Raw genomic sequence first — 57328 nt, 5'->3', positions numbered from 1 at the left:
GCGGCGGATTCGATCAGCCTGGCCATGTCGGCCATGTCGCCGGACGGGGCAAAATTGTGCTCGAAATCCGCTCCCACCTGTTCGGCCGCGTCTCGCCCGCCCATTTCAACGATAGGCCAGAACGGGTCAGTGCCCATGGTGTGGGTTATCATGACATAGCGCTCCGCAGAGGCCGCGCACGCCATCGACATCAAAGCCGCCGAGGCTAACAGTAGTTGCTTCATTTCAGTTCTTCTCCCTGGGTTTGTTGCCCCGATCGGGGCCGGTGATCCCGGGGCCTATTCGGGATAGGCTCCCGGGATATTCTGATCGTAGTCGATGAGCGCGCCGGTCATGACGCCCGATTGTTCGCTGAGCAGATAGCTCGCCAGCTCCGCAAGCTGGGACGGCTTGGCCAGTTGCCCCATGGGTTGGCCCGCCTCCGCGCGTTCAAGCCAGCCGTCTGTGGCGCCATGATATTTTCGCTGCGTGCCGTCCTCGCCGGGCGTATCCATCCAGCCCGGCAGGATCGCGTTGCAGTGGATCCTGTCGAAGCGGTGGGCATTGGCCACATTCTTGGTCAGCGTCGCCAGCGCCCCCTTCGAGGAAGAATAGGGCGCGAGATAGGACTGCCCGCAATGGGCGCAGTTTGACAGGATATTGACGATATGGCCGCGTCCGCCTTGGTCGAGACGATGCCGGACGAACCCTTGGATGAGGAAAAAGGGGCCGCGCACATTGGTCGTGAACATCTCGTCGAACAGTTCGGGCGTGGTACTGGTGATCGAACCGCGCGCGCCGAGCGCCGCGGCATTGACCAAAGCGTTCACATCGCCAAAATCCGCCACGGTCCGCTCCACCAGGGCCAGGCATCCGGCCGGATTCTGAAGATCGAGAGACACGAATTTCGCGTCCACGCCGCGGCTGGCGAAATCGTCGACGGCCCTTGCGCCCTTTGCTTCGTTGCGGCCGGTGAGCATCAACCGGGTGCAGCCCTCGTCCGCCAGCCGGCTGGCGATGGCGTGGCCGACGCCCTGAGCGCCGCCTGTGATGATCGCGATCGTATCGGTATGGGGTTGGTTCATGCCTAAAACTCCTGATCGAGGTCGGTCAGATGGATGGTCTTGCCCTGTTTGAGCGAGGCGGTGGCCGCTTCCGCCAGACAGGCGGCCATATGTCCGTCCAGCGCATTCACCGGCATATCGCGCCCTTCCTTCGCACAATCTAGGAACAGCTTGATTTCGGCCGTATAGGACGGACCGTAACGCTCCATAAAGAATTCAAGAATGGGCGCGTCGGCGCCCGGCGCTTCTTTCGTAAAGCTGCGGAATCCCGACTGGCGCGGATTGTCTGACACCACCATGCCGAGGGCGCCGAAGGCTTCGATGCGCTGGTCGAACCCGAAGGCACAGCGGCGCGAATTGAGGATCGTGATGATCGTTCCGTCCTCCGCCAGCATGGTCACGGATGCGGTGTCCACATCACCCAGCCTGCCGATTTCCGGATCGACCACCGAAGTCCCGTGCGCGGTGACCGAAACGATCGGCGCGCCAACTATCGACCGCGCCATATCGAAATCATGGATCATCATGTCCCGAAACAGCCCGCCCGAGCGCGGGATATAGTCCAGATGCGGCGGGAAGGGATCGCGGCTGGTGATGGTCAGTTGCTCAAGCCGCCCGATCCGCCCGGCCTTGACCGCTTCACGCACTGCGGCATGGCCGCGATCGAAGCGCCGGTTAAACCCGAGAAATACCTTGCGCGCCATGTCTTCACCGGCGGTTTCGACAAAGGCTCTGGACTCATCATAGCTGGCCGCCAGCGGCTTTTCGCACAGCACCGGCTTGCCGGTTTTGCCAGCCTCGATCAGCAATTCCACGTGGGTATCCGAAGAGGTGGCGATCATGATGGCATCAACCGCGCCGTCGCCCATGGCTTCGGCGGGAGAGGAGGCAACGCGCGCGCCGGTATCGGCTGCCAGCGCCTCCGCCGCCGCAATCACGGGGTCGTAGATCATCGCCACATGCGCTCCCGCCGCGATGATCGAGGCTGCATGTACACGGGCCATCCGCCCTGCGCCCATGATTGCAATTCCGGTCATCTCACTCTCCTAGGGTAACGCGGCTGCGCTGCGCCACGGATTGCTCCATGGCGGCGATGATGCGCTGGTTCTCATAGCCGAAGGCGAAATCGGGGAAGCAGCGCTCCTGCCCGGCGATCCCGTGAATCAGGTCATGGACTTCAATCACCTTCACGTCGAAATAGCCAAGCCCGCCGCCGGCGAAATCGAAGCCGAAAAAGCCGTTGAACTGCTCGACCTGACTGCCGGCCAGCAGGGTCTTGAAGCCGCGGTCGTGCTTGGGTTCGCTGTAGCGGGCGATCTTCAGCTCGTTGAAGCGTTCGCCATCCATGACGATCGTGCCCTCCGTTCCCGATATCTCCCAGTATATGCCGAAGACCTTGCCTGCGGCGATCCGCGAGCTTTCGATGATGCCTCCAGCGCCATTCGTGAAGCTCACGAGCGCCTGGAACTGATCTTCATTCTCGACTTTCAGCCGCGCGCCCGATGCGTCCGCCGCCGCGCCGTAGCCGGAGCCGCGGCCCTGCGCGGGACGTGCTTCAAAGAATGTCTGCTCCTGACCGACCACGCTTTCAACGCCGCCCATCAGATATTGCGCGACCGATACGACGTGACTGCCCAGATCGCCCAGCGAACCGGATCCCGCCTGCTCACGCGAGCACCGCCAGGACCAGGGCATTTCGGGATCGTTGAAAAAACCCTGATCGAACCAGCCGCGAAACCGTGTCAGCCGACCGATATCGCCGCGATCGATGAGTTTTTTCGCCAGCAGCGCGGCAGGCGTCTTGATATTGTTGAAGGCGACCATCGTCTTGACGCCTCTGGCGCTGGCGGCATCCCTGAGCCTGCGGGCGTCTTCCAGCGTCACCGTCAGCGGTTTTTCGCAGTAGACGTGCTTGCCCGCCTCGATGGCTTCCAGCGCCATGTCGAAATGCATGGCATTCGGCGTGGTGATGTCGATCACGTCAATTTCCGGGTCGGCCAGCATCGTCCGCCAGTTGCCGGTGGAATGGGCAAAGCCGAAACGGGCCGCGGCCGACGCGGCGAGTTCCGCAGTGGCGTCCGCCAGCGTGTGGAGCACCGGCTGCAACGGCAGATCGCGATAGAGCAGCCCTGCCCTGTGAAAGGCATCGGCATGGGCCTGGCCCATGAAGCCGGAGCCGATCAGCCCGATATTCAAAGTCTTCCTAGTCATTCTAAACTCCGAAAGAACGGTTTCACACCGTTTCGCGGTTGAGGATTGTATCGCTGACGAAGCGGAAGGCGCGGCTCGCCGTTTCAGCCGGCGGCGCCTTGGCCGGATCCTGCTCGGCCTCGACAACCAGCCAGCCGTCGTAAACGCCGCTGGCAAGAAAGCGGGCGAGTGGATCGAAATCGACGGCGCCGTCACCGGGAATGGAGAACATTCCCATCCGCACGCCATCATTGAAGCTGATGCCTTCAGCGCGGACCTGCTGCATGACATCCGCCCGCACGTCCTTGAGATGAATGTGCCGGATCCGCTGCGCATATTTATCAAGCAAAAGCGCATAATCGAAGCCGCCTGCGTAAGCGTGTCCGGTATCCAGCAAGAGGGAAACGGCTGGGCCGGTATTGTCCATCACGGCGCAGACTTCATTCAGCGATTCGGCGACCATCATGAGGTGGTGGTGATAGACCAGGACCAGGCCCCATTCATCGCGCAGCTTTTCGGCAAATTCGGTCAGGCGGGCGCCATAGGCCGCCATGTCCTCCGCCGTCAGCGTCAGCCGGGCGGACAGCGGCACGTCGAGCGCTTCGTCGGCCATATGGCCGCATTCGCCGTAAACCATCACCGCAGCGCCCAGCGCCTTCAGCCTGTCCGCGTGCTCGCGCACCGCCTCCAGTTCCTCGGTCACGCTCCGCTCCGCCAGGAAACCGCTGTACCAGCCGGAAACAAATTCAAGGCCGCGCGCTGAAAGCAGAGCCGCAAGATCATCCGCATCCTCGGGAAAGGCGCGGCTCATCTCCACGCCGGAAAAACCCGCCGCCCGCGCCTCGGCCAAGATCGCATCGGCGGAGACATCGCGGCCAAGATCTTCCAGAACCTCATTGACCCACGACAGCGGGCTTACTCCAAGACGGATGCTGCGGAGGGCAGTCCGCGCGGCGGCATTATTCGACATCAATTCCTCCCGTAGCCGGCAATGTCTCTTCAGACCTGCGGCAGGTTGTTTATACATGCAGGATTTCCATCTTTGAACTTGCAAAAATGATGGCTTTCCATCATTTTTGAACAATGAGCAGAAAAACCACCCTGGAAGAGATCGCGAAGGCGGCCGGCCTGAGCATTGCAACGGTCGATCGCGTCGTGAACCGGAGAGGCGGGGTCTCGCCTAAATCCGAAGCGAAGGTTCTCGATTGGGCCCGACGCCTTGATCTCGACCGTAAAATCTTCAGAGCCCATGCCGCGACGCTGCGCATCGCGGTCCTTCTTCCATCGCCGGACAACCCCTTCTTCGCGGCAATGAGGGATGCGTTTTCCGCGCTGGAAGGGCACGGCGACGGTTTCAGAATCCGCTGTTTCATCCATGATATCGACCCGATCGATTCCGCAAGGATCGTGAAGCGCATCCATGACCTGTCCGAACAATATGACGGCATCGTCATCTGCTGCCCGGATCATCCGGATGTATCGTGCTGTCTTGCGGCTGTGAGCAAGCGCATACCGATCGTGACCCTCGTCAGCGATCTGCCCGCCTCGGGCAGGCTGGCCTATGTCGGCCCGGACAACAGACGCATAGGCCGGGCCGCCGGCGAACTGATGGGCCGTTTCATCGGGCGCGACGGAGGCAAGGTTCTCGTATTGCTGGGCTATCACCGGATTATCGGCCATCAGGAACGCGAGATGGGTTTCCGCGCCGTCCTGCGCGAACGCTTTCCCGGCCTGAGCCTTCTGGATATCGCCGAGAGCGAAGAAAACAGCGCGCGGGCGGCATCGCTCGTCAGACGTGCGCTTGAAACAAGTGAAGACGTGCGCGGCATTTACAACGTGTCAGCCGGGAACTATCGAATCGCGAAGACCCTCGAGGAACTCGGAAAAACCGGCGATGTAGTGTTCATCACCCACGAACTCACGCCGCTTCGCTGCGAACTGCTGCGAAAGGGCATTCTCGATGCTGTGATCGACCAGAATCCGCGCCTTGAAGCCAGCAAATCGCTGGAGATTCTTGCGGCCCACTTCAAGCGCGCGGAACAGCCGAACGTCCCCGAAGCCTTCACCGCATTCGAGATTTTCCTGCGCGAAAATTGCCCGAATCTCTAAGTGTCTGTCCAAGAATGGGCTATCGGTGAGTGTCGCTGCTGCAGGTAGAGCGTCTATATCTCGATTTCCAGTGTCATTCGGAGTGGCACCGGGCCCCACATGCTTCAAATATTCCAAAGACTTATCGTGAAAATAGGTCGAGAAAAACGCTCATGCATACCCCCAAATGCGGGTTTGTGGTTATGTTGCGCTGATCCTTGCTAAATTTTTTTGACAATCTTTGTCATTTTTGATATTCTCTTAGGTAAGGAGATCGAACAATGGCAACCATGAATGTTTCGCTGCCTGACCCGATGAAGGCTTGGGTTGAAGCCCAAACAAGCGACGGCCGTTATAGCAATGCGAGCGATTACGTCCGCGACCTGATCCGCAAAGACCAGGAGCGACACACGGCCGTCAAAACACTGCAGGCTGCAATCACCGAAGGCATCGAAAGCGGCGAGCCGCAGGCTTTTGACCATACGGCCTTTAAGTTGCGAATGCGCGAGCGTCATGCCATCAAGTAAGCTGCAATATCGGCTTACACCAAAAGCCTTTGAGGATTTAGACGAAGTTTGGAGATACACGGCCGAAAACTGGTCACTCGATCAAGCGGATCATTATATTGACGGTCTGGCTCAAGCGTTTGACATGATCGCGTCCATGCCATTACTTGCGCGGGAGCGCATAGAGTTTGATCCGCCCATCCGTGTCCACCATCACCAAAGCCATTTGGTGATCTACACCATCAACAAAAACCAAATAGATATCATCCGTATCCTTGGCGGGCGGCAAGACTGGCAAGTGATCTTACGCGCCACCGAATAATAAAACACAAATTTTGGCGTGTGGTTATGGTTTGTCATATGTGGAACGACCCGCCTGACAAGGGCTTTTTTTCAGACGTTGGATCACGCTGGAACGGTGCGGTCGATCCATTTATTCAGTTTGGCATACCGACGTTTAAGGCTTCCGAGCAATATGGGCGAGGATGCCCAAAACAACCGAGCCGAGCACCAGATAAATTCCCCTTGTCACCATTTCTGCGGTCGTGCCCCCATAGCGCCGCTCAAAAAAGGCTTGGGCTTGAGCCAAAGCCTCGGGGTCATCAATGGGCAACATAGAGCCAAGTACGAACCCCATTCCAAGGGAGATCACTCCGAATGTTAGCCCCAGCCACGCTAGGAATGATCCGATGCGGACAAAGAACATGGTTTTCTCGATTTCTGCTGCGACGCAAAGCCTGATCCAGTCTATCAAATATCAACCAGAGGAAACAAATACTACTGCTGTCGGTATCCACGCGGAACTGAGCCGGTTAGGCGCATAAGGTCACGCTGGATCAGTTCTCAGTGGCAATCAACATCATGTCTAAGGCCTCCTGTGCGATGCGGTAATTTAATACCGCCAACCTCGCTAAGCGAAAACCCGGCTTTCGGACCACTCAATGACCGATAATCAGGGCACAGGAAAAACGACGTATTAATATTCCTGAGCGTTTCCTATTTTGCCAAGCGTTGTAATAAGAGGGGAGACGCACATAACCCTACTTACGATGCGTTGGCAGGGACAAAGATGACATGGAGGCACACATGAGAGAAGTTCCAGATTTCAACAAAGACCGGTGGCGGGAATTCATTTCTTCGCAGGAGGCCCTGTTCAGATCATCGGTTTTTGACCATCTGGCGAACTATTTCGAAGACAACCTCTACAGGGCCGACAGAGCGGGTGACGTAATGCCCGTCATCTCTCCGAATGACTTCAACTGCCCCGGTCTTGAGATTATCCAGGGTTTGCCGGCCGGTTATGACATGCCGTGCTTGATTACTGACGGAAAGCCGGAAAAGGGTTATCTGTTTTTCTGCGCACAGGACCCTTTGCGGAATTGGCAAAAGCACGCTGCCCTGACGGTCAGTACACCTTTCGGCATCGATAATGCCAAGTTCCGCAACAGCTACAAAAACTATGGTGCTTTCTGGGAGCTCATACTGCGGTTTGTGAAAGCCGGCTACGGGGTTTGGGTCACTGACGCACGAAAAGTATGGACACCTGATTATGGGCGCGCTGATGCTCTCGCGCCGGTTTTTGCGGAAGTTCTGGAACGAGAGATAGAACTTGTCGCACCGGCAAAAATCTTTGCTTTCGGCGGCCAAGCCTATCGGTCCTTTGTCAAAACCTCCGCTTTCGAGCGCGTTATCGGCGTTCAGCACCCCTCTTACAGGGCAAAAGCAAGCTGGAAATACGAAGGCGCTACCAGAGAATATCCAGACAGCCCACAAGGCCGACTCGAGGCAACCGTCGACCGATATATCAGAGCCATGGAAACCTGACAGCGATAAAGACTGATGGTGCGGCAAGCCGACATTGCGGAGCTGATCAGCATCTTGCTACGCCGAGGATTGATGCCAAGTTGGCGACCCCATTACCTGTCGGCAGGATAAAAGACCGAAACCTAACTTGCACGTATCGAGGAGCGCCCCCTTGCACATCCTGATGACGGTGAACGCCGCATGGAATATCTGGAATTTTCGGCGCCCTCTCGTCGAGGCGCTCCAGGCTGACGGGCATCGCATCACAGTCCTGGCGCCGCCCGATGGATCGGTGGACGACCTTAAGCGGATCGGCTGTCGGTTTCTCCCGCTCAAGATGAGCGTCAAGGGCCTCAATCCAGTCCGCGACCTGGAACTGCAATACAGGCTGAAGCGGATATTTCAGGAAGAGCGCCCCGACGCCATCCTCAGCTTCACGATCAAGAACAATATTTTCGGGGCCCGAGCGGCGCGCGCCGCCGGCGTGCCCTTTATTCCGAATGTCACAGGGCTTGGAACAGCCTTTCTCTCAGGCGGACTGCTGCAGACCATAGCCGAGCAGCTCTATCGAGGGGCGTTTGCCAACCTGCCGATCGTCTTTTTCCAGAATGAGGACGACCGAATCCTGTTTCTCGAGCGGAGGCTGGTGCGGGCTGACCAGACACGGTTGTTGCCCGGCTCCGGCATTGATCTGGTACGCTTTGCTCAAACCGAGATGCCCGCAGCGGATGCACCGCCTGCGTTTTTGATGATTGCCCGGCTTCTGCGCGACAAGGGCGTGATTGAATTCGTTGAGGCCGCTCGGCAGATCAAGATGCGTCACCCGGAGGCAACCTTCCAGCTGCTGGGCGCGGCAGGCTCGGAAAACCGCACCGCGATCGACGCTGCGACTGTTGACGCCTGGGTGGCCGAGGGCGTTGTGGAGTATCTCGGGACCACCAGCGATGTGCGCCCGGCGATAGCTGCTACCTCCTGTGTGGTGCTGCCCTCTTATCGCGAGGGTGCGCCGCGAACATTGATCGAGGCAGCCGCGATGGGACGGCCGCTCATCGGAACCGACGTGCCTGGTTGTCGTGCCGTGATCGACGACAATGCTTCAGGTTTTCTTTGTGAGGCTCGCAATGCAGACAGCCTGGCCACGGCAATGGAACGGTTTCTCGCGCTGTCGCCGGAAGCCCGCGCCGAGATGGGGCAAGCCGGGCGCGCGAAGATGGAACGCGAGTTCGATCAGGCATTGGTCGTCGAAGCCTATCGCAATGCCCTGACGACCGTTATCGGCAACCGGCAAAGTTAGCCCCAATGGATACCGTCTTCTTCATAGCATCAAAGCTGGTGGGCGCGCTCCTGCGGCCCGACACCTGGATCATCATTGCCTTGGCGTGCATCGTGCTTGCCTTGCTGCTGCGGCGCAGACGTATCGCTTTATGGATCAGCGGCGTCAGTCTGGGACTGCTCGTCGCGCTCAGTATTCTACCCCTTGGCGACCTTCTCCTGCAGCCCATCGAACGACGCTACCCGGCTGACCCCAGCCTGGCGAATGTCGACGGCATCATCGTGCTCGGCGGCGGCGAAGACGCACGGGCCAGCGCTTTTTGGGGCCAGCCGCAACTCAACGAAGGCGCGGAGCGCTACACGGCCGCGCTCGCGCTCGCGCGGCGGTTTCCCGACGCCAAAATTCTCTTTACGGGTGGCAGCGGCGCGCTCCGCGACGCCGCCGGCGCCACGACCTCGGAGGCCGAGATTGCCGAGCAGTTCTTTCTCGCACAGGGTTTGGCGCGCGAGCGTCTCTTACTGGAAGACCAATCACGCAATACAGCCGAGAACGCCCGTCTCAGCCTGGCGCTTGCCAACCCCAAGCGCGGAGAAAACTGGGTTCTGATCACCAGCGCCTTCCACCTGCCGCGCGCCATGCGCAGTTTCGAAACCGCCGGCTGGGAAAACCTGGTGGCCTTCCCCGTCGATTATCGCACGTCGGCCTTTGGCGACGGCATTGGCTGGAATCTGACACGGAACCTGGCCGTGCTGAACACCGCGATCCGCGAAAATGTGGGACAGCTGGCCTATTGGCTGAGCGGGCGTTGACCCCGTGTTTCGCTACACCGCCCGAAGTTGGTCGGGCTGCACGGCAACCCGGGTCTGCCCGCCCATAATGTCTATAAGCACCCAGACGCGGCGGTCCGGCGTCACGGATTCGATTGTGGCAATCAGATCCGCGAACGGCCCCTTGGCCATCTTGACCCGATCACCCTTTTTCAAGAGCTTCGACGGCAGCACCACACCCTGCTCATTGCAACGCATCATCAACTGGTCAACGAGACCGGCCGGGACTGGCGTCGGCTCTTTTCCAAGGCTGACAAGCCTCGTGATGCCATAGGTTGAGTTGACCGCGCGCCACCGACCCTGCAGCGTATCAAGGGCCACAAAAAGATAGCCTGGAAACAGCGGCCGCGTTTGGACGGTGAACCTGCTCCCGTTGCGCTTGGCCTCTTCATGCAACGGCAAAAAGGTCTGGAAGCCCTGCCGGGCCAGATTACGCTCGGCAATCTTGTAGCTGTTGGGCTTGAGCTGCGCCAGAAACCAGACCCTGTCGTGATCGCTCATCCATGCCCCCCGTTCAATTTGCGCGAACCATGCCCCCAAAACAGTCCACGTTCAACCAGGAACTTTCCAGAGACCCGACGCCGATGTATGAGGCACGCGATCCGAAACAAAATGGACCGGCGTCTAGCTCGGCTGTGTGCGACACCGCGACGATCAGTTAACGTTGCGCAGGCTTATTGTCACAAAACTCGGCTATCATTTTTGCAGTTCGGGCTTTTCTAAAATAGCGGGCCATGATACCGTTCAAACTTGAACGACCATGTTTGGATCAAGTCAACACATTCATAGCAATGACCCCCCGGGAAGAGCCAAGGGCGCTTCTCGTGCGGTAGCCTGCAAAGAGAACGCAATCTGATGGCCGGTCAGCGCAGCAAAACGCAAGAGGATGTGCGTTTCCGCGTCCTGCGCCTCCTTCAGGAAAATCCCGAAATGTCCCAGCGCGACATCGCAGATGCCGTCGGCATCAGTGTCGGCGGGGTGCACTACTGCCTGAATGCGCTGATTGAAAAGGGAATAGTGAAACTGGGGAACTTCTCCGCCGCGCAAGACAAGCGCCGCTATGCCTATATCCTGACGCCAAAGGGCCTCTCGGAAAAAGCGGCCCTCACATCCCGGTTTCTCAAGCGCAAGATGGAAGAATACGAGGCGCTCAAGGAAGAGATTGATGCGCTTCAAAGCGAGATCGAACTGGGGGCCGGCAAGGCCCCTCCCCCACGCAAGTAACCGCAGACACGGAAAGAGCATTCATTGAAACGCGTTCTCATCACCGGCACGGCTGGCTTTATCGGCTTCCACCTTGCGAAGCTGCTGCTTACCGAAGGCTTCACCATCCACGGCTTCGACGGGATGACCGACTACTATGATGTGGCGCTGAAGCAGCGGCGTCACCAGATGCTTCTGCAAAACCCTAATTTTGCGGCGAGCGAGGGCATGCTTGAGGATCAGGCCTTGTTCGACCGCGTCGCGGATGAGTTCGCGCCCGATGTGATCGTTCACCTCGCCGCCCAGGCCGGCGTGCGCTACAGCCTTGAAAACCCGCGTGCCTACCTCGACAGCAATGTCATCGGCACGTTCAACGTCATGGAAGCCGCACGCCGCCTCGAGGTGCAGCACCTGCTGATGGCCTCGACCTCTTCGGTCTACGGCGCCAATACCGAGATGCCTTTTATCGAAACCGAAAAGGCCGACACCCAGCTGACGATCTATGCGGCGACGAAGAAGGCCAATGAGAGCATGGCGCATGCCTATGCGCATATTCATAACCTGCCGACCACGATGTTCCGCTTCTTCACCGTTTATGGACCGTGGGGCCGGCCGGATCTTGCGCTTTACAAATTCGTGGACGCGATCCTCGATGGACGCCCGATCGATATCTACAATCACGGCGACATGTATCGCGACTTCACCTATGTCGATGATCTGGTCCGCGCCATCAGTCTGCTGATCGACGCCGCGCCGGTGCGCCCCGAAGACGGCATTGTGCCGGAAGGCGACAGCCTTTCGCCCGTGGCCCCTTACCGCGTGGTGAATATCGGCAACTCCGACAAGGTGCGCCTTCTGGATTTCGTCGATGCAATCGAGGACTGCCTCGGGAAAAAGGCCGAGCGGAATTACATGGGCATGCAGACCGGCGATGTGCCGGCAACCTGGGCAAACGCTGAACTCTTGAAGACGCTGACAGGCTACCGGCCACAGACGGACTTCAGGGATGGCATCGCGCGGTTTGTCGAATGGTACAGGGATTATTCGGGAAAATGACATCAGAGCTCAAAACGATCGCCATTATCGGCCTCGGCTATGTCGGCCTGCCGCTTGCTGTCGAGTTTGGCAAGCGCCGCCCGGTGATTGGCTTCGACATCAATCAGGGTCGCATCGATGCGTTGCGCGCGGGCCGCGACAGCACGCTGGAAGTATCGGAAGACGAACTTGGCGAGGCCTCGCACCTGTCGTTCACGGCCGACCCCGCCGATCTCGCCGCGGCAAGCGTCTATATCGTCACCGTGCCGACCCCGATTGACGCGCACAAGCGCCCGGACCTGACCCCGCTGATCAAGGCCTCCGAGACCCTCGGCAGGGTTCTCAAACGCGGCGATATCGTGATCTACGAATCCACCGTGTATCCCGGCGCCACGGAAGAAGACTGCGTGCCGGTGCTGGAACGCATTTCCGGCCTGACCTTCAACAAGGACTTCTTTGCCGGATATTCTCCGGAGCGGATCAATCCCGGCGACAAGACCCACCGCCTGCCCGATATTCGCAAGGTGACATCCGGCTCGACGCCGGAGATCGCCGAAGAGGTCGATCAGCTCTACGCCAGCATCATCACGGCGGGCACTTACAAGGCGGAGAGCATTCGCGTCGCCGAAGCCGCCAAGGTGATCGAGAACACGCAGCGCGACCTGAACATCGCGCTGATCAACGAGTTGGCCATCATCTTCAACAAGATGGGCATCGACACCGAAGCCGTACTGAAGGCGGCCGGCACCAAATGGAACTTCCTGCCCTTCCGGCCGGGCCTGGTCGGCGGCCACTGCATCGGCGTCGATCCGTATTACCTGACCCACAAGGCCGAAGAGATCGGTTACCACCCACAGGTGATCCTCGCCGGTCGGCGCATCAATGACGGCATGGGCGCTTATGTCGCCGGGCAACTGGTCAAGGCCATGCTGAAGCGCCGCATTCAGGTGGATGGCGCGCGGGTGCTGGTCCTGGGCCTGACATTCAAGGAAAACTGCCCGGACCTCAGGAATACCCGCGTGGTCGATGTCGTGCGCGAATTGCAGGATTACGGCATCGAGGTCGACGTACATGACCCTTGGGTCGACCCGACAGAAGTACAACATGAATACGGACTCGAATTGGTTAAAACACCAGAGCTTGAGGCCTATGATGGAGTAATCTTGGCCGTTGCACATCACAACTATCGCGAAACAGGTGCCAAGTCGCTGCGCCGCTACGGACGACTCGACAGCGTGTTTTGCGATCTGAAAAGCGTTTTCACGCGCGGCGAAAGCGATCTGAGACTGTGATCGATTTCACCTCTTGGAAAAAGTGTTGGGCGTTGCTGGACTCGCACGAGCAGCGGAGCGCGTTGATCACACTTGCGGCTGTAAACATCGCAGCCCTATCATCGGCACTGATGGTGGGATCGGTTTTGCCATTCCTATCGGTTCTGTCGAATCCCAACCAGATCGAGCGAATTCCCATACTGGCCTGGGTATATAATGCATTTGGGTTCGAAAATGATTATGCCTTTTTAGTAACACTCGGCTTTGCATCTTTCGCCGTGATATTGGGCACCAGCCTGATTCAGATCGCGAAGACGTACGTCGTCTCGCGATTTGCCATGATGCGGATGCATTCTATCAGCCATCGCCTACTAGTCGCCTATCTACGCCAACCCCACGCCTTCTTCCTCAATCGTCACACGGGCGAGATGGGAACGCGGGTCTTAGCGGAGTCGCAACAGTTGGTGTTGCAGTTTCTGCTTCCGGCGACGGAACTTGTCGCCGCGACGTGTACGGTAGTCGCAATCATCAGCGTGCTTTTGTGGGTCGACCCGATGATAGCGGGAATCTCATTTGGGGTTCTGGGTGGCATCTATGGCGCGACATATGCATTCAGTCGTCGCTTCCTTAAACGATACGGATATGAGCGAGCAGCCGCCAACAGCGAAAGGTTCAGAGTCTCCAATGAGGCCCTCGCCGGGATCAAGGACCGCGGTTCTGGCGAACCCGTGCGACACTTGACTCCTTTTCCCACGTTTCCACAAACGCGTTCGGCAGCCACGTGGCCTACGCCCTAGCGTCAGACTGCACGGCCTCTGTATTTAGTCCAGTGGTCGTGAATGATCCTCGACCGCGCGCAAGCTACCTTGGACTTGACGAGGGATATGTGATCAAAAAGCAGATGGTTCAGTCTGACGCTTGGCTGCGGCAGAACTTCAGCCAGCTGATGGTCTCATGCCCCCAAAACGGGCTACGAGACTCTGCACTGGGACGAGAGTATGTTGGTGCGCCCTATATTTTGAAGCCTGATCGTATACGTGGAGCCGTTGGTTGGGACATTAGGTCCAGCCTAGTTGGCTCATTGCGCCGGATACGACACGCAGTGCCGCGTCTATTACGGCATGGAAAGGATAGACCATTCTAATTTCCATCATCTTACCGGATCTGAGAGGTGGTGGGGCGGAGCGGGTCCATATTGATCTTGCCCACGAATTCTCCAGTGCTGGGCACGACGTGGAGTTCGTCTTGATGAAAGCGCGGGGCGCATTTCTGGATGAGGTACGAAAGAGCTTTTCCGTGGTCGATCTCGACATCCACCGCTTCCGTGCGCTACCTTTTGCTCTCGTCCGCTACCTGCGGCGCCGACGCCCCGCCGCCTTGCTGGCCGCGATGTGGCCACTGACTGCGATCACCCCGTTCGCCGCCCGCATGTCCGGACATCGCTGCAAGGTGCTAGTGTCGGAGCATGGAATGTCGGCAGAATACCGCGATTGGGGTTTGAGGCATCGCGCTTTGCTAAGAATTTCTAGCGGGATAGGCTATCGTCTCGCGCATATCCGGGTCGGTGTCTCTGCCGGACTTATTCAGGATATGGCCAATCTTTCATGGATGAGGCCCGACCGATTTCACGTAATCCATAATCCTGTACCTCTGCGACCTGAGCCATCCGCTTGCGCGATACGCGAAGCAGAGGCACTCTGGTCCGCTCCCACGGGAGCGCGCATTATTACTGTGGGCAGGATTAAGGCAGTCAAAAACCACCCGCTACTTCTGCGTGCTTTCGCGCAGCTTGAGAGGCCAGAAGCTCGTTTGATGTTCGTTGGAGAAGGAGCGGGGCGCGACGCGCTATTGAAGCTTGCAAAAGAGCTGGGCATCGCTGACCGAGTGATCTTCGCGGGTTTTCAATCCGACCCAACACCGTTCTATAAAACGGCAGATTTGTTTGTGCTGACGTCCAACTATGAAGGGTTCGGCAATGTCATTGTCGAGGCTCTAGCTTGCGGCACCCCAGTGGTATCCACTGATTGCCCCTCTGGCCCCGCTGAAATCCTCGATTTCGGCCGATTTGGCCGACTGGTTCCGGTTGGTGATGCTATTTCGTTGACTAGGGCAATTACCGCATCTCTTGACACCCAAGTGGGACGCGACGTTCTTAAGGAACGCGCTGCAGATTTCGCTCCGAGTAAAGCATCAGAAAGATACCTGAGGCTCTTTGAAAGAGGGACGTAGAAATGCTCACAATTCGTGATAAAATAAGATTGCGCGCAAAAGATACTGAATTTAACTCCCCAGATAAATTGATCAGATTTGCTATTTCATCAAAAATATTAAAGAACCCGTTTACTGATTGCGATAGGGAGAATAAATGTATCTTTATCCACATACCGAAATCTGCAGGGAAAAGTGTGCGCAGAGCTCTTTTTGCAACTGAATCTTACCATATCCCAGCTGTCCGATATCAAGCAGCAGATCCTGTTTGCTTTGAGGCGTACTTCAAGTTTTCCTTCGTTCGCAACCCTTGGCATAGATGTCTTAGTGCGTATGAATACCTCAAGAAGCGTTGCAGTTCTGATATGTCCTTCCCTGATCATAGATGGGCGGCAAGCAATTTAACTAACGTGAATAGCTTTAGTGACTTCTTAGTTTCCCTTGAAAATCCAAATATAAGAAAATCAATTAAGAGATACATTCATTTTCGGGATCAAATCGACTGGATTTCCTCACCAGGTAAAAAAAGAAAAATTCTCGTTGATTTTGTTGGACGCTATGAAGAAATATCAAAAGATTATACCGAAATATGCAGAACTCTAGGATTAACTGTTCATCCGCCCCTACCGCCCGGAAACAGTAAAAGCCATGACCAAGATTACCGACGAATTTACACGAGCCAAATGGTTGATTTGGTTCAGGATATATACAGGACAGATATAGAGACGTTTGGATACGAGTTTGAGTAAAATCCTCTACCTAACCCGCAATGGCCTATTGGAGCCGCTCGGGCAGAGTCAGGTCTTTGCCTATCTGCGCGGACTCTCTCAGGAACATGCAATCACTTTAATAACCTATGAAAAGCTTGAGGATTGGGCGAACCAAGCCAAAATGAATAAGGCACATGAGGCATGCGCGCGATATGGAATTCGTTGGCTACCACAGAGATTCCGCTCTCACCCGAGTATCATCGCCCCCGCACTCAGCATGATGCGGATGATATGGCTGGTCTGGCGAGAGGTACGTCGTGATGGGATCCAATTGATTCACGCAAGATCTTATATCCCAGCAGCAGTCGCATTGACCGTCAGCCGTTTGACTGGGGTGCCATTCCTGTTCGACATGCGTGCGCTTTGGCCGGAAGAGCTGATTACCGCAGGCCGATTGCGTCGCGGGTCAATGATACACCGCGCCATTGCGGCGTCAGAGCGGGCCTGTCTTGCCAAGGCGGCCGGGGTGGTATCGCTGACACACGCGGCGGTTAAACAACTGAAATCAGCGTATCCTAAAGAGCTGAAAAACCAGCGTCTTGTCGTAATACCTACCTGTGCGGACCTTGAACGTTTCACGCCCGTGGCAGACAAGCGGCATGGGCCCACAGTACACGGCTGCATTGGCACCATCCTATCGGGATGGTTTCGGACAGATTGGCTGGCGAGCTGGATACGCGTCGCGGCCACGCGTGATCCTGACGCCCGGTTTGAGATCGTGACACGTGATGATGGTGTACGTGTGCGCGCGATCCTTGACCCAGAGAACGAACTGACCGAACGGCTTAGCATCGGTCCGCGCCCTTCCGAACAAATGCCGGACGCTGTGCGCGCTCATAACCTCTCAGTGATGTTCTATGCGGGCGGAGAGATATCTGAGCTCGGTCGTTCCCCCACCCGAATGGCAGAAGTGCTGGGTTGCGGACTACCGGTTGTGGCCAATGAAGGAGTGGGGGATGTGGCCGACATTATCCGTAAGAATAATGTCGGCGTTATTGTAGAGGGGACAAGCGTCGTGCAGATGGAAAGAGCGCTCGAGGCACTCCGGATCCTAATGCAAGATCACGATCTGCCCGGACGATGCCGCGCTACGGCCGAAGCCGTCTTTTCTCTCGAGGCAGGCACTGAGGCGTACCGCGAAGTCTATGCGTTGATCCTAAACATGAAAGACACCCGATGTGTGGCCTAACAGGACTTCTTCGCTCCGCACCCAGGGGCGACATCATTTCGCAAGTGGCCAGGATGACCGCCCGCCTTCGGCATCGAGGCCCCGATGATGAAGGGGTCTGGGCCGAGGGCGGCATCGGCCTTGGCCACAAGCGGCTAGCAATCCTCGATTTGAGCCCGACAGGCGCGCAGCCAATGCACTCGGACAGCGAGCGATATGTGCTGGCTTACAACGGGGAGATCTACAATCATCTCGATTTGCGTCATGCGCTTGAGATAGAAGGTGCGGCTCCGTCATGGCGAGGACAGTCTGACACTGAAACGCTTCTGGCTGCAATTGCGCATTGGGGATTGGACGTCACGTTGTGTCGTGCACACGGCATGTTCGCACTGGCACTCTGGGACAGGGCAGAGAAGCGCCTCAGCCTCGCGCGTGATCGAATGGGAGAAAAGCCACTTTACTGGGGTTGGGCGGGAGAGGATCTGGTATTCGGGTCAGAACTCAAGGCTCTGCGCGCCCATCCCGACTGCCCACGAGAGGTTTGCCGCGAAGCATTGGTTCAATACCTGCAGTTTATGTATGTGCCCGCCCCGCGCAGTATTCATCCAGGCCTTTACAAGTTGGAACCAGGCACGATCCTAACGGTCGATGGTGCACCGCCCGCTACAAAACCCAAGGAACCGATCCGACCAGGTGCGCAGCATAGTAGTCTTAGCATCCGCCGCTATTGGAACCTGAATACAGAGGTTGAGGCAGGCGCAGACAACCAAATTCAGGACGAATGTGAGGCTGTTTCAACGCTTGGCCATGTTCTTGGCAAGGCGGTGCAGCGACAGATGTTGTCGGATGTGCCTCTTGGCGCATTCTTGTCCGGTGGCGTGGACAGTTCTGCTATCGTAGCACTAATGCAGGCTAAAAGTGAAAGACCAGTGAAGACCTTTACCATTGGCTTAGACGAGGCTGCTTTTGACGAGTCTCCTCATGCCGCCGCCGTAGCGCGGCATCTGGGCACTGATCATACAAAGCTGCACGTGACCGATGCCGACGCGCGCGCGGTGATCCCAGATCTCCCGCAGCTATATGACGAACCGTTCGCGGATTCCTCGCAAATTCCGACTCATCTGGTCTGCCGTGCTGCGCGCCAACATGTGACTGTGGCGCTTTCAGGTGATGGCGGCGACGAATTGTTTGGAGGCTATAACAGGTACTTCTGGGGGCCGCGCATATGGGACCGCTTCGCGTACATGCCTCATACCCTGCGCCGTGGCCTTGGATTGGCCATTTGTGCTGTTCCACAGTCGGCGTGGAATGCAGCAGGTCCCCTGTATTCGCAAGAGCGAAGGGATAGCTCAGTGCTTGGCGACAAGGCGCATCGGCTCGGATATCGTCTCCAGACTGTCAAAACGAGCGATGATTTGTATCGATCGCTTGTAACCGAATGGCCTCTCCATTCGAGAATTCTCAAAGAGATTTCAAAACAACCTTCATCCCAACTCGATGACCCTCTGCCCAAGTTTGGCGCTGACGATCCGGCGATGCTGATGATGGTCCAAGACATGCGTAGTTACCTTCCTGACGACATTCTTTGCAAGGTTGATCGCGCCGCCATGGGGATCAGCTTGGAAACGCGTACACCGTTCCTTGATCCGGATGTGATAAGGCTAGCAACGCGCCTGCCGATGGACATGAAGATACGGGATGGAAAAGGCAAATGGGCCTTGCGGCAGATGCTTTATCAGCATGTGCCAAATGAGATTATTGACCGCCCCAAGGCAGGCTTTGCAATACCGATTGGTATATGGCTTCGCGGCCCGCTACGTGATTGGGCCGAAGACCTTCTTTCGCCTGAGCGCTTAGCGGAAGATGGACTGTTCAATCCGGACATAATTTACCGGACATGGTCAGAACATCTTTCGGGACGCCGAGACTGGACGACGCGGCTTTGGGCGATCCTGATGTTTCAGGCGTGGTATGCGGCGCAGGCAAACGCATGAACATTCTGCTGTTGTCGCGCTATTCGCGCTTGGGGGCGTCCAGCCGGCTGCGTACAATGCAGTATTTGCCAGTTCTGCTACGCGAAGGTTTTAATGTTGAGGTCGCTCCATTTTTCGACGACGCCTATTTGGACGTACTTTATTCGGGCCAGGGAACGCGCAGCTCAACCATGGATTATATGTTGCAGCGCTTTAGGAAAATGCGTGATCGCCCTAAGCCTGATATAATCTGGCTCGAAAAAGAAGCTTTGCCTTGGGTTCCGTGGCTTATCGAAAGCGTAATTCTGCCACCTAGGGTTCCTATAATCGTTGATTACGACGATGCAATTTTTCACCGCTATGACAAACACCGAAGCGTATTGGTTCGAACACTACTTGGCCGCAAGATTGGGAAAGTGATGGCAGCCTCGTCTCTCGTGGTTGCCGGAAATTCCTATCTCGGAGATTATGCGCGACGCTCCGGCGCGGCGCTGGTAAAGACAGTGCCGACAGTTGTCGACCCTGATGCTTATCAGGTGCGTCTGGGTTCAGCGGACGAAAGTTGCCTACGCGTTGGCTGGATCGGCACTCCACAAACATGGAAGGCACTCGCCAATCCTGTCCATAAGGTAATAGCCCCGTTGCTCAGAGAACAAGGTGCTTTGTTTCGTGCTGTTGGAGCGGGCATGATTGGGGGCACCAACGGAACGCTCGAAATCCTCCCTTGGAGCGAAGACATTGAGGTGAGACTGATCAATAGCATGAATATTGGTGTCATGCCTCTGCCAGACACACCTTGGACGCGGGGAAAATGCGGCTACAAGTTAATCCAGTACATGGCATGCGGTCTGCCAGTGGTCGCTTCGCCGGTAGGGGTGAACAAAGATATAGTGGAACATGGTGTGAACGGTTTTTTGGCAGAAACTGACGAAGAGTGGCGCTCGGCCATAGAGACGCTTCTGTTGGATGCCGACCTGCGCCGCCGCATGGGAACCGCAGGTCGTTCGAAGGTAGAAAAGCACTACTCTTTACAGGTGTGGGGGCCGCGCCTGGTACAAATGTTTCGCAGTGTCGCAGATCAGGGGCGGCGCACGTAATGCTCTATGTCGGATTGACCAATTTACTGTTCCTCTTGCGCTTGGCGCTTGCGCGGAATGGCGCATTGCGCAAGAGGATTTATTTCTTAGTTCTGGCGGCCCTCTTTGTGTTCTCAGCCTTCCGTTATCAGGTTGGTTGCGACTGGAAGGGGTATTTTTACCAATATTTAGGTGCTGCAAATTTTGATTGGTCATCTATTACAGAAATCCGAGATCCAATTTGGTGGGCATTCCTTGGGTGGATTCAAGCCATGGGTTTACCTTACCCGGTTGCCAATATTGCTTCTAGCGCGATTTTCTTTCTCGGCGTTCATGTTCTGGCCCGACGGCAGCCTGATTCACTCGGTTTTCTGGTTCTTCTCTTTCCGATTCTGATCATCAACATGCCAATGTCCGGAATCCGCCAAGGCGCGGCGATTGGTTTGTTGTGTATCGCCTTCGTGGCCTTCATCGATCGCCGTCCGATAAGGTTCGCTTTCTGGGTTGTGGTGGCCGCTGGATTCCATTCGAGCGCGCTGATATTCATTTTGCTCTTCCCCGTTGCATCAGGACGCTACACGCGAAACCGATTGATGCTTGCCGGGATCCTTGCCATCCCTGGCGCATTTTTTCTTGCGTCGGGCGACGCCGCTGAAGTTGCGACCAGTCGATATCTCGGGACAGGGGTTGATGCAGCAGGCGCTGCATTTCGCGTCGGCATACTTGGGCTTTCCGCGCTTTATTTTTTTCTCTTCGTACGCAGAAAATGGCAACGGACGTGGCCTAAGGATTATAGCCTTGCCAGCATCGGGGCGATCGGAATGGCACTAGCGTTTCTTCTAGTACCGGTCTCCTCTGTAATGGGCGACAGGTTCGGCTATTATCTAATCCCGATCCAAGCAATGATCTTCGCGCGGATTCCCTTTTTGCCATTTCGCGCCAATGCGGCGCTGCATGCGGCTCTGCCATATCTGGGTCTGTTGCTGGTTTTCACAGTTTGGTCGCAACTGTCTTGGCATTTCAAACAGTGCTACATCCCATATCAAACTTGGTTATTTGGCTTCCCTTCGGATGACCCATTTGGTTTCTAGAACGCGTCCATTGACGCGGAATCGTATTTAGGGATTCTGATCGTATCCCTGCAGATTGTGTAGCTGGATTGACCTGCCACTGAATTTTCATCCGGCTGCGATTAGAGACTGGGCGGTTTTTGATACGCCAAATGGCGCGGTGTAAGCAACCGGTGGAAACGCGAAGCTTTCCTTTTGCGTAGCGTTGGAGCCGGTTGCGGTGATGGTTTCGGCATAGCCTGCCGGGGTCTGGTATCCGAGCGATGAGTGCGGTCGGAAATGGTTGAAATCAACTGGACGCCTCGAATTACCTACCGATTTCCGCCGTTTCGTGATTCACTTCGTGCACGGTGAATTTTCGGAGAATGGTGATGCAAGTACAGCTCAGTTTCTTTGATGTTTGAAGTGGCTCGGGAAAACTGAACAGGCGGTATAAGTGGTTTTCGGCTCTTCGATCCGGCATCATGCCGTCAACAGGAGCCCGTATGACAAGAAGACCCCGCCGTAATCATAGCCCCGCTTTCAAAGCGAAAGTCGCCCTGGCAGCGATCGAGGGCGAGAAGACCATGGCCGAGCTTTCGCAGCAGTTCGACGTCCACGCAAACCAGATCAAGCAATGGAAAGATCAATTACTCGAGGGCGCGATGAACGTCTTCGATGACGGACGCAAGGAAGATGCGGCGCCTGCCGTCGAAGTTAAAAACCTTCATGCGAAGATCGGCGAACTGACACTGGAGAACGATTTTTTAGCCGGCGCGCTCGACAAGGCCGGATTGTTGGGCGGAAAGCGATGATCGACCGGAACCATACCCTTTCCATTTCCCGTCAGGCTCGGGCTCTCGGCATCAGCCGTGGCAGTGTCTATTATCTGCCTCGGGCGACATCGGCGGCGGATCTGGCGCTGATGCGCCGGATTGACGAGCTGCATCTGGACTACCCCTTCGCCGGGAACCGGATGTTACAGGGGCCTTTGATAGCAGAAGGCTATCATGTCGGGCGTCTGCATGTCAGAACGCTGATGAAGAAGATGGGGATCGAGGCGATCTACCGGCGCCCGAATACCTCGAAACCGGCGCCGGGACACACGATTTGTCCCTATCTTTTGAAGAACGTTGCGGTCACCCGTCCCAATCAAGCCTGGGCAATCGACATAACGTATATCACGATGGCGCGGGGCTTCGTTTATCTCTGCGCCGTCGTCGACTGGTTCTCTCGGCGGGTGTTGTCGTGGAAACTTTCGATCACGCTGGAAACCGCGTTCTGCATTGAGGCCGTCGAGGAAGCGCTCGGTCGATATGACAAGCCAGAGATATTCAACAGCGATCAGGGGTCGCAGTTCACATCCATTGATTTTACCGGCGTGTTGAAAGAGGCCGAAATCAAGATCTCGATGGACGGCAAGGGTGCTTGGCGCGACAATGTCTTCGTGGAGCGGCTTTGGCGGTCGATCAAGTATGAAGAGGTCTATCTTCACGCCTACAAGTCTGTCGCGGAAGCCCGGGCGGGTATCGGACGATATCTGACCTTTTACAACAGCCGCCGCCCGCATTCATCGCTTGACCGGAAGACACCCGATCAGGCTTACTTCAACGCGCTGCTCGCGATATCTGAGGCAGCATAAACAAGGCCGGAAACCACTTAAGAACGACCAGCAGCCTGTTCAAACAAACCGAGCCACTTCACCGCACCGCCGCCGCGGAGGTCGGGGAGAAAGATGGTGATTAGTGAGCTATTCTCTGTAGCTCGCAATTAATCTTTGGGCGCGATTTATGGCTCCACATAGATAGCCATGCATTTGTCCGTAGACCGTCCAGCCGACCGCTTCTATAATTCTATTTCTATTCAACATGTTACTATGCCCAATCTCCGATCGCCCAAGCGCGATATCGAATCTGCCATCTCGAGGGTGATCTAAGAAGAAGCGATCGAATCTGGAACGAAGATAATTTTCTGAGTGCACTTCCATCAACCGCTCCACTCTAGACAACGAATGATTGTTTGGATTTCCATTTCCAAGAAATACCTCCTCGTTGTAGCTGTATAATGGGCCTGAAAAAGAAAAACGACATCCCGCGTAAAGAGCATAAACAAAGTGACTACCCATAGTATTAGAAGTTACAAATTTAAATGCATCCAGCAATGAGCGGGTCCTACTAAGACTGTTTGCGTCATCAGGACGGGCGCCCAATACAACGTTAAGGCCTCGCTTTTCCGCAGATTTATGCAATGCACCACCCCAATCTAAGTGGAATATACTAACATATACTCCATCAAAATCAGACTTTATTGCCTCCAGGTAATCAAAATATTCAATTTGGGAGTCATTTAATCGCTCTGACTCAGCTGAATGTGGTGGGATAGCGAGGAGCGCATGATCATTTCGTACTAGGTGTTGATTTCCTAAATAGCAAAATGGCAAACCTCCAATGAACACCTTCTTGAATCCTGCAGCCTTCAATGCTTCATATTCGAGGTTGTTTCGAACAACTACTGGTACTGATCGATGTAAGTTGCCAACAGCAAGCGTTTCCTCCGTTGGCTGATCGTCCCAAGCCCATCCATGTAGCCATTCTGAAAATGTACGCCTTGGTTTTTTCAGTCCGCAAATATCGGCCAGTAAATACGTAAATCCATATCTATCGATACTTCCTTTTGCACACACAGGACGAACGGGAGGAATTAGCTTTTTGAGATCTTCAGGGCGTTGCCACTCAGATAAGGCCGGGTGCATTTTTTTTCCAGCAAGAAAGCGCTAATAATCGGCGATCAGGTTAAGATTTACTGGCGTATTTTTTTTCCTATCATGCAGCACCTTCTTTCCAAGAATCAATTCTAAAAACTTCGGCGCTAACCCGTATCCTGGCCGCACGCTTCGCACACAATCTTCAGTCACGAGATCACCTGCCTTCATATCTTTCACGAAATACAGTGAGCGCCGGAACTTTACATTTCCCTGCTCACTCGACTTGCGCCCGTAGTCGACGCTACCGACAGCTTCCCAGGCAGTGCGCGCGCCCTCGCACAGGGTCATGAACTCAGCAGGTTCCAGTGAAAAGCTATCGTCAGGTCCGCCACCCGTGCGGTCCAGTGTCATGTGTTTCTCGATAATGCATGCTCCTAGAGCGATACTTGCAATAGCTGTGGTGTTGTCGAGTGTATGGTCTGATAGTCCCACAGGCACGCCGAAGCGAGCCGCCATGTCGGCGATGGTCGCAAGGTTGTAATCCGCCGCAGGCGCCGGATAGCCAGACACGCAATGCAGCAACGCCAGCTGCTGGCAGCCGCCCTCGCGGGCAGCTTCGACCGCTTCGGTGATCTCTTCCAGATCGGCCATCCCGGTGGATATGATCATCGGCTTGCCCTGAGCGGCGACATAGCGGATCAGCGGCAGGTCCACCGCTTCGAAGCTAGCGATCTTGTAGGCCGCGGTGCCAAGACCCTGCAACAGGTCCACTGCTGTCGGGTCGAAGGGCGAGGAAAACAGCGTGATCTCGCGCCTAGCGGCATGGGCGAACAATTCTTCGTGCCACTCCCACGGGGTATGAGCCCATTCATACAGGTCATACAGCGTGCGCCCTGCCCAGAGCCCTTCGGTAATCTGGAAATCCGGCGCGTCGGATTTCAGCGTGATTGTATCGGGCCGGTATGTCTGGATTTTGACAGCATCCGCCCCTGCCTCAACCGCAGCGTCAATGATCTGCAGCGCCTGCGCCAGATCACCGTTATGGTTGGCCGAGAGTTCGGCAATCACATAAGGCGGGTGACCGGGTCCGATAGGCCGACCGTCGATTATTATGCTAGTCATCTCTTTGGACCTTTTTCAGAATGACAGAAAACACAGCACCATGCATTTCGAAGAAGGCAGGAAATCTGTTCGGATCACTGACCCTAATTTTATCAAATTGTTCGGCAATGGACAGGCTTGGATCGAGTTCACTGTCTCTTGGCGTCCTGCGCGGATAGTAGGTTGCCTCGTCATCGGGCTGAGGATGAGGTGCATCGCCATTCTCGACCATCCTGATAACCTGATCCAGAAGTGCGATTTCGGTCTCAAAAAGACATGTGTTGATCTCATCATATAGCGCATGGGGGATAACATCGAAGGTTTTCTGAGCCCAAATATCGCCGCTGTCGACAGGATCCTCAGCACTAATGGCAGATACCGTTATGGTCTTTGCCCCCTCCAGAATAGCCCACACATGCGGGCTCCAGCCGCGTCCTTTTGGCAAAGCGCTTGCGTGGAGGACCACACAACGCCCATAAAGCGCGCGTAGTTCGGCTGAGATCATCTCTGTACAGGATATCAGGAAAAGTATGTCGCCAGATTTCAGTTGATTCTTGCGGCGCAGAATCCTTATCTCGTGTTGCTGCGCACGCTCCTCTCCCCATGTTACCAGCCATGGGTTGACTGGATGGTCTTGGCTCGAACACAACAGATCAATTTTCATGCAAATGTCTCCATGTGAAGTGCCGCAACCACCCGTGCCGCCCCGTTACCATCACAAATATCGGCGGCCCGATCTGACATTTTGCCCAACTGCGACGGCGCCGCTGCCAGCGCGGCTTGAAGGTTCTGCGCAAACTCCGGAACATTCAATGGGCCGGGGTACAGCGCGGCGCCTGCGTCACTCAGCGCCCGTGCGATTCCGGCCTGGTTGTCCGCAATCTCCACGATGATCGTGGGTAGACCTAGGGCGCAGCGCTCCCATGTGGTCGAGCCAGCGGCCCCGATGGCCAAATCGGCAGATGCCATGCGCGCGGCCATATCGGTCACGTCGGCGGCTATCTCTGTCGGGCGCGGCATGTCACGGGCTAATGCGCGGACATGATCCAGTGCCGGGGCTCGCGCCCCCATCACCACCGTGATACGCAAATCCTCGGGAAGATCAGCCCCCTTCACGGCGCGCAGTACCTGAGATGTGGCATCCAGCAGATCGACGCCGCCCATGTTGATCAGCAGATGGCGCAACCCGCGCCTCACCCGCTCTGCCAATGCGCTTGCGCGCGTTTGTGCAAACTCGGGGCGCAACAGCGCATGGCGCGGGCCTGTCAGACAGATGCAATGTTCCGGCACAAGCCCGTCGTAGTCGTGCGCGTCATGGCCCAGGTTCTGGTCCAGCAGCATATCGCAGTCATGCGGGCGGTCGGCCAAATCGTCGATCACCATCAGCTTGGAGCCCTCGGGCCGTACCGCGCGCTGCCAGCGCGCATCGAAGGCGTAATGGTCCATCACCAGCCAATCCGGTCTGTCATCCAGTGCGGCGCGGGTTTCCGCGGCATCCGTGGCCCAATCCACACAGGCCCAAGCCGCATGCGCGGGAGGCGCTTCGGGTGCCGGGCCGGTCCCTGCGGGCAGAAGCGCAAGGCCAAACCCGGCCGCCTCAATCTGTGCGGCTAGGTGCCCCGGCAGTGCCCGCGTGACAAAGCGACACGTCGCCCCTCGCGCCCGCAAGTCACGCGCCAGCGTCAGGCAACGCATGACGTGGCCCGTGCCGATACTCAGCGACGCGTCGGCGCGGAAGGCGATGGTCATGGATGTATGCAATTTAGTTATGCCAAACGAGTTCACTACACCGAAACTTCGTTTTTCTTTTCAAGTAGAAACCAAGTGATATCATCTTGCGGAAAATGGGGGTCATGGCGATAGACAAAACCATAATCGATAAGTGTCATCTCGGGGTGTGCATCCATAATTTCTCCTGCAAAGTCTCTCTTATAAAGTCGATTTTCGTGACCACGATAATTTATCGCCACCGGTGCAGGATTGTAGTATTCAGCAACAAGAAGGTAACGACGCGTGGCTGCGGTAATTTTTCTGTACACTAAGGGCAGCGATTCAGGATCTATATGAATAAGAACACCTTTGATTAGCGCCAGGTCACATTCTGGTGGAGAAACCTCAAGGATGGAGCCCTTGATAACGTTTTCCTCGCCAATGCTTTTCGCCAATCGGGTTGCCGCATCCAAATTGATCTCGATACCCTGAATATGCATTGATGGATAGAGCAGCTTTAAGGCTTTGAGGTTCATGCCTATATTTGCGCCAAATTCCACGCATGTTTTTACACTTCGCGCTGATCCCAAGGCTTTTGAAAAAAACGCTAAGTTTGAAGCGAGTAGGTCATCTCCAATGTTTCGGTTGATATAATCTGTCCCGAAGTCCCCTGCCCAAAACGCTTCCTGTTCTGTTCTGAAAGAATGTTTCTTACTCATCCTTCTTAGCCCTTTTAATCCCTGATATCTGCATCATTTGTTCCGCACGCACCCAATCCTCTTCGGTATCAATGTCCTGCACGCGATGGCGCGGTAGGATCAGGCTCTGTGCACCCGGACCGAAAATCCTTTGGTTACTGGCCCAAGTCTCTGCCCGGCCCCAGTAGAACTGCCCGGCGTCGTGCCAAGCCTCTTCCAGATCCTGCGAGCGGGTCTGCATTTGGTCGGGATCGAACATCTCGACTTCGCCAGCACTGTTCCGCCGCAAGGCGCGTTGAATAGGGAAAGCGTAGGTTGTCACGCTCAGAACGAACGGTGCGCCCGTCTCTTCCAAGAGTATCAATCCAGCCCGCAGGTCGTCTAGCGTAACAAATGGCGCTGTTGCATATAGGCAGCAGACAGGTGTTTTGGCGGCTACGTTCAGTCGCTCAATGGCGTCGGCGATGACGGGCACAGTTGGTGTGTGATCATCTGCTAATACCTTGCTGCGGCGAAAAGGGGCTTCGGCCCCGTAATGTTCAGCCGTTTCAGCAATCTCATCATCATCTGTCGAAACAACGATCTGCTCAAAGCATCCGCTTTCTTTAGCCGCCTGGATGGACCAAGCGATCATCGGCCGACCGCAGAAGTCGCGGATATTCTTGCGCGGGATGCGTTTGGACCCACCCCGTGCCGGAATGATGCAGATGCTCATGTGGTGAGCGCGTCTGATAGTGCTGCAACAACCCGCGCCTGCTCGTCATCCGTCAATCCAGCATGCAGCGGGATCGAGATGGCGCGGGCATAGTAAAACTCGGAAGCCGGGAAATCGCCGGGGGCAAAGCCAAGGTCGCGATAATAAGGCTGCAGATGTACCGGGATGTAATGCAGGTTCACGCCGATCCCGTCCGCGCGCAACGCCTCGAACGTCGCGCGGTGGAGGGTCGGGTCATCCAGCCGGATGATGTAAAGGTGCCAGGACGACTCCGACCTTTCCATCCGCCCGGGGCAGCGCAGTGGCAGATCCGCCAGAAGCTGGTCATACGCATCCGCCACGGCCCGGCGCCGCGCGATGAACCTGTCCAGCTGGTCCATCTGGCTCAGGCCCAGGGCCGCCTGCATCTCGGTCATGCGGTAGTTCCAGCCCAGGTCCAGCTGCTGGTAATACCACGGCCCGTCGGGCGCTTGGGTCATTAGCGCGGGGTCGCGGGTTATGCCATGGCTGCGCAGGCGCTCCATCCGCACGGCAAGCTCTGGATCATTGGTTAGCGCCATGCCCCCTTCGGCGGTGGTGATAATCTTGACCGGGTGAAAGCTGAACACAGTGATGTCGGAATAGGCGCAATTGCCCACCGGTGCGCCAAGGTAGTCCGCACCGATGGAATGGCTGGCATCCTCGATCAGCCGCACGCCATGAGCGTGGGCCAGCGTGGCGATCCGTGCCATGTCTGGGGATTGCCCGCACATGTGCACGGCGACGATCACCTTGGGCAGGCGGCCCGCGCTTGCGGCGGCATCAAGCTTTGCCTCCAACGCCTGCGCGCAGATGTTGAAGGTCTCGGGGTCGATATCGACGAAATCTACCTCGGAACCGCAGTAGCGCCCGCAATTGGCCGACGCTACGAAGGTGATGGGCGAAGTCCAGAGCAGGTCGCCCGGTCCAAGATCAAGCGCTAGGCAGGCGATGTGTAGCGCCGAGGTGGCGGAATTGACCGCCACGGCGTGCCGTGCCCCCACGCGGCCCGCCACCGCTTGCTCGAAACGCGGCAAAACCGGCCCCTGCGTCAGAAAATCTGCGCGCAACACCGCCTCGACCGCGGCGATGTCGTCTTCACTGATGATCTGCCGGCCGTAAGGAATCATCAAATCGCTCCGATCTTGCTCTTGTTCGTTACTATCCAGTCGGCTAGAGCCGTGTCGCTCAGCCACTCGGGGTTGCCATCGCTGGTGTAGCTGAAATCCTCCGCTACCTTGCGCCCATCCTTGATGCGCGCGGGGTCATCGGCCCACCTGTTGATCGCCGGCAGGATCTTGAAATGCGCGTCGTATTCGTACGTGTAGGGCGCGTCCTCGATGCCGATCATCTGCTCGTGCAGCTTTTCACCGGGACGGATGCCGACGATCTCGTGGCGCGCCGCGGGGGCTACCACGCGGGCGATGTCGATGACCTTCATCGAGGGGATCTTCTTGACGTAGATTTCGCCGCCGACCATGTCCTCGAAGGCGTGCCAGACCAGTTCGACGCCCTGCTCCAGCGATATCATGAAGCGGGTCATACGGCTGTCGGTGATCGGCAGAACACCCTTGTCAGCGACCGACATGAAGAACGGGATGACCGATCCGCGCGATCCCATCACGTTGCCGTAACGCACCACCGAGAACCGCGTGCCGTGTTCGCCCGCATAGGCATTGCCCGACACAAACAGCTTGTCCGAAGCCAGTTTCGACGCGCCGTAAAGGTTGATCGGGGATGAGGCTTTGTCGGTCGACAGCGCCACCACCCCCTTGACCCCCTTGTCGATGGCCGCGTCGATCACGTTCATCGCGCCGTTGACATTGGTCTTTATGCACTCGAATGGGTTGTACTCGGCAGTGGGCACGATCTTGGTGGCCGCGGCGTGGACGACGTAATCTACCCCATCGAAGGCCCGGTAAAGCCGGTCGCGGTCGCGCACATCGCCGATAAAGAACCGCACGCGGCTGTCATCGCCGTAAAGCTTGGCCATTTCCCATTGCTTCATCTCGTCACGCGACAGAACGATGACCTTCTTCGGGTTGTATCTCTCAAGCACCATGGGCAGGAACGCGTGCCCGAAAGAGCCCGTGCCGCCGGTGATCAGGATGATGGAGTTGGAAAGCATGTAATGTGGTGTCCTTAATGAATAGGTGTTCAGGCAGCGTCGGTGACCGTGGCAATTTTCTGAAAAGCCGGATTGTTCTCCATCAGTGCCTCCCACGTGTCACAGCCCACTAGCCACCCCTTGTCCAGAACGATAATCTGGTCGCAGTGTTTCAACGTGCTCAACCGGTGCGCAATCATAAGCACTGTCTTGTCACCGGGAAGTGCGTCGATAGCGGCCATGACCTCGAACTCGGTGAGATTGTCGAGCGCGCTCGTGGCTTCGTCAAAAACGATTAGTTCGGCATCGTGGTAAAGCGCGCGCGCGATCCCGATGCGTTGGCGCTGTCCGCCCGAAAGGCGCACGCCGCGCTCGCCTATGGTTGTGGCATAGCCGTCAGGCAGTTCTTCACGGATGAACGCATCGATGCGGGCGATCTCGGATGCGCGGCGTACGCGTGCGTCGTCGATTTCCTGCGGCGGCACGCCAAGAGCGATGTTTTCGGAAATACTCCCATCGGTGAGAAAGATGTCCTGCGGCACATAGCCGACAGTTTGCTGCCAAGCCCGCAGGTTGTCGGGGGTGATCTCTGTCCCGTCGACCAAAATGCGCCCCTCCTCTGGTGTCAGCAGGCCCAGCACTAGATCCGCCAGCGTCGTCTTGCCCGCCCCCGTGCTGCCGACAACGCCGATCCGCTCACCCGCACGGATATCGAACGAGACATCCTTCAACCCAGCAAGTTCGGCATTGGGATAACGGTAGGAGATTCGTCGGAACTCAAGACGCTTCTTGAAGCCGAGTGCCGCCGGGATAAGCTGCGGCAGACTGCCCGACCCGGCCTTACCCATCAAGTCGTCATGGACGACTTCCACGGCGGCGCTTCCAGCCTGAAGTTGCGCTAGAGACTGGTAAAGCTTCCCGAGTTCCGGCATCAGACGCTGGCCTGCAAAGGCGAAAACGCCTAGAATCGGCAGTATACCTCCGAGCGCTGCGCCTGAGGCAAGGCCTTCTGCATCCATCAGCACGATGCAGAGCAGTATGACGCCGCCGAATGCAACAGCCTGCAGCGCGAATTGCGGCACTTGCGAAAGTACCTGTACCCCCACGATCGCGCGCGCCATGCGCTGCGATGGATTGGCATATCGGGCTGCATAAGACCATTCCCGGCCAAGCAACTTTATATCCTTGATTCCGCCAAGCGCCTCGTTGGCAATCCGGAACCGCTCGCTGTTGGCCGCAGCGCGCGCACGTCCGTAGCCTTTCAGGATGCGGCGGCTGAACACATAGACCGCACCATAAACGCCGCCCAAGACACCGAACGCGATAACTGCGATGATTGGATCTACCCACATAAGCAGACTGACGATAGCGATGACGGTGAGCATCGAGGCAATGAGTTCCGCAGCGGGACGCAGAAACTGCACAACCAATTGCTCCGACTCCGCCAACACCCTTGTGCTCATCTCACCAGTATGCCGGTTAAGAAAGAAGGGGTAAGGCTGACGCAGATAGGCAATCAAAAGACGGTGACTAATGGAGTGAACACGCATCATGGCAAAGCGCGCCACCACATAGGTCTTTCCAATCTGTATTAGGCTCGTCATCACGATCACGGCGAAAGAAGCACCACCCAGCGCGACCAGAAAGGCGTAATCCCCGTCGAAGCCGAAAGTCTTGTAGGCCCAATTCAAAGCCGAAACACGCTCGATCCTGCCGGGATCGGACAGCACCGACAGGAACGGCAAGACCGATCCTACCATCAGGGCCGATGACAGCGCACCGAGGATGACGACAGCGAGCGTGATCCACGCATTGCGGCGCTCGCGCGCATCAAGCAACGCCCAGGCCTTTTTCCATGTGTCGAGATCCATCATAGCCTCAGATCGCTGTCTTCAGATGCAAAGTCGCTTTTCAGATCACAGAACACGTGACCGGTGCGTCCATAGCCGCGCAACGCGCTAGGGCCAACTTCTCTATAGCTGTCGTGCGCCCCGGCCAGGACGATACCGTCATAGGCGTTTGGCTTCGGCGTATCGAGCAGCGCGATCCCGTATTCCTTCTGCGCCTCCGCCGTATCGACCCAAGGATCGTGCACATCCACCTGCACGCCGTAGTCGCGCAACTCAGCCACGACGGCGACCACGCGGGGGTTGCGCAGGTCGGGACAGTTCTCCTTGAAGGTCAGCCCAAGGATCAGCACCCGCACGCCATCGACATGAAGGCGGCGTTTCAACATCGCCTTGACCAGCTGGCCGGCGACATAGGCCCCACCCCATCATTGCGCCTCCTGCGGCTGATGGATCCGGATGCTTTCGCACGCGCCTTCGCGACCTTTGCGGCAGCCTTTGCGCGGGCGCGCCGCGAGGGGGTGGCGCTTGACGGAAAGGCATTGCGGCGGGGCTATCAAACGGGGCTTCAGGCCGCCCCGCCGCTGACGGTCTCCGCCTTTGCCGCAGACACGCGGCTGTGCCTGGCTGCGGCAGCGCCCAAAAGCGGCGGCAACGAGATTACCGCGGCCCTCGAAGTGATCGAACTCCTTGATCTGACGGACAGATTGGTCACGGCCGATGCGCTTCACTGCCATAAGGATATGGCGGCGGCAGTCACCAGGCGGGGCGGCGACTACCTGCTGGCGCTGAAGGGAAACCGGCGCCACAGGCAGCAACAGGCCAGGCAGGCGCTTGCCCATGGACACGCGCAAAGCGTCATCCGGGAAGAGGTGAGCCATGGCCGCAACGAGTGGCGAAAAGCTGAGGTGATCGCAGCCGACATGCCGCTGATGGATGGCCACAAGGCCTTCAACCGTGTCACCAGTCGTTGCGATGACGCGGCGGCGAAGACGCACCTGTTCATGACCTCCACCGTACTGTCCCCGAAAGACGCCCTCGATCTGGCGCGAGCGCTTTGGCAGGTCGAAAACGGTCTGCACTGGATCCTCGATGTGCATCTCAGGGAAAATCAGAGCCGAGCCCGAAAGGACCACGCTCCAGCCAACATCGCGCTCGTCAACCGCATCGTCAGAAACATCCTGAAACTGGCAGACAACGACAAAGTCCCCATAAGCCACCGCATCAGAAAATGCGCATGGAACGACGACTATCTCATCGCAGCAATCGATCATATGCGATAGCCCTGCGAGAAGAGGGGGCGGTAAATTTGCGCCATGATCTCCTTCGCGCGCTCGGCTTCGACGCCGATCACCATGCAATCGGGTCGCGTGAAGTCCTCGATCGCTGCACCCTCGCGCAGGAATTCCGGGTTCGACGCCACATCGAACTCAACCTCATGCCCTGCAATGCGAATGATGTCAGCAACTTTTCGGTTCGTCCCGACTGGCACCGTCGATTTTGTGACGACGACAGCGTAGCCAGTCAGCGCTTTGGCGACTTCCTCGGCGGCGGCAAACACATAGGAGAGATCCGCGTATCCATCGTCGCGACGGGATGGGGTGCCGACGGCAATGAACACGGCCTCCGCACCATCGACCGTATCAGCAAGACTGGTCGTGAACGACAACCGACCAGCCGCAGCGTTCTTGGCGAGCAGAACATCTAGGCCCGGTTTATAAATCGACACCTCACCAGAATTCAGTTGGGCAATCTCCGCTTCAGACTTATCGACACACACGACAGTGTGGCCAAAGTCAGAGAGGCATACGCCGGACACAAGGCCGACGTAACCAGTTCCAATGATTGCTATTTTCAAATCAGTTCAACCCAACTTGCAGAAAAGCGATCAACCATTGCGACCAGTGCCATGCGGCACCAAATCATCGCCCAGCTCGTCCCGAAGCGCCTCGATCTCGGCTTTCAGAGCATCGTACTCTTCGATCTTACGCTCGAGAAACCGCTTGGTGATGGCGGCTTTCTCGGCGATGCCCCTCGGTGTCAAAATGTACGCGTAGCGCCGTTTGTCCTCTGCCGCAGTGAAATTTCCTAGTTTAATCAGCCCTTTTTCAATCAGAGCATTCAGCACGTAATGCATACCTCCAACGCTCACTCCAACAGCTGCCGCCAGGTCACGCTGGGACATTTCCGGGCTCTCTTGCAGAAGGCGAAGCACGCGAAAATACGTGTCCTCCTGCAGCTTGGTGCGCTTGCTCGTCATCTTGCTTGGGATTTTCTCAGGCTACCGCACAAGGACTGCCAATGGGGCGCCTTGTTGGATGCAAAGGTGATGATAAGAATAGATTCAACATCGCTCAGTTTCGAACGGTAGCAAATGCTGTGGGCGCAAACAAGAGGAAATCCAGAGATTTACGAGGTATTCGTCAAAAAGATCGCAGTTGTCGATCTGCGAGATGGGCGCTCAGACGCGAGCGCAGCCTCGCCTGAAGTGAGCCCGCAGCCGGAATTCAAGCCCGCATCCTTCCCTTAACCGTTGAACGTAATAAGTTCATCACTGAGCGGCACACCGCATCTCGCGGATGCCTGCGGGGTTCTCATCTTCGACAGGATCGAGGGTGACTGGAAACTGACGCGGGCTGAAGGCGTTGTCGACCTGCCCGGGGCAGACCATGTCGCCGCCATCGAGGCGATGCTCGGCGACAATGTCGATGCCTTTCTGCGCTCGGATGTCGAGATTGCCTATCATCCGGAATGGCTGCGGGGCGATACGGGCGGGCAGCATTTCTCGTCCGGACACGCAGTCGCGGCGCGCTACATCCTCGGCGATGACATGGGAGGATCGCCGGAATATATCCGCCCGACCGATCCCTGGCAGGGCGGTACCATCAACCATGAGATCACGCTTTATGCCGTCGATGGCGCCGAGGACCGTATGCCGCTGATCTTCACGCTTGCGCCGCGGGACTTAGCGGTCCCGGCTCCGGCTTCCGCCGACCTTGCCGGTCACCGCATCCTGTCCGGCGATATGGAAGGTCTGACGGCCTACGAGATCTTTGAGGATGACAGGTTCCTCCTGGCAATCAAGGCTGTCATCGGCAATGCCGATATCGAGGCGCTGCAGCGGGCATCGGCAGTCAGCGCCGGTGGTTTCGAAGAGAAGGACGGCTGGTATGTCCATGGCGGATGCCGGGCGCATGTCTGCGGCAGCGAATTCACGTCCGTCGCGGTGCAGACATCCGACGGATCCGTGGTGATCGTTCATTCGGTGGATGGCACGCCGCATGTCTATGGCGCCGATGCCGACAGCCTGCCGCCGGTCTTTGCCCGGCACGGGCTTTGACCTCTCACTTCATTCCGGTTTCCATACTCGGTCGGCCCGCTGCCGGCATCTGCAAGGAGTCTCTCATGACAAACGCGGCAACGTTCGATCGCGGTTTCCAGGTCGAGGAGCAAGGCGATGGCCTTCTCATCACCGGCAAGGGCGCCGGGCTCTCGATCGGGCGAATGATCCTGATGTTCTGCCCGCTTTTGTTCCTGGCAATGCCCACCGCCTTCTATCTGGTGAACGGCCCGCTCGGCTTCCTGCCGGAGAGCGCCGGCTATCCGTTGGGTGTGTTCATCAACGTTGCGGTCCTGTGGGGGATCAACAGACTGAAAAGCGCGCGATTCGCATTCCGGCTGCTGCCATCCGGATTGCAGCGGGACGGCAAACTCTATCCCTACCAGGAGATCGGCGAGATCTTCATCGACAATCCGCACATGAAGGGGCAGACATTCGCATCGGGCGGCATTGTGCCGGGCTTCGTCGTGGCGGGCAGCGGGCCTGCCGGCATGACCGCCGCACTGTCGATGGTGACGGCCGCCGACACGACCTCCCGGATCATCGGCCTTGGCGCGCGCATGGGGGCGTCGATCAACTACCGGATCAACATGCGACACGGAAAACGGATCATCCGGCTGGCGACGTCGCTCGACGAGAATACCGCCCTGTCGTTGTTCGGGTTTCTGACGCAGGATGCTTGAGCATCATTCTGTTCGTACACCCCGAACGACACGTCAAGGTCGATAAATGTGGTGGCGGGACGTTACCGGCCCCTTGTCAAAATAGTCCTGTAATATCCGACGAACCATCTCCGGTCTGGTCGGTATGTCCTCTTCCTCGCGACGTCGGTCGTCAATCAGCCGCAGCAGTTCCTGAGAGACACGCAGTGTCAGCGGAATATTGTCTTTTCTGGGTGGAGCCATCACTTTTTCACCTTTTGATGTTGACATCAGAGTCGCGTAATGGCATAAAAAACGAGCGCTGGCAAGGGTTGCACCCCTCGACCAACGCTCTGACCACTCAAACCTGTGTAGAGGTTATCATGGCTATTCACGCTCCTATCACGCCGCATGCGGCGGATGAAGACTTATACTCTCCATCAACACTCACCAGCTCTCCGATTTCACTGCTTTTTGCGGCCATGCTGTTGCGTCTCGAGGTTTTCATTGAAACCGAGCACGAGATCGACGGGGTCGCCCGGGTCTTTGATCCCGCCTGTGCTGCCTGGCTGCATGACGCGGAAAACGCACTGGACCGGCTGACAGATACGGTTGCCGCCCTGCAGCTTCTGCCGAAGTGCTGCGAGGGTGATGGCGTGTTGCTGCATTTCACGGGGATCCTGTCCGGGCTCATCAGTGCGCAAACCGCGAATGAAGCGGCAATTGCGCGCGTCAAGGCGGTCTGCCTGCCCGACCTGCTGCAGTTCACCGCAAAGACATTCGAGGGACAGCGGGCATTCCGGCTCGTGCAGCAAGGCACTTGCCTGGTCGAGGCGTTGCAGACACTGGAGCTGTTCCGGGAAGCCAATGATGCCGTAAACGAGCCTTCCCTGAATACGGAACCAACGTTTTCCGGATAGCCGCGCTTCGGAGTCGGCACAGGCCTGTCGGTTTTTCCAGATCCTGACACCGCTTCCTTTGCGGCACGCATTCCGGCTTCCGCCATGCGTGCCAGGCCTGTCCTGTCGCGCCCTTCCGGCCACCATCATTGCCGGTTGGAAGTGGCGACCGCGACTATTCCATCAAGAGATCAAGCATCGCACCAGGTCGGCCCGGTGCGCGCTCCCCTTCATCCTGCAATCAGGAGGAACAATCATGTCAAAAAGACAAGGTCGCCAGACATCTGGCAAACGCAATTCAGCGTCCAGCCAATCCCGGCGACGCCTGCACATCCCACATCGATCACGGCATGTGCCGGACAGCGAGTGGCGGCGCACCTATCCCGGTCCGGTTCCGCCGCAATGGCAGGACATCGCTGCAGCCAAAGGCTTTTTAATTGTCGATCGCGTCCGTGATCGCAATCATGTTGTCCTTCGATGCCGGGAATGCGGCGCCGATACGGTCCAGAAAGCTTATGTGCTGCGAACAGCCCAACCCATTTGCGGCGGTTGCCTTGAGACCCGCCGTTTGCAGGATGCCGCCAAATGCGGTTTCACACTGCTCGAGCGCGACGAGATGCACCACAAATATGGACATTACCGACTACCATGCGGCCATGCCGCGCGCTTGCAAATCGGCCGCGTCGAGCGACTTGCGCGCGAGGGAACGGCCGCCGGCAGAGCGGGCTTCCACTGCCCGACCTGCTACGCGGCCCGACTGAGCTCCGATGCTGCCGCTCAGGGATGGACACTGCTTGGACCAGATCCGGAAGGCAATGCGAACTACCGTTCCTACAGGCACGATAGCTGCGGTCACACCCAGAGGATCGCTATCGCCAACATCATCACCGGCCGCTTCGGATGCGAGCAATGCGGCACATGCTGGTCGGCAGCACCGAGCGAGATCTATGTTCTCGCGTTTGAAGTGCCACACAAGGGCAGCTTCATCAAGCTTGGCTATTCGCGCGATCCGGAAAGCCGCTTGCGCTATCAGTTGGGCATTCCGGGTTCCGTTGAGGCCAGTGTCCTGTATCGGTTTGCCATGCCGACCGGCCATATCGCCCAGAAAACGGAAAAGGCCCTGCACGCCAAACTGAAGCAGCGCTTTCCGGATTCGGTCATCCCCTGTAACGAACTCGCAGACTGGATCAACGTCAAAACGGAAATCTATCGGGCAGACATACTCCCGCATGTGCTCACGCATCTCAAAGCGGCAACCGCAAACCAGCAAACTTCGCCACGGTCAGGAAAGCCGAGATCTTCCGGATAGACATGCCATTCTGGAACAGTTTTCCAGGAATGGTTTCAAAACGCCCGTATTCCGGTTCCGAAAACCGGATACGGGGAAATTTCTGGAATGTTATTCCAGAACAGCATTGTGTTGGGTCGCCGTCACCCGCCGTTCCGGATACCGCCTGGCGTTTCGGAACGAGGCCTTTCCGGGACCCGATGCTGAACATCCGGAATAAGAACCGGCAAGCGCCAAAGTAACCGTAGTCCCGCTCGGAATGGACTGTCGGACAGCGCATCGCCGTCCTCAGCTTTCATCTTGCTTCGGTCAACGAGCAACCATCACAAGGAGGATCCGCCATGACGGATCAAGCACCACGCCCCGCATGGGCCGCCTATGGCGAAGAGCTCATCCGCCGGCTCCGCCGAAACCCGCAGCTGGATCGCTACCCTGGCCGCTCGGTCAACAAGTGGAACAGCGTTGGCCCGCATAGAACACAAGAGCATGCGCAGCCAGGTTTGCTGGATTTTCTCAACAAGCGCGCCCCATCCTATGTCGACGAGGAAAGCGATGAAGGCGACTTCACCGGTTACCCTGATTTCGACGGCGATGCGCTTGATATTTCCATGTCTGAGGAGGACGGCCCCTCGCCAATGCAGCCGATTCCGCACCCGACGCTCTCGTTGGCACTGAAACTTGCAGCCACTTTTGGCAGCGAGGATGCGTTCATCGCCTGCTTTGGCGCGGCCAGTTCGGTCGTCGTGTTAGGGAATATCGAGCCGCAGGAAGTGGCCCTCGCGCAGGATCTCCTGACACTGATCGTCATGCCACCCGGATGGATTGTTGCCTCCGAGGCGAGGATGCTCAAAGGCGAGCCGAACGCGCTTTGTCTGCTTGCTCCCGAGATCACCAATGGGCGGGTTGCTGAACGTGTACTCAATATTTTCGGGTCCGACATCCGCACTGCTCTATCGCTTCCTGATCGTCTGTTCGTCCTCGTTCCCAGAGGGTGCGAGTTCCCGCCTGATCTGAAACGAGCCCTGCCTGCGCCAGTGCCGATCGCGCCACTGAGTCGGCCAATCTTTGGCGAACATCTGCGTTACAGCCACGGGCTTGCCGATGGAAAAGACCACGCCGCCTTACTTGAGCGGCTGCCGGATGAAAAGGCGCTCACGGAACTGCCTGGCTCGGTCCTGTCCGCTGCACTGCGTGCGCCAACGGCGCGCGCGGTTGTGGACCGGCTGTCATCGGCAACGGAGAAATCATCGAAGCCGGAAAAACCGGACGGTCCTCGACTGGAGGATATGGACGGCAACAGTCCGGCCCTGCAGGCGGCGCGGCAGTTGGTCGCCGACCTCGCCGCATGGAAGGAGGGCACGTGCGAATGGTCGGAACTGACGCGGTCAATGATTCTCCACGGTCCTCCAGGAAGCGGAAAAACATGGGTGGCCCGCGCCATGGGCGCAAGCGCCGGGATTTCTTTCGTTCAGGGCTCCTTTGCCGAGTGGCAGAGCGCCGGGCATCTCGGGGACATGCTGGCGGCCATGCGCCGGTCGTTCGCGGGGGCGATTGCAAAGAAACCCTCGATTTTGTTCATCGATGAGGTCGACGCCGCCGGCAGCCGCTACGACACGGATAATCATAACAGTTCATACAGGCGGCAGGTCATCAACGCCGTTCTTGAGCAGATCGATCTGCTGATGCGCGAGGAGGGTGTTCTCCTGATCGGCGCCTGCAATGACATCGCCGGCCTTGATCCCGCCATCCTGCGTCCCGGACGCTTCGACCGCAAGGTTCAGGTCCCGCTGCCTGGAAAGGCCGAGATTGCGGGCATTCTGAAATCCCGGCTTCCGGCGGAATTCTCATTGTCAGATATCGATGACCTGGCGCGAGCCGCAATCGGCATGACCTGTGCCGATGTGGATGCCGCCGTCAGACAGGCAAAGTCGATCGCACGCAGCCAGAACAGGGCGCTTGAGTTCCAAGACCTCCGCACGCTTGTCGGCTATTCCCACACTGAGGCCGATCAGGCGCTCGATTGGCGCATCGCACTGCACGAGTGCGGCCATGCCATCGTCGCCACCGCGCTCGCGCTCGGCCCGGTCACGCGCATCATGCTGGAACCGCTCGGCGGCGAAACCGTGACGCAGAACCGTCGCAATCAATCCCTGCTGCGTGATGTCCACGCTGGGATCGCGTGCCTGATGGCCGGGCGGGCGGCGGAGCGTCTCGTCCTCGGCGAGATTTCGGCAGGTGCGGGTGGCAGCCGGCAGTCAGATCTGGCCCGAGCCACGAACATGGCCCTGCAGATCGACCATCAAATGGGGCTTGGCGCCTATGGTCCGGTCTGGCGCGGTGATGCGGACGGACTTGCACTTCATGACCCCGCCCAGAGACAGCGTGTCCAGCAGCGTCTCCTGAACGCGGAGACGCTGGCAACCAGGATCCTCCAGCGCCATCATTCCGAGCTGGAAGCGATGGCCAAAGCGCTGATTAAGGATCGCGAACTGGTCGGTAAACGTCTCGAGAAAATGCTCGAGAACATCACGCCGGGTACCGGCATACTGGAAGAGATCATCAAAGAGCCGCAGGCCAAACGGAACGCAACAAGGCAAACTGCCACAACAAGACCAGCCAAAACTCAGGATTCTCCATAAAGAACAGCAGGTCAGAGGACGGACACATGACGCGCCATTTGGCACCGGCGCGTTCAGCATCGACAACGAGCACCGAGATCACAATTCCGGCAAGTCAGGCGCGGGATCGGGATCACCATCCTCGAAAGGCGTTTCCTTCTCCGCTGCCCCAGCTCGCAACTCACGCACAAGACCGTCGCGGTCGATGTCCAACACACGGCTTCCATCATATAGGAAGTGGCCGTCGAGGGTCTGTCCACGAAGCATCTCCTGGCCTTGATAAACAACGAAACTGACACGCGGCATGGGTTGACCGCGCTGTGCCGCTGCATCCGCCACTCTCCGGATCAACTCTGCCCGTGTTGGAAATTCTGTTATGTTCCCAGCGGCTGGCCCAGCGCCGTCAACACCTTTGAAAGATCGTTCCTTATTGCCGATATATCTTGTGCCTGCGCCAGGATGTGCGTCTCGATATGCTTCACTTTCCGCCGCGTTTCCTGATCGGCCTCCAGCGCCGTCACCGCGCGATCCATCTGGTCCGCCACGCGCTGGATCTGGTCTATGAACCGCTCGATCCGGGCCGAGATATCCGGATTTTTCTCCTGCATCAAAAGCATTTCCAACGGGTCGATCAGCGCGGTCAGGCGCTTGATGTCCCGACCGAGCTCCTCCCAGTTCACCTGCGCTTCCTTCCTCTTTTCCATTCATTGACTCCAATCGTTTTTCGAGGGATCTCCACCGTGCCTGATCAAGGCGCAAAAGCGACTTCGCCAAAAGGTGAGACGCCTGTCGTTCAATCAGGCGGCCGAGCAGGCACCTGAACAGCTCTCCGATCCGACGCGTGATCTTGTTCGTTCCCGCTGATCTGGCGTCTGCGGACAACGGTGATTGATGAATATCGAGGTCGCTCGATATCCGGAGCTCTTCCGACCATGGCGCTGTCTCGCCGTCCCGCTCTGTCCAGATATGGTTTGCGGTTCTTTTAGACCTGTGCCTGAACAAGGCGCCGGAAAGCGCCAGATGGCCCTGATGGCAGGCCGGCAGTGAAAGTCCCGGTCCGCTCAGAATATCACCGGGTCGTTCCAGCACCGTATCCGGATAGTGGTAACGGGACCGATTGAGCGCCGCACGCCTTTCCATTCCCACGGCCAAAAGTGATGGCGCCCGCCGGAGCTCGTCCGCTCTTTCGATCAGACGCTCGCCCATCGACAGGCTATGTCGCGGGTCTTCCTCGCGAAAGAGATCTGAAAAGGCATAGCCGGACAACCGGATATCACGCTCCAGGCCGGGTCCTGTGAACGTTGTCGTACGAAGATTCTTGCGTTTAACGCGAATGCCGAGCTCAGACAGCTCCGGCGCAATCGCATCAAGAAGCATTTCCCGCGAAAATATGCGGGTATAATCAAGGTGGGCTGCGGCAATCTCGATGATCCTGTCACGCATATCGGCGCCAGGATCATTGCCATTCCGCTCGGCCTCGCGTCTTTGCTTTAGCTGCCTGTCGGTCATTGCGAAATCGCGCTTTCGCAGCGGCGAAAGAGGGTCTGCCCACCCGAAACGGCCATTGACCGTATCACGAAAGGAATCCCAAAGGCTGCGGCTGACCCGCCCGGGTGGATTGGCGTTATAGGCGCGCGGGCTACCATCTGCTTTCAAAACCGCCCGCGGCAGCATGATGTTCACCTCCAGTCGGCCGGTATGCGTGTGCGTGCCGACAAGCGGATGAAAGCAGGCTCTCTGCGGCAGCCCGGCATAGGCCACATGGAAGAAGAGGTTCAATGTCTGGCCAACCTGCATTCGCGAGGCGGCATCACCGGCATTGAATGCGGCGACATCAATATCGCTGCGATCAAAGGACAGGGTCGCGACCGAATAACGATGCTTGGTCTCCAGAAGCTGCATCGCAGCCAGCACGAGCCGCGGGTCACTGATCAGGACTTCCGGCGCAGGGTCGCGGAGAACAGAAAGGCGCTGCCCGTTCATATCCTTGGTTACGCGCTGCGCGATCAGATACCGGATCGCTGCCATCAGATTGCTCCGCAGATCCGCTCCGCTATGCGGCGACCATCCCAGGATCATCGGAACACCAAGCCGTCAACGACACGATCATAGGCGCGCTCAAGTCGGAGAAGCGCCTGGAGCACTTCAGCATTCCCGCCGTTCCTATCAATCACATCGACCAGATGGTCCTGCCGATCCCGGATACCTTGCAAGGTCTCGATGATCAGCAATCCCTGCCTGGCGCTGATCGGGCGGTCAGTACGCCTCTGGCAGAGATAGGCTGAAATCGTCATTCCCGCAGCCTTTGCCTCGTGACGGATCTCCGCCCAACGACAATCTGTCGTCCACACTTCCCTCTGTTTGCTCTTTTCCGCTTCGGCTTTTCTTGGGCGTCCAGCCATGAACTTCATCCGCTTTCCGGTTCAAAGGGAATTTTACCCCCGGCGTGCGAGGAGCCTTGATGAATCAAAAGTGCTCGATTTTTGTGAAAAAACAAAACGGTGTTGATTGCCACTGAGAACTGATGGAGTGGATGGCCCCTCCCGACGGCATCGCAATGTGCCAAAGTGATGTTTGCAACGTCACTGGAAGGAGAGAGCATCCATGAACGAAGTTAGCATTGTTGGCGTGGACCTTGCAAAGCGGGTCTTTCAACTCCACGGGGCTCGGGCAGATGGCACCGTTGCGTTTCGCAAGAAGGTAACGGCACGGCTTTACCTTGACCAGATCGAGGTGCTTTCCGAAAAGATTGATGCGCTCGAGAAGGTGCTCAAGCTCGAAGCGACCCGGTCGCAAAGCACCGTCCGGCTCATGACCATGCCAGGTATCGGGCCCGTTACCGCCATGGCGATAGTCGCTTTTGCTCCAACGATGAGTACCTTCAAGCGGGGGCGCGATTTTGCGGCCTGGCTGGGGCTGGTTCCACGCCAACATTCAAGTGGTGGAAAACAGGTTCTGGGCCGAACATCGAAGATGGGGCAACGCGATATTCGGCGACTGCTGATCATCGGTGCGATGACCGTGATCCGCTGGGCGGGACGCAAAGGCGTTCCGGAAAGCTCCTGGCTGGGTCGGATGTTGTCGCGCAAACCGCGCATGCTGGTTGCGATCGCTTTGGCCAACAAGATGGCCCGGTCAATCTGGGCGATGATGACAAAGAACGAGGATTACAGAACTCCGGCCCTGCCTGCTGGCTAAGTGCAAGCACGAAGGTAAACCAGCAGGGTCAGAGCGTCGGGAGTGTGAGGAGGTCAGCGAACGGTAAGGACAAGGATACGGTGAGAGAGGATCTGGAAAGGAATACGGGTCAGAGAGCCAGCAGCTCGCAGAACTGATTTGCGCCAGATCCGCATAGCTCCATACCGGCCAGCGGTCAGTGATTTGCCGCGTTAAAGGCCTGATACATGACCGCACCCGATCACAAGTCCAAATCGTTCAACAAACTTCTTGCGCAATCGAGGGCATCCATACATGACCCGGCGTTTCCACCGAGAGAATGGAAATATAAGGCCACGTCGGGTCATGTTCTCAGTGGCAATCAACAAACAGAGCCCCGGCAGGTCGCCGGGGTTCGCTTCGCAGCGTTCTTCAGGCGGTAGCCGCCTGATGCGCTTAGGAGAATCTCGACCTACTGCTTGGAGGGCAGCGGCATCCAGTCGGGCGTGGCGACATCGGCGTGGGCGAAGGCCGGCAGTTTCTCGCTGAGTTCCTGCATGTTCTTGATGTCGTCATCGAGCAGAGCCTGCTGGGTGATCAGCGTCGGCGGCACGATGACGTTGTGGCCGGGGTCTTCGCCGGCGAGCATCATTGCGAGCGCCCGCACCGAAACCTCGCCGACGACAGCCGGATTGGTGGCGGCCGTCGCAACCCATGCGCTGCCGGGCTCGCGCATGGCGGCAATATCCGACGTCGAGACGTCGGCCGAATAGATCTTGATCGCATCCGACATGCCGGCCTCGTCGACGGCGATCTTCACGCCCTTGGCGAATTCGTCATAGGGCGCGAACATGACGGTGATGTTCGGGTTGGCCGACAGCACCGAGCGGGCCTGGTTGGCAACGGAGTTGGCGATCGGATTGTCGAGCGTGCCGAAAGTGGCAACTTCGTCGATGCCCGGATATTTTTCCTTGAATTCCTGCCAGACCTCGTCACGGCGGTCGAGCGGCGCGATGCCTGCGACATAGACATAGCCGGCGGTAAAGCTGTCGCCATTGTCCTCGATTGCCTGTTCCAGCGCCAGACGGGCGAGATCATGGTCCGACTGCTCGATCTGCGGGATGGCGTCGTTTTCGACATTCACGTCGAAGGCAACGACATCGATGCCGGCATCAACGGCGCGCTGGGCGGCTTCGCGCATGCTTTCCGTCAGGCCGTGCTGAATAATGATACCATCGACGCCAAGCGCGATCGCCTGATCGACCATGTCGGCCTGAAGGGCGGCATCCTGGCGGCTGTCGAGCACGCGAAGATTGAGGCCGAGCGCCTTCGACTGGGCTTCGACGCCAGCCAGATAGGACTGGAAGAAGTCGCCGGTCGACAGATAGCGCACCAGCGCGATGGTGACATCTTCCGGCTTGTCGAAGGGCGCCGGCATATCGGCGGCCATGGCCGGCATGGCTGCGGCGGAAAGCATTGCGCCAGCCGCCATGGTGTTGAACAGTCTGCGTGTGATTTTCATTTTCTCATTCCTCCACGTCTGAGATCCAGATTTGAGATCGCTTGCGCCTCCTCCCGCAGTGCCCGATACCGGCGCCAGTATCGGTCCTGTCGACGGGCGGCAAAAAACCGCCCGTTCATGTTCAGTGCTTATGCCGCGTCGAGAGCGCGAAGGTGAAGACCAGCGCGATCACCAGCACAGCGCCCTTCACGAAATCCTGGGTGTAATAGGGCGCGTTCATCATCGTCAGCCCCTGCAGCAGAATGCCGACGAACAGCGCACCGATGGCCGTGCCGAAGGCATTGGGCTTTGCTGCGCCGAGCACGGCAAAGCCGATCAGCGCCGCGGCCACGGCATCGAGCAGAAGATTGTTGCCCGAGGCGATATCGCCGCGACCGAGCCGGGCGGCCAGCAGAATGCCGCCGATCGAGGCGAACTCGGCAGAGATCACATAGGCGAGGATCTTGTAGCCGTTTACCGGCGCGCCGGCGAGGGCTGCCGCGCGCTCATTGGAGCCAACGGCATACATCATCCGGCCAAACCGAGTGAACTCCAGAAACAGCCAGATCGCGATCGCCAGAACGATCAGCACCACGACCGAGACCGGCACGAGATTGGGCAGGATGAAATCGAAGCGGTGACGACCGAGCGCCAGAAAGGCAGCGCTGAAAGCGCCCTCGGCCTGCGAGCCATCCGGCAGCGTCATGCCGGTGGCAATCGAACGCCCTTCCGTCGGAATGCGCTGCAGGCCAAGCAGCAGAAACATCATGCCGAGCGTGGCGAGCAGATCGGGAACGCGGCCATAGACGATCAGAATGCCGTTCACAAGACCGATCAATCCGCCGATCACGAGGCAGACGGCAACAGCTTCAAACGCGTTGCCGCCCATGACCACCATGACATAGGAAGACGCCATCAACGCCGTGGTCGCGACCGAGCCGATCGAGAGGTCGAAGCCGCCAACCACCAGCGTTGCCGTGACGCCGAGCGCCAGGATGCCGGTGATCGATACCGATTGCAGGATGAAGACCGCGCTCTGCGGCGAGGCAAAGCCCGGAGCGGCGATCGAGAAGATCAGCACCAGCGCAAGCAGCAGCGCCAGAAAGCCATAACGGATTGCCAGCGCGCGGACATTGCCCGAACGACGGCCTTTGTGTTCCGGCTTCGCAACGGCGGAATTCTGGGCGAGTGCGTTTTCTTCGTTGGTCATTGGCTCACCATTTCCAGACGCCCGGCGATCTGGGCGAGAAGTGTATCAAGGTCGACTTCGAGGTTTCTGTGCTCGCCGACTATCGTGTGTTCGGACATCACCAGAATGCGGTCAGCAATCTCGAACGCCTCGTCGAGTTCGGTCAGGAAGACCAGCGTGGCCCGGCCGCCGGTCGACTGCCTGAGGGTCGACGCGATATCGCGCCGGGCGGCGATGTCGACGCCCTGAAACGGCTCGTCGAGGATCAGCAACCGCGCGTCATGGCTCAGCCAGCGTCCGACCATCACCTTCTGCTGGTTGCCGCCCGATAGCGTTTGCATGGCATCGCGCTCCGTGCGGCAGACAACGTTGAGGCCCGAAATCTGATCGCGCGCCTGCGCCTTTTCGCGCGATCGGCTCATGATCCCGAAGGATGACAGGCGCTTCAGGAACGGCAGGCTGATGTTTTCGTAGATGTTGAAGTCCGGCACGATGCCGCTGACGGCGCGGTCCTTGGCGACCAGAAACACGCCGCTTCCAATGGCAGCGCCCGGATTTTTCGGCGCATAGGCCCTGCCTTCCAGCGACATCTGCCCGCCATGGGGCCGGCGCGCGCCGAACAACGTTTCCGCCAGCACGGTCTTGCCGACGCCGACAAGGCCGGTGACAGCCACGATTTCGCCCTCGCGCAGCGTCATCGAGAACGGCTTTTTGCCGGGGGCAATCTGGAGGTCTGTTGCGGAAAAAACCTCGGTCCCGCCATCGCGCACGTCCACATGGCCATGGCTGATGGTGCGGCCGAGCATGGCGTCGACAGCGCCCTTGTAATCCAGCTCCGGGCCCTCGAATACGCCGGAGATCCGGCCATCGCGCAGCGCCACGATGGTATCGGCCAGCCGCCGGATATCCGACATGCGGTGCGAGATATAGAGGATCGCAACGCCATCGGCGCGCAATCTGTCAAGCAGGGCAAAGAGGCGATCGGCTTCAGCGCTCGAGAGCGACGAGGTCGGCTCATCAAGAATGAGAACGCGCGGCTTATGGGCCATGGCGCGGGCAATCGCCACCATCTGGCGGTCGGCCAGCGACAGGTCGGAGACCTGTGCGGAAAGATCGAGCGAAAGCCCCATGGCTTCGGCGACGACACGGGCCTGTTTGCGAATCCTGTAAGGATTGAAGAACACCGAAGCGCCACGCCCGGTCAGCCGGTCGAGCACGAGATTGGTCGCGACATCGAGATCGGCGGCAACGCCGTCATTGATGTTCTGGTGCACGGTGACGACGCCGGCGCGAATGGCTTCAGCGGGGGTAGCGGGGGTAAACGGCTTACCGGCCAGCGTGATGGTGCCGCTGTCAGGGCGATAGAGACCCGTGACGGTGCGCACCAGCGTGGATTTGCCGGCACCGTTGGCTCCCATCAGCACGGTCACTTCTCCGGAGCGCAAGCGCAGATCGACGCCATCCAGCACCTGGATCGGCCCGAACGCCTTGCGCAGCCCGTCTATGCGGAACACTGCGGTCATGAAATTCATTTCCTCCCGCCATCATCCTAGAAGCGGAAATCGTCAAATGTCAACAGCAATGACATTTGCCAGAAAATAAAAATAGCAAATGTCATTAGTGTTGACAAATGACAGATCGCGGCGCTACCGTGCTGAAAAAGCCCCGCGAGCGCAAACCGCCGGGGCGCATTTGGGAGGATGTCTATGGCGCTGGAAGAGGCCTTTGCGGCACTTGAGCCCGAAACCCTGCCGTCACGGCTGGGTTCACTCGGAATTCTGACGGACAAGCTGGGACCGCCCTCGGGCTGGCAGGTCCGGGAGGTCGGCGACGGCAATCTGAACCTCGTCTTCATCGTCGAGGGCGGCGGCAAAAGCATGATCGTCAAGCAGGCGCTGCCCTATGTCCGCCTTGTGGGCGAAGGCTGGCCGCTGCCGCTGACGCGCTCCTTCTTCGAGTATAACGCCCTCATCCGCCAGGCCGAACGCGCGCCGGGAAGCGTGCCTGAAGTCTTTTATTTCGATGAGCGGCAAGCGATCATAGTTCAGGAATTCCTGAGCCCGCACATCATTCTGAGAAAGGCGCTGATCGAAGGGCAGGTACTGCACCGGCTCGCCGAAGATCTCGGCCTGTTCATGGCGCGCACCCTGTTCCGCGGCTCCGACCTTTCCATGGAAGCGGCCGCCCGCAAGAAAGACATGGCGCTTTTTGCCGGCAATGACGCGCTTTGCGACATCACCGAGGCGCTGGTCTTCACCGATCCTTATTACGACGCCGAGATGAACAGCCACACGACGCCGGAGCTCGACGGCATCGTGGCTAGGCTGCGCGCCGATCGCGACCTGAAGGTGACGGCGCAGGAAATGAAGCTCGCCTTCGTCACCCGCGCCGAGACCATGCTGCATGGTGACCTCCATACCGGCTCGATCATGGTCACCGAGGACGAGACGCGGGTGATCGACCCCGAATTCGCCTATTACGGCCCGATGGCCTTCGATGTCGGCATGCTGCTCGCCAATTACTGGATGGGCTTCTTCTCGCAACGCGGTCACGAACAGAACGGCGCGCGCGAGGATATGCGGCGTCATCTGCTGGACACGATCACAGGCACATGGACCGTCTTCCGCGACGAGTTTTCGCGGCTGTGGCGCGAGGAGCGCACCGGCATTCTGTTCCAGCGCGCGCTCTATGAGGATCAGGGCGATAGGCTCGGCGCGGAACAGGCGCTGGAGCGGTTCCTGCATGCGCTGTTCGAGGACATGCTGGGCTTTGCCGGGCTGGAAATCCATCGCCGTATTCTGGGCCTCGCCCATAATGCCGATTTCGAGACCATTGCGGACCGCGCACAAAAGGCGCGGTGCGAGACCGCAGCGCTCGAATTCGGACGCCACATCGCGGTCAACCGCCGCCATATCAGCAGCCTTGATGCACTGGAAAGACTGGCCAGCCGGCTGGAAGAGGAGAGCGCCCCATGAAGGTTAGCGATAAACACTACCGCACGATCTGGCCGCACGAGGATGGCCGTTCCGTGGAGATCATCGATCAGCGCTGGCTGCCGCATGATTTCCGTGTCGTAACCCTGTCTACGGTTGACGAGATCGCCACGGCGATTGCCGACATGTGGGTGCGCGGCGCGCCTCTGATCGGCGTGACGGCGGCCTATGGCATCGCGATCGCCATGGCGGATGACCCCTCGGACGCAAATCTCAATGCGACCTCCGAGAAGCTGCACGCAACGCGGCCGACAGCCATCAATCTCAAATGGGCGCTCGACGAGATGCGGCACACGCTCTCGAACGTCGCGACCGACGAGCGCGCGGAGGCAGCCTATCGCCGTGCCGCCGAGATCGCCGATGAGGATGTGGAGCTGAACCGCGCGATCGGCCGCCACGGGCTGGAAATCATCAAGGAGATCGCAGCGAAGAAGAAGCCGGGCGAGCCGGTCAACATCCTCACCCACTGCAATGCCGGCTGGCTTGCCACCGTCGATTACGGCACGGCGACCGCGCCGATCTATCTGGCGATGGAGGCCGGCATTCCGGTCCATGTCTTCGTCGACGAAACCCGGCCGCGCAATCAGGGCGCCTATCTCACCGCCTGGGAAATGGACGGCCATGGCGTGCCGCATGACCTGATCGTGGACAATGCGGGCGGCCATCTGATGCAGCATGGCGAGATCGACATGGTGATTGTCGGCACCGACCGCACTACAGCCTCGGGCGATGTCTGCAACAAGATCGGCACCTATCTGAAGGCGCTGGCGGCGAAGGATAACGGCGTGCCGTTCTATGTCGCCTTGCCCTCGCCCACGATCGACTGGACGGTGAATGACGGCGTCGCCGAAATTCCGATCGAGGAGCGCAGCAGCGACGAGGTGAGCTTCGTCCAGGGCGAAAACGCGGCGGGCGAAATCATCTCGGTGCGCGTATCGCCGAAAGGCACGCCCGCCCGAAACCCCGCCTTCGACGTCACCCCCGCCCGCCTCGTCACCGGCCTGATCACCGAACGCGGCGTTGCGGAGGCATCGGCCTCAGGCCTTGCGCGCCTCTTTGAACAAGAGAACTGATCCCATGTCCCTGACCAACGAAAAAACCACCGAGGATATCGCGCACGGCATCCGCAAGCGGGTGTTCCTGCATACGATGCGCAATAATGGCGGCTATCTGAGCCAGGCCTGTTCTGCGGCCGAAAGCCTCGCCTTTCTTTATAACGAGGCGCTGCATCTCGGCGCGCCGACCCTGCCGTCGGTTCCCAAGCCCTTCGCCGGCGTGCCGTCGGCCCACAACCCGGATGCCTTCACGGGCGCGGGCTATCACGGCCCGTTCGCGCCGGACTATGACCGCTTCTTCGTCTCGCCCGCCCATTATGCGCTGGTGATCTATTCGGCGCTGATCGAGGTCGGTCGGATGGACGAGAACGCGCTCGACCACTTCAACAAGGATGGCGGCTCGGTGGAGATGATCGGGGCCGAGCACAGCCCCGGCATGGAGGTCACCACCGGCTCGCTGGCGCAGGGGCTTTCCATGGCCTCCGGCGTCGCCTTCGCCCGCAAGCGCGCGGGCGAGAAGGGCAAGGTCTGGGTCTATATGTCCGACGGCGAGTTCCAGGAAGGCCAGACCTGGGAGTGCATCTCCGCCATGCGCCACCACGAGATCGACAACATCCGCGTCATCGTCGACGTCAACCGTCAGCAATGCGACGGGGCCATGTCATCGGTGCAAGAACTCTACGACCTGCCGGAACGGATTGCCGCCTTCGGCGCGACCTGCCGCTCGATCGACGGGCATGATCTTGAGGCGATGCGCAAGGCCGCCGACAGCGCGGAGGCCGGAAAGCCGCTGGTGATCCTTGCCAATACCTCGCCTTTCCAGGGCATGGACTTCCTGAAGAAACGCTTCCCGCGCCTGCATTACGTGCGCTTCAAGAGCGCAGACGAGCGCATCGAGATGCGCGACGCGCTGGCGGTCGAGCTTGGCGTTGACCTCAATGAAATCGAAGAGGCCTGATCATGGTGGACATCGTCAACAGACCCTACGCCACGGCGTTCGAAACCTTCGCGACCGCGCGGCCCGAGGTGATGTGCCTTTCGGCCGACCTCACCTCGTCCTGCGAGGTCGACGGCTTTCGCGACCGCCATCCCGAACAGTTCCTGTCCATGGGCATGGCCGAGCAGAACATGCTTTCCTTCGCCGGCGGGCTGGCCATGCAGGGCTACCGGCCCTTTATCCACACCTTTGCGGTGTTCCTCTATCGCCGCCCCTATGACCAGCTCATCAACTCGATCGCCTATTCCAACCGCAAGGTGCGGATGATGGGCTTTCTGCCCGGCATTACCACCCCTGGCGGCATCACCCATCAGGCAATCGAGGATATCGCCGTGATGCGTGCCATCCCCAACATGACGGTGCTGGAAGCCGGCGACGCGACCGAGGTTGAAACCATTCTCGAAGTTGCCGACAGCATTGACGGCCCGGTCTATGTGCGGGTGCTGCGCGGCCAGGTGCCGCGGCTGTTTGCGACCCCGTTTGCGTTCAACAAGCTCCGTACGCTCAGCAAGGGTGACGATGTGCTCGTGCTGACATCCGGCGTGTGCACCGAGGAGGCTCTGCGCGCCACGGCAGCGCTATCGGGAAAGGGCGTTGGCGTCCATCACCTCCATGCCTCAACGCTGAAGCCTTTCGAACGCGACACCTTCATCGAGGCCGCACGCGGCAAGAAGGGCGTGGTCACGCTCGAAAATCATATCATCACCGGCGGTCTCGGCACGATCGCGGCAGAGATCATCGCGGAGGAAGGGCTTGGCGTGAAGCTTCGTCGCCTCGGCCTGAACGATACCTTCGCCCATGGCGCTTCCAAGCCCTATCTGATGAAAAAGTACGGGCTGGACGCCATTGCCCTGGTCCGCGCGATCGAGGATGTGCTCGACCACGAGCTCGACATCACCGACGATGCGCTTGAGGCGGTGCGCCTTGACGCGGTCCATTCGGCCGAAAAGGCGGAGGCGCTCTGATGGCGAACCGGTTTTCGGCGGGCTATCTGATTTCTGATGCTGACTACGAGACCGCGAAACAGCGCGCGCTCAACATCACGGTCGAGCAGACCGTCGAGATCCCGCGGGATATCGTGCCCGCCGGCTATGTCGAGGATGAAATCCTCGGTCGGCTGGAAGCGCTTGAGGCAACCGACGGCGGTTATGTTGCCGAGATTTCCTACAGTTTCGATGATGTCGGCGGCGATTTTCTTCAGCTTCTGAACGTGCTGTTCGGCAATTCCTCGATCCTGTCGAAAACCCGCCTTGTCTGGATGAAGCCCTGCGCCGGGCTTGACGCGATCACGCCGGGTCCGCGTTTCGGGCGCGACGGGCTTTACCAGCTGGCAGGCGTTTCCGGCGGCCCGCTGTTGATGTCTGCGATCAAGCCGGTCGGCCTCTCCACGTCGGAGCTCGCCCGGCTTGCAGGCGATTTCGCGTGCGGCGGCATGGATTTCGTCAAGGACGATCACGGGCTTGTGGACCAGAAGACCTCGCCCTTTTCCGAACGGCTTGCTGCCTGCGTCGAGGCAATCGGCGAGGCCAACGCCAAAACCGGCTTCAACACCCGGTTCATTCCCAACATCACCGCGCAGCGCGGCCAGACAATCGAGCGCGCCTACGAGGCGAAGGAAAAGGGTGCCGGCGGCGTGATGCTCGCCCCGGCGCTCGCGGGCTACGATGTCGCGCTGCAATTGGCGGAAGACCCTGATTTCGGCCTGCCGGTGATCTCGCACCCGGCCTTTTCCGGCGCCAATGTGGTGGGCGGCGATTGCGGCTTTTCCCACCGCTTCTATTACGGAACGCTGCAGCGCCTGATGGGCGTGGATGCTGCGGTCTACCCCAATTTCGGCGGCCGTTTCGGCTTTTCGCGGGAGGAATGCCTGTCGATTGTCGATGGCTGCGCGCAGGAGTTTTCGACACTGAAATCGATCCTGCCCGCGCCCGGCGGCGGCATGACATTCGAACGCGTTCCGGAAATGCGGGCGGCCTACGGGCGGGACGTCATCTATCTGATCGGCGGGGCGCTGATCCGCGAACGGGAAACACTGGTGGATGCTTGCAGACGCCTCGGCGAAACGGTCAGGGCGGGGTAGGAGGCTCTTCTTGCGGCGCGGAAGCGAAGCGGGCAAATTCACTTTTTTCACCCGACATGGATAATGTCCAGACCACGATGAGATACTCATGCTGATCCGACCGAGCGACCGCATTCTCCACAAAGCCGCCTGGCTCTATTACACCCATGGCCTGCGCCAGGATGAGGTGGCAAAACAGCTCGACATATCGCGCGCCTCGGTCGCCATGTATCTGCGTCGTGCCCGCGAAATGGGCATCGTCACCATCTCCACCTCGACCGAGCTTTTCGCCGATGATGTTCTGGCGCGGGAGATGGAGGATGCGTTGGGGATGGACGCGGTCTGGATCGTGCCCGAGGACCGTCAGGCGCTCGACCCGGAGACCGAAATGCCGGTCGTGGCCGCAGCGGTGTTCCAGGGGCTGATCAACAAGGGCGACAAGGTTGGCGTTGCCTGGGGGCGGACCGTCTATCACATCGCCGACGCCATGCCGTTCGCCGATCTGCAGGGCGTCACCGTGATCCAGCTCTGCGGCAATCTCGGCGCGCCGTATAACTACCGCCCGGACCAGTGTACCACCGAAATCGCCCGTCGGCTGAATGCCGAGGGCATCAACTTCTACGCGCCGCTGGTGCTGAGCACCGAGGCGCTCTGCGCCCAGCTGCGCAATGAGGAAATCATCCATCAGCAGATGGCGATGATCGGCGAGTGCGATCTGGTGCTGTACTCCGTCGGCGGGATAGCACCGGACAGCCATCTGGTGAAATGCGGTGCGCTGTCGGCGGAAGCGATCGAGGCGCTTGGTGAACAGGGCGCGGCCGGCGTGATTGCCGGACAGGTGATCGACCGCGACGGCGCGATCATGGATTGCGAGCATAATCGCCGCTGCATATCCGCCGATCTCGACACGGTGCGCCAGATTCCCAAGCGGCTGATGGTGGTGCAGGAAGCAGAGAAATTCGAGGCGCTGAAGGCGGCGCTCAGGGGCGGCTTCGTGTCCCACCTCGTGGTGACACGGTCCATGGGCGAACAGCTCATGGATGCCTGGAAAGCCTGAACGCCGTCACTGGATACACATTTGTAAAGACCGGGGTCAAACGGCCCCAGGGAGGATGACCGATGGAAAATCTCTGGAACGATGCCGCGGCCAAGGCGGCGGTTGAACGCTATGGCGCAAACGGCGTCAATGAGGACCTCGCGCTTTGCACCTACACGACACGTCTTCTCGGCGGGGAATCTCGGCTGGTGCTCCATGGCGGCGGCAATACCTCGGTCAAGACTGAAGCGAGCGACCTCGTCGGCGAACGTTTCGACGTGCTTTGCGTCAAGGGCAGCGGTTGGGACATGGCGACCATTGAGCCGGCGGGGCTGCCGGCCGTCAAGCTTCGCCCACTGCGGAAGGCGCGGGCCTTCGACAAGCTGTCGGACGAGGACATGGTCACGCTCCAGCGCGCCAATCTGATCGACCCAGCCTCACCCAATCCCTCGGTCGAAACCCTGCTACACGCCTTCCTGCCGCAGAAATTCGTCAACCACACCCATTCCACAGCGGTGCTGGCAATCGTCGATCAGGCCGAAAGCCGTCGCCTTGCGAATGCGGCTTTCGGCGACCGGTTTGCCTTCGTGCCCTACATCATGCCTGGCTTCGCGCTCGCCAAGGCCTCCGCCGAGGCGTTCGAGGCAAAGCCGGACGCCGAGGCGCTGATCCTCGACAAGCACGGCATCTTCACCTTCGCCGAGACCGCGAAGGAGGCCTATGACCTGATGATCGACTATGTCTCGCGCGCGGAAGACTATGTCCGGCGCGAGGGCAGACCGGCCTTCCACCCCGTTAGCCTGCCGGACGGCATCGCAAGCGCAGACATGATTGCGCCGATCCTGCGCGGGGCGGTGGCGATCAGGCAGAAGGGCAAGCGTTTCGGACGGATGGTCAATGATTTCCGGACCTTGCCCGCGATCATGGACTTCGTCAACGCCGGCGAACTCGCCGATATGGCCGAACGCGGCGTCTCCACGCCGGACCTCTCGATCCGGATCAAGACCGGGCCGATGGTGCTGCCCGCCCCGCGCGCGGATGATCTCTCTGGCTTTGCCGCCGCCACGACTGCGGCGGTGGACCGCTATGCCGAGGCCTATACGCGCTACTTCAACGAGAACAACGACCGCGACGATGTTGACCGGACTATGCTCGACGCCATGCCGCGCCTCACCCTGGTGCCGGGTGTCGGCCTCTTCGGGCACGGGCGCAGCGCCAAGGAGGCGAAGATCGCCGCCGATCTCGGTGAGATGTGGATCGAGGCGGCGCGCGACGCGGAAATGGTCGGGCGGTTCGAGCCAGTCAGTCGCCAGGATCTGTTCGATCTGGAATACTGGTCGCTGGAGCAGGCAAAACTGGCCGGCAACAAGCCGAAACCGCTCTCCGGCCAAGTGGCGCTGGTCACCGGCGGCGGCGGCGCGATCGGTGCGGCGGTCGCCCGGCTGTTCGCCGCCGAGGGTGCTCATGTGGTGATTGCCGATCTCGACGGCGGGCGCGCCGAAGAAGTGGCGCGCGCGGCCGGCAATAGCGCGATCGGCGTGGCGATGGACGTCACCGATCGCGCTTCGGTCAAGGCCGGCTTTGCGGCGGCCGTGTCACGTTTCGGCGGCGTCGATATCGTGGTGTCCAATGCCGGCGCGGCCTTCCAGGGGCCGATCGCAACCCTTGACGATGCGGTGCTGCGCAAGAGCTTCGAACTGAATTTCTTCGCCCACCAGATCGTGGCGCAGGAGGCGGTCCGGATCATGCAGGCGCAAGGCACGGGCGGCGCACTGTTGTTCAACGCCAGCAAGCAGGCCGTCAATCCCGGCGCGGATTTCGGCGCCTACGGGCTTGCCAAGGCGGCAACCCTTTTCCTGTCGCGTCAATATGCGCTGGAACACGGCAAGGACGGCATCCGCTCCAACGCCGTCAATGCCGACCGCATCCGCTCCGGCCTGCTCGATGACGCCATGATTGAAAGCCGCGCCGCCGCGCGCGGCCTTTCCGTTGAGGATTATATGGGCGGCAACCTGCTGCACCGCGAAGTCACGGCGGAGGATGTGGCCCGCGCCTTCTTCGACCTCGCCTGCGCGGAAAGCACTACCGCCAACGTGACCACTGTCGACGGCGGCAATATCGCGGCCGCCTTGCGCTAGAGCAATTTCTTACCGTTCAGAATCGGACTGGGATT

53 protein-coding genes and 3 pseudogenes (1 of these 56 cut by a window edge) are annotated in these 57328 nt (G+C 58.6%); 31 read left to right on the top strand and 25 right to left on the bottom strand.

Going from position 1 to position 57328, the window contains the following annotated elements:
• The 5 genes in view from K7H91_RS21760 to iolE are tightly spaced (at most 54 nt apart) and all read right to left on the bottom strand, a layout consistent with a single transcriptional unit that may run on beyond the window.
• On the bottom strand, positions 1-224 hold the 5' portion of the coding sequence (locus tag K7H91_RS21760; RefSeq protein WP_230722302.1) for a sugar ABC transporter substrate-binding protein. 697 nt of this gene lie to the left of the window's left edge; the window shows 224 of its 921 coding nt (coding positions 1-224); its start codon is at positions 222-224; its stop codon lies beyond the left edge, outside the window.
• A gap of 54 nt (positions 225-278) precedes the next feature.
• Entirely contained in the window at positions 279-1064 is a 786-nt protein-coding gene (locus K7H91_RS21755; RefSeq protein ID WP_230722301.1) for an SDR family oxidoreductase, read from the bottom strand.
• Positions 1065-1066: 2 nt separating this feature from the next.
• Positions 1067-2080 carry a Gfo/Idh/MocA family oxidoreductase gene (locus tag K7H91_RS21750; protein ID WP_230722300.1) on the bottom strand — a complete coding sequence of 338 codons (1014 nt, stop codon included), beginning with the start codon at positions 2078-2080 and terminating at the stop codon, positions 1067-1069.
• Between the two features lies 1 nt (position 2081).
• Positions 2082-3254 carry a Gfo/Idh/MocA family protein gene (locus K7H91_RS21745; RefSeq protein ID WP_230722299.1) on the bottom strand — a complete coding sequence of 391 codons (1173 nt, stop codon included), beginning with the start codon at positions 3252-3254 and terminating at the stop codon, positions 2082-2084.
• Between the two features lie 22 nt (positions 3255-3276).
• Positions 3277-4203 carry a myo-inosose-2 dehydratase gene (gene iolE, locus K7H91_RS21740; RefSeq protein WP_230722298.1) on the bottom strand — a complete coding sequence of 309 codons (927 nt, stop codon included), beginning with the start codon at positions 4201-4203 and terminating at the stop codon, positions 3277-3279.
• 113 nt (positions 4204-4316) lie between these two features.
• Between iolE and K7H91_RS21735 the strand changes: the two genes are divergently transcribed.
• The 3 genes from K7H91_RS21735 to K7H91_RS21725 all read left to right on the top strand — a co-directional run bounded on the left by K7H91_RS21735 (position 4317) and on the right by K7H91_RS21725 (position 6149).
• Positions 4317-5342, top strand: a complete 1026-nt coding sequence (locus tag K7H91_RS21735) for a LacI family DNA-binding transcriptional regulator (RefSeq protein ID WP_330166033.1) — start codon at positions 4317-4319, stop codon at positions 5340-5342.
• Between the two features lie 260 nt (positions 5343-5602).
• On the top strand, positions 5603-5848 hold the full coding sequence (locus K7H91_RS21730) for a type II toxin-antitoxin system ParD family antitoxin (RefSeq protein ID WP_230722297.1): 246 nt from the start codon (positions 5603-5605) through the stop codon (positions 5846-5848).
• Entirely contained in the window at positions 5835-6149 is a 315-nt protein-coding gene (locus K7H91_RS21725; protein WP_230722296.1) for a type II toxin-antitoxin system RelE/ParE family toxin, read from the top strand. Before K7H91_RS21730 ends, K7H91_RS21725 begins: the two co-directional genes overlap by 14 nt.
• A 135-nt stretch (positions 6150-6284) precedes the next feature.
• On the opposite strand, the gene K7H91_RS21720 is transcribed toward K7H91_RS21725, so the two are convergent.
• Positions 6285-6581 carry a hypothetical protein gene (locus tag K7H91_RS21720; RefSeq protein WP_230722295.1) on the bottom strand — a complete coding sequence of 99 codons (297 nt, stop codon included), beginning with the start codon at positions 6579-6581 and terminating at the stop codon, positions 6285-6287.
• A gap of 332 nt (positions 6582-6913) precedes the next feature.
• Here K7H91_RS21720 and K7H91_RS21715 point away from each other — a divergent pair, with 332 nt between their 5' ends.
• From K7H91_RS21715 to K7H91_RS21705, 3 genes are all read left to right on the top strand, one after another.
• Positions 6914-7651 carry a uracil-DNA glycosylase family protein gene (locus K7H91_RS21715; RefSeq protein WP_230722294.1) on the top strand — a complete coding sequence of 246 codons (738 nt, stop codon included), beginning with the start codon at positions 6914-6916 and terminating at the stop codon, positions 7649-7651.
• A gap of 151 nt (positions 7652-7802) precedes the next feature.
• Positions 7803-8924, top strand: a complete 1122-nt coding sequence (locus tag K7H91_RS21710) for a glycosyltransferase family 4 protein (RefSeq protein WP_230722293.1) — start codon at positions 7803-7805, stop codon at positions 8922-8924.
• A 5-nt stretch (positions 8925-8929) separates the two neighbouring features.
• Positions 8930-9712, top strand: a complete 783-nt coding sequence (locus K7H91_RS21705) for a YdcF family protein (protein ID WP_230722292.1) — start codon at positions 8930-8932, stop codon at positions 9710-9712.
• A 12-nt stretch (positions 9713-9724) separates the two neighbouring features.
• Here K7H91_RS21705 and nusG read toward each other — a convergent pair whose 3' ends face one another.
• Complete coding sequence (gene nusG, locus K7H91_RS21700) at positions 9725-10231, bottom strand: transcription termination/antitermination protein NusG (RefSeq protein WP_230722291.1); 507 nt, start codon at positions 10229-10231, stop codon at positions 9725-9727.
• Positions 10232-10585: 354 nt separating this feature from the next.
• Between nusG and K7H91_RS21695 the strand changes: the two genes are divergently transcribed.
• The 10 genes from K7H91_RS21695 (at position 10586) to K7H91_RS21650 (ending at position 21525) form a co-directional block, all read left to right on the top strand.
• A complete protein-coding gene (locus K7H91_RS21695; protein ID WP_230722290.1) occupies positions 10586-10954 on the top strand; it encodes a MarR family EPS-associated transcriptional regulator in 369 nt (122 codons plus the stop codon).
• 24 nt (positions 10955-10978) lie between these two features.
• Positions 10979-11989, top strand: coding sequence for an NAD-dependent epimerase/dehydratase family protein (locus K7H91_RS21690; protein ID WP_230722289.1), 1011 nt, complete (start codon positions 10979-10981; stop codon positions 11987-11989).
• Positions 11986-13260: a Vi polysaccharide biosynthesis UDP-N-acetylglucosamine C-6 dehydrogenase TviB gene (gene tviB, locus K7H91_RS21685; RefSeq protein WP_230722288.1), complete on the top strand. Its 1275-nt coding sequence runs from the start codon at positions 11986-11988 to the stop codon at positions 13258-13260. The genes K7H91_RS21690 and tviB overlap by 4 nt, the downstream gene beginning before the upstream one ends.
• Complete coding sequence (locus tag K7H91_RS21680) at positions 13257-14036, top strand: ABC transporter transmembrane domain-containing protein (RefSeq protein ID WP_230722287.1); 780 nt, start codon at positions 13257-13259, stop codon at positions 14034-14036. The genes tviB and K7H91_RS21680 overlap by 4 nt, the downstream gene beginning before the upstream one ends.
• A gap of 340 nt (positions 14037-14376) precedes the next feature.
• Positions 14377-15468: a glycosyltransferase gene (locus tag K7H91_RS21675; RefSeq protein WP_230722306.1), complete on the top strand. Its 1092-nt coding sequence runs from the start codon at positions 14377-14379 to the stop codon at positions 15466-15468.
• 2 nt (positions 15469-15470) lie between these two features.
• Positions 15471-16196 (top strand): sulfotransferase family 2 domain-containing protein, encoded by a 726-nt coding sequence (locus K7H91_RS21670; protein ID WP_230722286.1) that lies wholly within the window; start codon positions 15471-15473, stop codon positions 16194-16196.
• Positions 16189-17406, top strand: coding sequence for a glycosyltransferase (locus K7H91_RS21665; RefSeq protein ID WP_230722285.1), 1218 nt, complete (start codon positions 16189-16191; stop codon positions 17404-17406). The genes K7H91_RS21670 and K7H91_RS21665 overlap by 8 nt, the downstream gene beginning before the upstream one ends.
• A complete protein-coding gene (gene asnB, locus K7H91_RS21660) occupies positions 17394-19379 on the top strand; it encodes an asparagine synthase (glutamine-hydrolyzing) (protein WP_230722284.1) in 1986 nt (661 codons plus the stop codon). The genes K7H91_RS21665 and asnB overlap by 13 nt, the downstream gene beginning before the upstream one ends.
• The gene (locus K7H91_RS21655) at positions 19376-20455 is read left to right on the top strand and encodes a glycosyltransferase family 4 protein (protein WP_230722283.1); all 1080 of its coding nucleotides are present in this window, start codon (positions 19376-19378) and stop codon (positions 20453-20455) included. Before asnB ends, K7H91_RS21655 begins: the two co-directional genes overlap by 4 nt.
• A complete protein-coding gene (locus tag K7H91_RS21650) occupies positions 20455-21525 on the top strand; it encodes an EpsG family protein (protein ID WP_230722282.1) in 1071 nt (356 codons plus the stop codon). The genes K7H91_RS21655 and K7H91_RS21650 overlap by 1 nt, the downstream gene beginning before the upstream one ends.
• Positions 21526-21612: 87 nt before the next feature.
• On the opposite strand, the pseudogene K7H91_RS21645 reads toward K7H91_RS21650, so the two are convergent.
• Positions 21613-21795, bottom strand: a pseudogene (locus K7H91_RS21645) (IS3 family transposase); the annotation flags it as partial.
• 194 nt (positions 21796-21989) lie between these two features.
• On the opposite strand from K7H91_RS21645, the gene K7H91_RS21640 reads away from it, so the two are divergent.
• A protein-coding gene (locus K7H91_RS21640; RefSeq protein ID WP_230722281.1) for an IS3 family transposase occupies positions 21990-23125 on the top strand; the annotation gives its coding sequence in 2 pieces (ribosomal slippage) (positions 21990-22254 and positions 22254-23125; 1137 coding nt in all).
• Between the two features lie 108 nt (positions 23126-23233).
• Here the strand turns inward: K7H91_RS21640 and K7H91_RS21635 are convergent.
• Genes K7H91_RS21635 through K7H91_RS21590 form a run of 10 tightly spaced genes read right to left on the bottom strand, consistent with a single transcriptional unit; the run spans position 23234 to position 32772 of the window.
• Entirely contained in the window at positions 23234-24235 is a 1002-nt protein-coding gene (locus tag K7H91_RS21635; protein ID WP_230722280.1) for a hypothetical protein, read from the bottom strand.
• 21 nt (positions 24236-24256) lie between these two features.
• Positions 24257-25309 (bottom strand): pseudaminic acid synthase, encoded by a 1053-nt coding sequence (pseI, locus tag K7H91_RS21630; RefSeq protein WP_230722279.1) that lies wholly within the window; start codon positions 25307-25309, stop codon positions 24257-24259.
• Complete coding sequence (locus K7H91_RS21625) at positions 25302-25952, bottom strand: formyltransferase family protein (RefSeq protein WP_230722278.1); 651 nt, start codon at positions 25950-25952, stop codon at positions 25302-25304. The genes pseI and K7H91_RS21625 overlap by 8 nt, the downstream gene beginning before the upstream one ends.
• A complete protein-coding gene (gene pseG / locus K7H91_RS21620; RefSeq protein ID WP_230722277.1) occupies positions 25949-27037 on the bottom strand; it encodes a UDP-2,4-diacetamido-2,4,6-trideoxy-beta-L-altropyranose hydrolase in 1089 nt (362 codons plus the stop codon). Before pseG ends, K7H91_RS21625 begins: the two co-directional genes overlap by 4 nt.
• A 35-nt stretch (positions 27038-27072) precedes the next feature.
• On the bottom strand, positions 27073-27717 hold the full coding sequence (locus K7H91_RS21615; RefSeq protein WP_230722276.1) for a pseudaminic acid biosynthesis-associated methylase: 645 nt from the start codon (positions 27715-27717) through the stop codon (positions 27073-27075).
• Positions 27710-28411, bottom strand: coding sequence for a pseudaminic acid cytidylyltransferase (gene pseF, locus K7H91_RS21610; protein ID WP_230722275.1), 702 nt, complete (start codon positions 28409-28411; stop codon positions 27710-27712). The genes K7H91_RS21615 and pseF overlap by 8 nt, the downstream gene beginning before the upstream one ends.
• A complete protein-coding gene (gene pseC, locus K7H91_RS21605) occupies positions 28408-29559 on the bottom strand; it encodes a UDP-4-amino-4,6-dideoxy-N-acetyl-beta-L-altrosamine transaminase (RefSeq protein WP_230722274.1) in 1152 nt (383 codons plus the stop codon). The genes pseF and pseC overlap by 4 nt, the downstream gene beginning before the upstream one ends.
• Positions 29559-30557 carry a UDP-N-acetylglucosamine 4,6-dehydratase (inverting) gene (gene pseB, locus K7H91_RS21600; RefSeq protein WP_230722273.1) on the bottom strand — a complete coding sequence of 333 codons (999 nt, stop codon included), beginning with the start codon at positions 30555-30557 and terminating at the stop codon, positions 29559-29561. The genes pseC and pseB overlap by 1 nt, the downstream gene beginning before the upstream one ends.
• A 29-nt stretch (positions 30558-30586) precedes the next feature.
• Positions 30587-32407, bottom strand: a complete 1821-nt coding sequence (locus K7H91_RS21595; protein ID WP_230722272.1) for an ABC transporter ATP-binding protein — start codon at positions 32405-32407, stop codon at positions 30587-30589.
• Positions 32407-32772 carry a UDP binding domain-containing protein gene (locus K7H91_RS21590; protein ID WP_230722271.1) on the bottom strand — a complete coding sequence of 122 codons (366 nt, stop codon included), beginning with the start codon at positions 32770-32772 and terminating at the stop codon, positions 32407-32409. Before K7H91_RS21590 ends, K7H91_RS21595 begins: the two co-directional genes overlap by 1 nt.
• On the opposite strand from K7H91_RS21590, the gene K7H91_RS21585 reads away from it, so the two are divergent.
• Positions 32752-33666 carry an ISAs1 family transposase gene (locus tag K7H91_RS21585; protein ID WP_230722270.1) on the top strand — a complete coding sequence of 305 codons (915 nt, stop codon included), beginning with the start codon at positions 32752-32754 and terminating at the stop codon, positions 33664-33666. The two genes, K7H91_RS21590 and K7H91_RS21585, sit on opposite strands and share 21 nt — an antisense overlap.
• Positions 33667-33674: 8 nt before the next feature.
• Here the strand turns inward: K7H91_RS21585 and K7H91_RS21580 are convergent.
• Both K7H91_RS21580 and K7H91_RS21575 read right to left on the bottom strand, forming a co-directional pair.
• Positions 33675-34241: pseudogene (locus K7H91_RS21580) on the bottom strand (nucleotide sugar dehydrogenase); the annotation flags it as partial.
• A 30-nt stretch (positions 34242-34271) separates the two neighbouring features.
• Positions 34272-34643, bottom strand: a complete 372-nt coding sequence (locus K7H91_RS21575; protein ID WP_230722269.1) for a MarR family EPS-associated transcriptional regulator — start codon at positions 34641-34643, stop codon at positions 34272-34274.
• Between the two features lie 273 nt (positions 34644-34916).
• Here K7H91_RS21575 and K7H91_RS21570 point away from each other — a divergent pair, with 273 nt between their 5' ends.
• The 5 genes from K7H91_RS21570 to K7H91_RS21550 all read left to right on the top strand — a co-directional run bounded on the left by K7H91_RS21570 (position 34917) and on the right by K7H91_RS21550 (position 41190).
• Entirely contained in the window at positions 34917-35723 is an 807-nt protein-coding gene (locus K7H91_RS21570) for a hypothetical protein (RefSeq protein ID WP_230722268.1), read from the top strand.
• A 65-nt stretch (positions 35724-35788) separates the two neighbouring features.
• A complete protein-coding gene (locus K7H91_RS21565; protein ID WP_230722267.1) occupies positions 35789-36406 on the top strand; it encodes a hypothetical protein in 618 nt (205 codons plus the stop codon).
• Between the two features lie 341 nt (positions 36407-36747).
• Entirely contained in the window at positions 36748-37284 is a 537-nt protein-coding gene (locus K7H91_RS21560) for a hypothetical protein (RefSeq protein ID WP_230722266.1), read from the top strand.
• Between the two features lie 235 nt (positions 37285-37519).
• Positions 37520-38572, top strand: coding sequence for a GIY-YIG nuclease family protein (locus tag K7H91_RS21555; protein ID WP_230722265.1), 1053 nt, complete (start codon positions 37520-37522; stop codon positions 38570-38572).
• A 320-nt stretch (positions 38573-38892) separates the two neighbouring features.
• Positions 38893-41190 carry an AAA family ATPase gene (locus K7H91_RS21550; protein ID WP_230722264.1) on the top strand — a complete coding sequence of 766 codons (2298 nt, stop codon included), beginning with the start codon at positions 38893-38895 and terminating at the stop codon, positions 41188-41190.
• 78 nt (positions 41191-41268) lie between these two features.
• On the opposite strand, the gene K7H91_RS21545 is transcribed toward K7H91_RS21550, so the two are convergent.
• Positions 41269-43197, bottom strand: a complete 1929-nt coding sequence (locus K7H91_RS21545) for a hypothetical protein (RefSeq protein ID WP_230722263.1) — start codon at positions 43195-43197, stop codon at positions 41269-41271.
• Between the two features lie 47 nt (positions 43198-43244).
• Complete coding sequence (locus tag K7H91_RS21540; RefSeq protein WP_230722262.1) at positions 43245-43580, bottom strand: plasmid mobilization protein; 336 nt, start codon at positions 43578-43580, stop codon at positions 43245-43247.
• Between the two features lie 184 nt (positions 43581-43764).
• Between K7H91_RS21540 and K7H91_RS21535 the strand changes: the two are divergent.
• A pseudogene (locus K7H91_RS21535) lies at positions 43765-44367 on the top strand (IS110 family transposase); the annotation flags it as partial.
• 430 nt (positions 44368-44797) lie between these two features.
• Here K7H91_RS21535 and K7H91_RS21530 read toward each other — a convergent pair.
• From K7H91_RS21530 to K7H91_RS21520, 3 genes are all read right to left on the bottom strand, one after another.
• Entirely contained in the window at positions 44798-45847 is a 1050-nt protein-coding gene (locus K7H91_RS21530) for a substrate-binding domain-containing protein (protein WP_230722261.1), read from the bottom strand.
• A gap of 121 nt (positions 45848-45968) precedes the next feature.
• Positions 45969-47036 (bottom strand): ABC transporter permease, encoded by a 1068-nt coding sequence (locus tag K7H91_RS21525; RefSeq protein ID WP_230722260.1) that lies wholly within the window; start codon positions 47034-47036, stop codon positions 45969-45971.
• Positions 47033-48547: a sugar ABC transporter ATP-binding protein gene (locus K7H91_RS21520; RefSeq protein ID WP_419197510.1), complete on the bottom strand. Its 1515-nt coding sequence runs from the start codon at positions 48545-48547 to the stop codon at positions 47033-47035. The genes K7H91_RS21525 and K7H91_RS21520 overlap by 4 nt, the downstream gene beginning before the upstream one ends.
• A gap of 174 nt (positions 48548-48721) precedes the next feature.
• Between K7H91_RS21520 and mtnK the strand changes: the two genes are divergently transcribed.
• The 7 genes from mtnK to K7H91_RS21485 all read left to right on the top strand — a co-directional run bounded on the left by mtnK (position 48722) and on the right by K7H91_RS21485 (position 57293).
• On the top strand, positions 48722-49990 hold the full coding sequence (mtnK, locus tag K7H91_RS21515; protein WP_230722258.1) for an S-methyl-5-thioribose kinase: 1269 nt from the start codon (positions 48722-48724) through the stop codon (positions 49988-49990).
• Positions 49987-51081 carry an S-methyl-5-thioribose-1-phosphate isomerase gene (mtnA, locus tag K7H91_RS21510; RefSeq protein WP_230722257.1) on the top strand — a complete coding sequence of 365 codons (1095 nt, stop codon included), beginning with the start codon at positions 49987-49989 and terminating at the stop codon, positions 51079-51081. Before mtnK ends, mtnA begins: the two co-directional genes overlap by 4 nt.
• A gap of 4 nt (positions 51082-51085) precedes the next feature.
• Positions 51086-52021, top strand: coding sequence for a transketolase (locus K7H91_RS21505; RefSeq protein ID WP_230722256.1), 936 nt, complete (start codon positions 51086-51088; stop codon positions 52019-52021).
• Between the two features lie 2 nt (positions 52022-52023).
• Entirely contained in the window at positions 52024-53025 is a 1002-nt protein-coding gene (locus tag K7H91_RS21500) for a transketolase family protein (protein WP_230722255.1), read from the top strand.
• A complete protein-coding gene (locus K7H91_RS21495) occupies positions 53025-54140 on the top strand; it encodes a RuBisCO large subunit C-terminal-like domain-containing protein (protein ID WP_230722254.1) in 1116 nt (371 codons plus the stop codon). Before K7H91_RS21500 ends, K7H91_RS21495 begins: the two co-directional genes overlap by 1 nt.
• An 88-nt stretch (positions 54141-54228) precedes the next feature.
• On the top strand, positions 54229-55176 hold the full coding sequence (locus K7H91_RS21490) for a sugar-binding transcriptional regulator (protein WP_230722253.1): 948 nt from the start codon (positions 54229-54231) through the stop codon (positions 55174-55176).
• A 62-nt stretch (positions 55177-55238) separates the two neighbouring features.
• Complete coding sequence (locus tag K7H91_RS21485) at positions 55239-57293, top strand: bifunctional aldolase/short-chain dehydrogenase (RefSeq protein WP_230722252.1); 2055 nt, start codon at positions 55239-55241, stop codon at positions 57291-57293.
• Positions 57294-57328: the final 35 nt, after the last annotated feature.

The sequence above is a fragment of the Martelella mediterranea genome (assembly GCF_021021415.1).
GTDB lineage: Bacteria > Pseudomonadota > Alphaproteobacteria > Rhizobiales > Rhizobiaceae > Martelella > Martelella mediterranea_C.
The sequence above is the reverse complement of the archived record's forward strand: the minus strand, read 5'-3'. Positions and strand labels throughout refer to the sequence as shown.

What these genes read in the sequence shown, in the direction of transcription:
- K7H91_RS21755 (WP_230722301.1), bottom strand. Translation starts at nt 1,064, where the DNA reads ATGAACCAACCCCATACCGATACGATCGCGATCATCACAGGCGGCGCT.
- K7H91_RS21750 (WP_230722300.1), bottom strand. Translation starts at nt 2,080, where the DNA reads ATGACCGGAATTGCAATCATGGGCGCAGGGCGGATGGCCCGTGTACAT.
- K7H91_RS21745 (WP_230722299.1), bottom strand. Translation starts at nt 3,254, where the DNA reads ATGACTAGGAAGACTTTGAATATCGGGCTGATCGGCTCCGGCTTCATG.
- iolE (WP_230722298.1), bottom strand. Translation starts at nt 4,203, where the DNA reads ATGTCGAATAATGCCGCCGCGCGGACTGCCCTCCGCAGCATCCGTCTT.
- K7H91_RS21735 (WP_330166033.1), top strand. Translation starts at nt 4,317, where the DNA reads ATGAGCAGAAAAACCACCCTGGAAGAGATCGCGAAGGCGGCCGGCCTG.
- K7H91_RS21730 (WP_230722297.1), top strand. Translation starts at nt 5,603, where the DNA reads ATGGCAACCATGAATGTTTCGCTGCCTGACCCGATGAAGGCTTGGGTT.
- K7H91_RS21725 (WP_230722296.1), top strand. Translation starts at nt 5,835, where the DNA reads ATGCCATCAAGTAAGCTGCAATATCGGCTTACACCAAAAGCCTTTGAG.
- K7H91_RS21715 (WP_230722294.1), top strand. Translation starts at nt 6,914, where the DNA reads ATGAGAGAAGTTCCAGATTTCAACAAAGACCGGTGGCGGGAATTCATT.
- K7H91_RS21705 (WP_230722292.1), top strand. Translation starts at nt 8,930, where the DNA reads ATGGATACCGTCTTCTTCATAGCATCAAAGCTGGTGGGCGCGCTCCTG.
- nusG (WP_230722291.1), bottom strand. Translation starts at nt 10,231, where the DNA reads ATGAGCGATCACGACAGGGTCTGGTTTCTGGCGCAGCTCAAGCCCAAC.
- K7H91_RS21695 (WP_230722290.1), top strand. Translation starts at nt 10,586, where the DNA reads ATGGCCGGTCAGCGCAGCAAAACGCAAGAGGATGTGCGTTTCCGCGTC.
- tviB (WP_230722288.1), top strand. Translation starts at nt 11,986, where the DNA reads ATGACATCAGAGCTCAAAACGATCGCCATTATCGGCCTCGGCTATGTC.
- K7H91_RS21670 (WP_230722286.1), top strand. Translation starts at nt 15,471, where the DNA reads ATGCTCACAATTCGTGATAAAATAAGATTGCGCGCAAAAGATACTGAA.
- asnB (WP_230722284.1), top strand. Translation starts at nt 17,394, where the DNA reads ATGTGTGGCCTAACAGGACTTCTTCGCTCCGCACCCAGGGGCGACATC.
- K7H91_RS21655 (WP_230722283.1), top strand. Translation starts at nt 19,376, where the DNA reads ATGAACATTCTGCTGTTGTCGCGCTATTCGCGCTTGGGGGCGTCCAGC.
- K7H91_RS21650 (WP_230722282.1), top strand. Translation starts at nt 20,455, where the DNA reads ATGCTCTATGTCGGATTGACCAATTTACTGTTCCTCTTGCGCTTGGCG.
- K7H91_RS21635 (WP_230722280.1), bottom strand. Translation starts at nt 24,235, where the DNA reads ATGCACCCGGCCTTATCTGAGTGGCAACGCCCTGAAGATCTCAAAAAG.
- pseI (WP_230722279.1), bottom strand. Translation starts at nt 25,309, where the DNA reads ATGACTAGCATAATAATCGACGGTCGGCCTATCGGACCCGGTCACCCG.
- K7H91_RS21625 (WP_230722278.1), bottom strand. Translation starts at nt 25,952, where the DNA reads ATGAAAATTGATCTGTTGTGTTCGAGCCAAGACCATCCAGTCAACCCA.
- pseG (WP_230722277.1), bottom strand. Translation starts at nt 27,037, where the DNA reads ATGACCATCGCCTTCCGCGCCGACGCGTCGCTGAGTATCGGCACGGGC.
- K7H91_RS21615 (WP_230722276.1), bottom strand. Translation starts at nt 27,717, where the DNA reads ATGAGTAAGAAACATTCTTTCAGAACAGAACAGGAAGCGTTTTGGGCA.
- pseF (WP_230722275.1), bottom strand. Translation starts at nt 28,411, where the DNA reads ATGAGCATCTGCATCATTCCGGCACGGGGTGGGTCCAAACGCATCCCG.
- pseC (WP_230722274.1), bottom strand. Translation starts at nt 29,559, where the DNA reads ATGATTCCTTACGGCCGGCAGATCATCAGTGAAGACGACATCGCCGCG.
- pseB (WP_230722273.1), bottom strand. Translation starts at nt 30,557, where the DNA reads ATGCTTTCCAACTCCATCATCCTGATCACCGGCGGCACGGGCTCTTTC.
- K7H91_RS21595 (WP_230722272.1), bottom strand. Translation starts at nt 32,407, where the DNA reads ATGGATCTCGACACATGGAAAAAGGCCTGGGCGTTGCTTGATGCGCGC.
- K7H91_RS21585 (WP_230722270.1), top strand. Translation starts at nt 32,752, where the DNA reads ATGAAGGCGGCGTTTCAACATCGCCTTGACCAGCTGGCCGGCGACATA.
- K7H91_RS21590 (WP_230722271.1), bottom strand. Translation starts at nt 32,772, where the DNA reads ATGTTGAAACGCCGCCTTCATGTCGATGGCGTGCGGGTGCTGATCCTT.
- K7H91_RS21575 (WP_230722269.1), bottom strand. Translation starts at nt 34,643, where the DNA reads ATGACGAGCAAGCGCACCAAGCTGCAGGAGGACACGTATTTTCGCGTG.
- K7H91_RS21565 (WP_230722267.1), top strand. Translation starts at nt 35,789, where the DNA reads ATGACAAACGCGGCAACGTTCGATCGCGGTTTCCAGGTCGAGGAGCAA.
- K7H91_RS21560 (WP_230722266.1), top strand. Translation starts at nt 36,748, where the DNA reads ATGGCTATTCACGCTCCTATCACGCCGCATGCGGCGGATGAAGACTTA.
- K7H91_RS21555 (WP_230722265.1), top strand. Translation starts at nt 37,520, where the DNA reads ATGTCAAAAAGACAAGGTCGCCAGACATCTGGCAAACGCAATTCAGCG.
- K7H91_RS21550 (WP_230722264.1), top strand. Translation starts at nt 38,893, where the DNA reads ATGACGGATCAAGCACCACGCCCCGCATGGGCCGCCTATGGCGAAGAG.
- K7H91_RS21545 (WP_230722263.1), bottom strand. Translation starts at nt 43,197, where the DNA reads ATGGCAGCGATCCGGTATCTGATCGCGCAGCGCGTAACCAAGGATATG.
- K7H91_RS21540 (WP_230722262.1), bottom strand. Translation starts at nt 43,580, where the DNA reads ATGAAGTTCATGGCTGGACGCCCAAGAAAAGCCGAAGCGGAAAAGAGC.
- K7H91_RS21530 (WP_230722261.1), bottom strand. Translation starts at nt 45,847, where the DNA reads ATGAAAATCACACGCAGACTGTTCAACACCATGGCGGCTGGCGCAATG.
- K7H91_RS21525 (WP_230722260.1), bottom strand. Translation starts at nt 47,036, where the DNA reads ATGACCAACGAAGAAAACGCACTCGCCCAGAATTCCGCCGTTGCGAAG.
- K7H91_RS21520 (WP_419197510.1), bottom strand. Translation starts at nt 48,547, where the DNA reads ATGAATTTCATGACCGCAGTGTTCCGCATAGACGGGCTGCGCAAGGCG.
- mtnK (WP_230722258.1), top strand. Translation starts at nt 48,722, where the DNA reads ATGGCGCTGGAAGAGGCCTTTGCGGCACTTGAGCCCGAAACCCTGCCG.
- mtnA (WP_230722257.1), top strand. Translation starts at nt 49,987, where the DNA reads ATGAAGGTTAGCGATAAACACTACCGCACGATCTGGCCGCACGAGGAT.
- K7H91_RS21505 (WP_230722256.1), top strand. Translation starts at nt 51,086, where the DNA reads ATGTCCCTGACCAACGAAAAAACCACCGAGGATATCGCGCACGGCATC.
- K7H91_RS21500 (WP_230722255.1), top strand. Translation starts at nt 52,024, where the DNA reads ATGGTGGACATCGTCAACAGACCCTACGCCACGGCGTTCGAAACCTTC.
- K7H91_RS21495 (WP_230722254.1), top strand. Translation starts at nt 53,025, where the DNA reads ATGGCGAACCGGTTTTCGGCGGGCTATCTGATTTCTGATGCTGACTAC.
- K7H91_RS21490 (WP_230722253.1), top strand. Translation starts at nt 54,229, where the DNA reads ATGCTGATCCGACCGAGCGACCGCATTCTCCACAAAGCCGCCTGGCTC.
- K7H91_RS21485 (WP_230722252.1), top strand. Translation starts at nt 55,239, where the DNA reads ATGGAAAATCTCTGGAACGATGCCGCGGCCAAGGCGGCGGTTGAACGC.